This window comes from Adhaeribacter swui (assembly GCF_014217805.1).
Taxonomy (GTDB): domain Bacteria; phylum Bacteroidota; class Bacteroidia; order Cytophagales; family Hymenobacteraceae; genus Adhaeribacter; species Adhaeribacter swui.
The window spans coordinates 922,745-980,415 of record NZ_CP055156.1 but is presented as its reverse complement, the minus strand read 5'-3'; the positions used below and the strand labels follow the sequence as shown (position 1 = coordinate 980,415).

Sequence of the window (57,671 nt, the reverse complement as noted above, 5' to 3'; positions counted from 1 at the left end):
TCTTCACAATCCAGTAGTCGTTTTTGCCTTGGCTAGTCTGGTTTTTATCGCCGCTTACCCCCGAAGTGGTGTAACCACCCGATAAGTACCTGCCATCGGAAGTTTTGATGGCTGTGGTGAGGTTATCTTTACCACTGCCCCCGTAGCGCATGTTCCAGCTAGCTTGTAGGGGCGGCTCTTCCTTTAGCTTGATGATCCAAAAATCATTTTCGCCAATTCTGTTTCCCGATTTGTCTCCGCTCCGGTTAGAGGTAGAATTGCCACCCAGAATATAGCCGCCTTCCGGGGTAGATTGCAGATCGGTTAATCCATCTCCCTCATCACCGCCCAATGTTTTATCCCAGATTGTAGTACCATGAGCGGTGATTTTTATTAACCAAATATCTCCACCTCCACGATCCACTTGCGATTTATCACCTCCTTTAACTGAACTAGAAGAACCCCCGAGGATAAAACTGCCATCAGGAATTTGCAGTAAAGTGTTCAGGTGATCTTCCTGCGCACCACCTAGGGTTTTATCCCATTCTTTGTTTCTTTTGGGGCCTAATTTTACTACCCAGAAATCGTTGTATGCTTCATCAGGGTCTCCGTTAATAGGTTCGGATTTATCCCCCCCTACACCGGAACTGGAACTGCCGGCCAAAATATAGCCACCATCCGGTGTTTGCTGAACCACAGCCAGATAGTCTTCGTTATTTCCGCCAATGGTTTTATCCCATTCTTTGCTGCCATTAGGTCTTAATTTTACAATCCAGTAATCTGATCCATAAGATTTATTCCACTCGGATTTATCACTGCTAAGACCAGACATAGAACTGCCACCCACGATATAACCGCCGTCACTAGTTTGTTGCAGCGAAGTTAAATTATCGTAGTAATCGCCCCCTAACGTTTTATCCCATTCTTTGGTACCGGTGGCATTTACTTTTACTACCCAGTAATCGCTTACGGGTTCGCCTTCTTCGCCACTGCCGCCGCGGTTAACCTCCGATTTATCCAGGCCTTTGCCCGAGTAAGAAGAGCCGCCCAAAATATAGCCGCCGTCCTGGGTTTGCTGCAGCGCGGTTAACTCATCCCAATCATAGCCTCCTAAAGCTTTTTCCCATTCTTTGTTACCATCGGCTTTTAATTTTACAAGCCAATAATCCGGGCTACTAAAATTGTTATTGTTGTATTCGGTGGATCCACCCAAAATGTAGCCTCCGTCCGGGGTTGGTTGCAGCACGGCCAAACTCCCACCGGTAATGACTTTATCCCATACTTTGGTGCCGTCGGCCCTTAGTTTTACAATCCAGGCTCCTGGCTTAGTATCTGATTTATTCCCACTTTTGCCTGATCCCGAATTACCACCTAAAATAAAACCACCATCCGGGGTTTGGTAGGCAGTATATAATCTTTCATCTTGTTTACCACCCAGAGTTTTATCCCAAACTTTTTTGACTGGACTTGCTTCTTCTACTTCAAAGCTTTGGGTAACTTGGGCGGGTAGATACGTTTTATTACCGGGCGCTGATGCTTTTACCTGAACAGTTCCTGTACCGGTTAGAGTAATGGTGTTGCCCTTTAGTGTCGCCGGACCAGAAATTACCCTGAAACTGACTGGTAAACCGGAACTGGATTTTGCCGATAGCGTGAAAGGAACATCGCCAAGGGTTTTGTATGGTATGGTGAGGAAGGTAATAATTTGACCTAAGTTTCTACCGCTATTATCCATTTTTACCACCCAAAAATCAGCGAAACAATTGCTGGCAGAGCAGCCGTGGTTGTCGTGGCTTTTATCACCACCTTTGTTAGACCAGGAACTACCGCCTAATATAAAGTTGCCATCTGGCGTTTGTCCGATAGAATGTAATTCATCTCCACCATTGCTACCAATGGTTTTATCCCAAACTTTGCTGCCATCCGGCTTTAGTTTTATTACCCAGAAATCGGTAGCGCCTATAACCTGCTCGGTTTTATCGCCGTTACTGTTCGAGGATGACCAGCCCCCCAAAATAAAATCGCCAGATGGAGTTTGTTGCAGGGTTTCAAAATTATCCTCCGCATTTCCTCCGTAGGTTTTATCCCAAGCTTTGCTACCGTCAGCATTCAATTTTAATACCCAATAATCAAAGGAGCAATTACCTATGCCGTCGCAACCCCGGTTGTTTTCACTTTTATCGCCGCTTTTGTCAGAGTTGGAACTAGCACCGAGAATGTACCCTCCATCCGGGGTCTGTTGCACGATGCTTTTTCCTCGTTCGCTGCCACTACCACCAATGGTCTTATCCCACATAATGCTGCCATTTCCGTCGGTTTTAATAATCCAGTAATCATCCTGACCTTTGCCGGACTGGGTTTTGTTGCCGCTTCGACCAGAAGTGGAGTGACCACTTAAAATTAATCCGCCGTCGGTAGTTAATTCCAGAGAGTTTAAATACTCTTCACTTTTTCCTCCATAAGTTTTATCCCATTGCTTCACACCATTGGAGTTTAGCTTAACTATCCAGTAATCCCGGTCGCCGCGACTATTTTCCGTTTTATCGCCACCAATGCCGGAGTAAGAAGAGCCTCCAACAATATAACCGCCATCCTGGGTCTGCCGTACCTGAATTAAGCCACCATCATCGTGCCAACTGCCAATGGTTTTATCCCATTCTTTGGTGCCATCCGCTGTAATTTTTATAACCCAATAATCGGTGCCACCTTTGTTCGGTTCTGATTTATCGCCGCTTAAACCGGAGTTTGAAAAACCGCTCAGGATATATCCGCTATCCTGGGTTTGTTGTATAGAATGCAGATAGTCGTAACTGTTCCCTCCAAAAGTTTTATCCCAAACCTTACTGCCGTCAGCATTTAGTTTTATTACCCAGTAATCATCGCCACCTCTACTTTTATGTGACTTATCACCGGTGACACCGGAATCAGAAGTTCCCCCCACAATATATCCCCCATCGTGGGTAGGCTGTAAAACAGAGAAGAATTCACTTTTATTGCCTCCATAAGTTTTATCCCAAAGTATATTCTGGGCCAATGTTGGAATTGAAAGCCAGAATTGTAGAAATAAGAGTAAGCCTATACTGTACCAAAGTGGTACTATTTTTTGATTAGGTGAGATGGAGTAGGAACAGGGTAAAAGTGTTTTCATAGATTAATATTCTAGTTTGTACAAAAAGTAAATAACGATTATTCATTATCAGGGCACTTGTTTGGAAAACTGACAAACAAGAATGTAGAGCACTATAAGACAAATGTTCACAGCTGAGGAAGGTAGTCTAAAGTAATGTTTTTATAAAAATTATACTTAATAATCTTAGATTATTTTACCAAGAAGTAGGGGCAATTTGTGCTTTGTGGTAATTTTTAAATTTTTGGTTTTTTGGCCGGAAGGATTCTTTAATCTTAAATAATGTTAAAAAATAAAGCCGGATAGCATTGCTACTATCCGGCTTTATTGCAAAGTTAACGCTGGTTTACCGGGTCAGCAGGATTTTTTGCTGGTGGCGGTTCGTAGGGGTTTGTAGTTGCAGAAAATACATGCCTGCGGCCTGGTTGTGGGCCTGCCATTGTACCTGGTATTGTTGATGCGCTTGCGCCTGGTTCTGGAACAAAACGGCGACTACTTTGCCCTGGCTGTTATACACCTTTACCGTGGCTACCTGGGTGTGAGGTAAGGTAAAATGAACGGTTAGTTGTTCTTGAACCGGGTTCGGGAAAGCGCTTAGTACTTTCAATTCAGTTTCTGAAGCTGCGGTTATCGGTCGGGTCACTTGCCGGTTAGCGGTTAAGGTACTGGTGAGCGGAGCTACTTTCACGAGCCAGAAATCGGTGCTGCCTTGGCTGGGCTGGCTCTTGTCGCCGCTCACGCCGGAGCTGGACCGGCCGGCCAACAGCAGCCCGCCATCTTTGGTCTGGAACACGCTGCGGAGTTCGTCCAGGCCACTGCCTCCAAAACGTTGGTCTGCGATTTGCTTTCCTTCCTCATTTACTTGCACTACCCAGTAATCGCCATCGCCTTGGCTACCCTGGCTTTTATCACCGCCTTCGGGCGAGTAGGAGGTGCCGCCTAAAACATACTGGTCCTTGTCGGTGAAAGTACTGGCCCTTAGCTCATCGTCTTTACTGCCGCCGAAAGTTCGGTCCCAGAGCAAGTTGCCTTTTTCATCTAATTTAATTAACCAGTAATCTTTGCCCCCTTGGCTCGCCTGGCTTTTATCTCCTGATTGGTCCGAATCACTGGTACCCGCAATAAACAAGTGATTTCCCCGGCCACGACCTACCGAATATGCTTCATCGGTGCCGTTGCCGCCATAGGTTTTTTCCCAAAGCACATTTCCCTCTTTGTCTGTTTTTACGACCCAATAATCGGTGCCACCCTGGCTGGCCTGGGTTTTATCGCCATTATTCCCCGATTCGGAACTGCCGCCCAGGAAAAAGCCATTATCTTTGGTAGCCGTAAAACTGCCCAGGGTTTCGTTTAAGCTGCCGCCGTAGCGTTTATCCCAGAGTTTGGTGCCGGTTTTTGAAATTTTAACGAGCCAGTAGTCGGTGCCGCCCTGCGCAGACTGGCTTTTATCCCCACTGATAGGAGAGTTGCTGGTGCCACCTAACGCGTATTCGCCCGAAGAGAGCTGAATGGCTTTCTGGAGTTCATCATACCCGGATCCACCCAATGTTTTATCCCACTCTTTGTTGCCCTGCGGATCTACTTTTACTACCCAGTAATCCCGGTCGCCCTGGCTTTCTTCGGTTTTATCACCGCTTTTGTTTGAAAGCGATGAACCAGCCAGTAAATAGCCATTATCCTGGGTTTGCAAAACCCGATTAAGGAAATCATCCTGGCTGCCGCCGTAACGTTTTTCCCATTGTTTTTGCCCATTCTTATCCGTTTTTACGATCCAGTAGTCGTTCTTGCCCTGGCTGTTCTGGCTTTTGTCGCCGCTGCTACCCGTGTCCGAATACCCACCGGCTAAATAGCCCCCATCGTTGGTTCTTATAACAGTAGTTAAGTTGTCTTTTCCATTGCCCCCGAAACGGTACTCCCAAAGGGTATTAAGGTCTACATCTTCTTTAAGCTTTACCAACCAAAAGTCCTGGCCACCTCTGCTGGATTCCGATTTATCACCAAAAAATCCGGATTCTGAAGTGCCGCCCACCAGGTACTCCCCGTCACCGGTCTGTTGAATCGAGGATAACAGGTCATTATCATTACCACCCAGGGTTTTATCCCAGGCTTTAGTACCGTCGGCTTTTAGTTTTATAAGCCAGAAGTCGTAGTCAGGGGCACCCCTTGGAATTTGGGTTTTATCACCGGATATAGCCGAAAAGGAATTACCACCTAAGATATAACCGCCATCACTAGTTTGGTGTACCACCGTTAAAGCTTCACTTTCATTTCCACCTAAAGTTTTATCCCAAGTCTTGGCTCCATTGGCATTTAATTTTACTACCCAATAATCATAACCACCTTTAGAAGCTTGTGTTTTATCGCCGCTCCTGCTAGACCAGGAATACCCCCCCAGAATGTAACCCCCATCACTTGTCTGCTCCAGGGATGATAAATAATCTTCATCGGTGCCGCCCAAGGTTTTATCCCAATCCTTGCTGCCATCGGCTTTTAGCTTTACTATCCAGAAATCATTGTTTCCAATACGGGCCTGCGATTTATCGCCACTTTTCCCAGATAAAGAATAACCGCCCAAAATATAGCCGCCATCGCTCGTTTGATGGATCGAACTTAAAACATCTTCATACATGCCTCCAATGGTTTTATCCCAGTCTTTACCTCCATCGGCTCTTAACTTTATCACCCAAAAGTCAGTAAGTCCTTGATAGTCCTCGGTTTTATCTGCCCCAATGCCGGATTCTGAATAACCGCCCAGAATATAACCCCCATCACTTGTTTGTTGCACCGAAGTCAACCAATCCGGGTCGCGTCCCCCTAGGGTTTTATCCCATTCTTTGGTACCATTGGTCTTTACCTTTACAATCCAGTAATCCAAGCTGCCTTTACGGGCTTGCGATTTATCGCCACTTTTCCCGGATGAAGAATAGCCGCCCAGAATATAGCCCCCATCACTCGTCTGTTGCACCGAAGTCAAATTATCATTCCCATTGCCCCCAAAAGTTTTATCCCATTCTTTCGTACCATCGGCTTTTAGCTTTACAATCCAATAATCGAGGCCGCCTTTACTGGCTTGTGACTTGTCGCTGGATTTTCCTGAACTGGAACTTCCGCCTACAATATAACCGCCATCGCTGGTTTTCTGGATAGAGGTTAACTGATCCGTTGAATTGCCACCAATGGTTCTATTCCATTGTTCTTTTATTTTGGAAGCTGGTTCTACCACAAAAGAGCGGGTAGTTGAAACAGGCAGGTAAATAGTATTGCCTGGTTGGGCCGCTTTTATCGTAACGGTACCTACCCCCGTTAATGTAAGCATATTTCCATTACTGATAGTAGCCGGACCTGATTCAACGGTAAAGGTGACAGGCAGGCCTGAACTAGTAGTTGCCGAAAGGGCTATTGGAGGATCATCCAAATCTTTATAAAGAAAAGGTGCAAAGGAAATTAATTGATTCAGGTTCGTTCCGCTATTATCTACCTTCACGATCCAATAATCCCAGCTATTTTTATTAGGCTGCGATTTATCGCCACTCTTATTTGAATAAGAATAGCCGCCCATAATATAATTACCATCATTGGTTTGTTGCAGGTAGGTTAAGTAATCATCACTATTACCGCCAATGGTTTTATCCCAGGCGTAAGAACCGTTAGTATTTAATTTTACAATCCAGTAGTCGTTACCACCTTTAGAAGAGTGCGTTTTGTTACCGCTAATACCTGAATAAGAAGATCCGCCTAGAATGTAAGTGCCATCATTTGTTTGTTGCACCGAACTTAAATTATCATCACTATTGCCGCCAATAGTTCTATCCCATTCTTTGGTACCATCGGCCTTTAACTTAACCACCCAATAATCATTATTGCCTCTAGAAGATTGTGTTTTATCACCGCTGACTCCGGAATAAGAGGAACCACCTAATATATAACCACCATCGCTGGTTTGTTTTACCGAAGCTAAAGCATCCTGACTGTTGCCCCCAAAAGTTCTGTCCCATTCTTTACTGCCATTGGCCTTTATTTTAATAACCCAGTAATCTTCACTACCTTTACCATCTTGAGATTTATCGCCACTAATGTTAGAGTCAGAATAACCAGCCAAGACATACCCTCCGTTGCTGGTCTGTTGAATGGAAAAAGCTATATCCTGGTTATTGCCCCCATAGGTTCTATCCCACTCTTTACTGCCATCGGCCTTTAACTTTACTACCCAATAATCATAATTACCGTTGGATGCCTGCGATTTATCGCCGCTAAGGCCAGAAGAGGAATAGCCAAATAAAATATAGCCACCATCTTTAGTTTGCAATAAAGATTGAAATACGTCATCATTATTACCTCCGATGGTTTTATCCCAAACTTTATCACCTTTAGAATTAAGCTTTACTATCCAATAATCTAAGCCACCTTTGCTGTTTCCCGATTTATCACTGCTTTTACCAGAATAAGAATACCCACCTAAAATATAGCCACCATCACTAGTTTCCTGGCCAGAGCGGAAATAGTCATCACTATTCCCGCCAATGGTTTTATCCCATTCTTTGGTGCCATCGGCACGCGTTTTTACCAGCCAATAATCATAGCCGCCTTTACTATTTTCTGATTTATCCCCGCTTTTATAAGAATAAGAATACCCGCCTAAAATATAGCCGCCATCTTTTGTGTGCCGAAGTGATTGGAAAATGTCATCGTAACTGCCACCAATGGTTTTGTCCCATATTTTATTTTGAGCTAAGCCGGTGGCTATGAAGCACCAATTAAGTAATAAAATGACCCCTACAGAGCGCCATCCGGGCAATTCTACCCGAGGCCATTGACTTAGACGGAAATTATAATCTATGATTTTCATAATTGTATAAGTTTTCAAACAGGTGATATTTAAAAATTAAAAATTTGACTGCAGAAAGAGCCAGCTACGTTTGCCATACTGCAAAGAGCCCTGTGGTATAAAAGCAAGAAAGAAGTGTTCTGTTTATACAACTTTTTAGCTATCGGTAAAGGAGTAGTTTACACTGGCTGCGATTGGTTTTGGTTTGCAATTGCAGCAGATACATACCGGTAGCCTGGTTATCGGCTTGCCACTCTAAGTGGTAGGTTTTATTAGCCTGTGCTTCGCCCCGAAATAAAGTTGCTTGTACTTTCCCTTTACTATCATACACCAGTATCTGAACAGTTTGGGTTTCGGGTAAAGTAAAGTGAACGTTTACTTTTTCCTGAAATGGATTAGGATACGCTGTCAGGTTTAGCGAAACAGTTGATTCCAACGCTTTTTCCGAGATAGCAACTTCACTTGCCAAGGCCGAGGATGCTATTTCGGATGAGCGTATTTCCAGAATTTCGGGCGCTACTTTTACCAGCCAGAAGTCGGTGCTACCCCGGCTGGCTTGGGTACGATCACCGCTTATACCAGAATCAGAGCGCCCTCCCAGTAAATACCCACCATCAGGGGTTTGCAATACTGTCCGGATTTCTTCATAGGCATTGCCGCCAAAGCGTTTATCCCACTGTTTAACTCCTGTGCTATTTGTTTTTACGACCCAATAATCGCTATTACCTTGGGTTTTCTGCGTTTTATCGCCACTTACATCGGATTCGGAGCGTCCTCCTAGTAAGTAACCGCCATCAGCCGTTATAATAATGGAACGTAATTCTTCATTCTCAGTACCCCCAAATCGGCTGTCGAATAACTTATCGCCGTTACCATTTATTTTAATCATCCAGAAGTCCTTGCCACCCCAACTATCTTGTGATTTATCGCCACTTATTCCGGAAGTACTATGGCCGGCAATAAAAAAGTTGCCGGTAGCCGTGCCGGTACTACCCAGCGACATTAAGTTATCTGTTCCGGTACCGCCATAGCGCTTATCCCATATTTTGTTGCCATCGCCATCAATCCGTACCACCCAGTAATCGGCATTGCCCCGGGTGCTTTGGGTTTTATCGCCACTTATTCCCGAAAAAGAGGATCCGCCTAATAAGAAACCATCATCCAGGGTTGGTGCTATGCTTTGCAATGCGTCGTTAAGGGAACCACCATAGCGTTTGTCCCAAACAAAAGTGCCATTACTGTTTATTTTAACTACCCAAAAGTCCTGACCACCCCGGGAACCTATTGTTTTATCTCCACTAGCCGGAGAATTGCTGGTACCCGCCAGAATATATCTGCCGGAAGGTAGTTGGTAAACTTGCTTGAGTTCATCGTAACCGCTGCCGCCAAAGCGTTTGTCCCATTGCTTATTACCAGCCGCATCTATTTTTACAATCCAGTAATCGCGCTCACCTCGGCTTGCCTGCGTTTTATCGCCACCTACTCCGGAAAGGGAGCTGCCACCAAGCAAATAACCGCCATCAATTGTTTCAATAACCGAGTTTAAATAATCATCCTCTGTACTGCCGAATCTTCTGTCCCAGAGTTTTTTACCCGATGGATCGGCTTTAACGATCCAATAATCGTTTTTGCCCCGGCTAAGTTGTGTTCGATCACCACTATTGCTGGAAGTAGAAGAACCACCGTATAAATAGCCGCTATCGGCTGTCCGGATTACTACGGACAATCCATCATTGCCAGAACCGCCATAACGAAAATTCCATTGGGCGTCTAAAAAATTGTCTTCTTCCAGCTTTAAGACCCAAAAATCATTTTCGCCTTTATTAGCTCCACTTTTCTCCCCGCTAATACCAGAACCGGAACTACCTCCGAGAAAGTAACCACCATCGGGTGTAGTTAAAAGAGCATGGAGTTCATCGTAATTTTTACCGCCAAAAGTTTTATCCCAGACTTTTGTGCCGCTCTCATTTACCTTTACTACCCAGTAATCGTCGCTTCCCCTGCTAATCTCTGTTTTGTCGGCTCCAATGCCACCTTGGGTTGTACCGCCCAACAAAAAACCACCGCCCGGAATAGCCACTAAGCTGCTAAAATTGTCATAATCCCGGCTCCCAATTACTTTGTCCCAGACTCTGGCGCCAACACTATCTATTTTCACGATCCAAAAATCCGAACTCCCTTTGCTACTAGCCCGCTTATCGCCGCTAACATTAGATTCAGAAGAGCCGCCTAGCAAATAACCACCATCGTGGGTAAGCGCTAAGCTGTAAAGGTTATCAGTAGAGTTCCCACCCAAAGTTTTATCCCACACCTTTGTACCTTTGCTATCTAATTTAACTACCCAGTAATCACCTGCTCCCCTAGACTCTCCCGTTTTATGGTAACCAATATCGGAGTAAGAACTGCCTCCTAATAAGAAACCGCCATCTGGCGTAACAATAATATCTTCCAGGCGGTCGTCGCTATCGCCGGTTATTGTTTTATCCCAAATTTTCGTGCCATTTGCCTTTATCTTCACTACCCAATAATCCCGGTCCAGGCCACCCCGGCCAGCCTGGCTCTTATCGCCACTTTTACTAGAAAAAGAAGTGCCGCCCAGCAAAAAACCGCCATCCGACGTAGCCACCACCGCTTGAAACGAATCAGAACTATTACCCCCATAGGTTTTATCCCAAACTTTATTTCCATTGGCATCTAATTTTACAATCCAGTAATCAAAATCGCCTTTGCCCTGGCCACTTTTATCTCCATTAATATCCGAAAAAGTGGTACCGCCTAATAAATAACCTCCGTCTGGTGTTGCAATTAATTCCTTGAAATAATCATAGCTACTGGTTCCTATTGATTTATTCCAGATAACATTTCCTCCGGCATCCACTTTTACTACCCAGTAGTCGGCTTGTCCTTTACTAGGCTGCGTTTTATCGCCGCTTATACCGGAGGTAGAGTAACCGCCCAGTAAATAACCGCCATCGGGGGTAACGATCATGGAAGTAAATTCTTCGGTATTGCTGCCTCCAAAGGTTTTATCCCATTGTTTAGATTGCGCCCATGTGGCAGAAGTAAACCAGAAAGTAAAACACAAAACCAGAAATACGAAGCGCCAAAAAATAGCAGGCAACCGATTTTCCCAAATCTTGTTGCAGCAGTGTAATTTTGTATTCATACTATTTGGGTTTAAGTAAAATGCTAAATGAGTAAATTTTAACTGTTGTAAAGGCAAAAAACTTTTTTGTAAAGTTTTACAGCAGAAAGTAGTGAGGCATTGGTGTGCCTGCCATTAATAAACTGAAACCAGTTTCGTATTAATAACTTGATTTAAGTGAAAAATGCTGCTTATGCTCAGTTGGAACATGCTACAGACTAGTTGTTGCTGCAATTACTATTTATTAAAATAAATCAGATTTTATTTTCAAATGGCTGCAGCATATCTAAGTAAATTTTTAAAATAAACAGCGAAGAAAGTAAAGTAGATGCGGCAGATACAGATGATAAAATTTTTAAAATTTTACAATTTACCTGCTAATCAAGTAATGAGTAATAGCTTTATTGGGCTATGGAATGGCTACAATACTCAGATATACTTTTTACCGAAGCAGTAATATTTTCTGCTGCTTACATTTACCAGCCGTTTGCAGTTGCAGCAGATACATACCAGTTACATGATTAGCAGCGTTCCATTTTAATTGGTAAATTTGGTTAGCTTTAGCTTCGCCGTGGAATAAAGTAGCAATATCCCTTCCCTGAATATCATAGATTTTCACCTGAGCAGATTGTGCTTCAGGTAAAGTAAAGCGGACTGTTACTTGCTCTTGAAATGGATTAGGTGAAGCTTGAAACATGGTACGTTCCGTTGCTACTGCAGATTGTTCGCCTAACGTTGCTTCTTTCGTAGTTTCAGCCATTATAGAGGTGGCTTCCAGGGCTACCTTCACTAACCAATAGTCATTGCCACCCTGGCTGGGCTGAGTTTTCTCTCCGCTTGCCTCAGAATCTGATTTGCCGGCTAGCAGCAAACCCCCATCACTGGTCTGGAGAACCGCTCTTAGTTCTTCTGTCCCACTGCCTCCGTACCGGCGATCCCACTGGTACATGCCATCAGGATCTGTTTTCACAATCCAAAAATCGCTTGAACCCCGGCTATTTTGCCTTTTATTCCCGCTTCGGTTGGAGAAAGACTTACCAGCCAAAAGATATCCTCCATCGGTAGTTTGAATGCTTGCTCTTAATTCATCATCTTTTGTGCCACCAAAACGCTTGTCCCATACCTTCTCGCCCGTACTGGTTACTTTAATAAACCAGTAATCGATACCCCCATGATTGTCCCGGGTTTTATCCCAACCCGCCGGTGAGTCGCTTTGCCCCGAAATGAAGAAATCACTTTTTCCTGATTTCCCCACCGACAACACAAGGTCTTGTCCACTGCCTCCGTAGGTTTTATCCCAGAGCATGTTCCCGTTATCGTCGGTTCGTACCAGCCAAAAATCTGTACCGCCCCGACTAAACGCACTCTTGTCGCCGCTAATGCCTGAAGCTGAACTACCTCCCAGCAAAAAACCACCCCCATTTACCTGGACAATGCCGCCCAGGGTTTCATCTAAATTACCGCCATACCGCTTATCCCATAGTTTTACTCCGTCTATAGATACTTTTACCAGCCAATAATCCCAGCCACCCTGGCTACCTTGGCTCTTGTCGTCACCGGCTGGAGAGTTGCTGTGTCCTGCTAAAATGTACTCCCCCGTAGTTAGCTGAAGAACTTTCTTGAGTTCGTCTTCTCCCTTACCGCCATACCGCTTATCCCATTGTTTTATTCCGGAAGCATCTACCTTAACAAGCCAATAATCGCGGCTGCCGCGGCTAGACTGTGTCTTATTTCCGCTGGTGCCAGATAGCGAAGAGCCAGCTAAGAGGTATCCGCCATCTTGCGTTTGAATGACCCGGTTTAAATACTCGTTCTCCGCTCCACCGTAGGTTTTATCCCATAATTTGTTTCCTGCTGCATCGGTCTTTACAATCCAGTAGTCGTTCTTACCCTGGCCAGCTTGGCTTTTATCCCCACTAACACCGGAAGCTGAATACCCGCCAACTAAGTAGCCACCATCCGAAGTTTTAATTACCGTAGTTAAGCCTTCGTTCTGCGAGCCCCCAAATCGCTTATTCCACTGAACCGGTATACTCTCTCCGATAGTAATGGAGTAATCTTCGGTTTCGCCGTAGTCCGAAGCAGTGCAAGACTCCGCACTGGTAAAGGTACTATTATAGGTGCTTCTTACCCGGAGCCGGCGTAAGCCATTACCTGTTCCTGTTGGTATAGTTAGGCTACCTGTAAAAACCCCCATTCCAGCGGCATCGGAATTATAGATAAACTCGCCGGCATCATCAAAGTCCCCATCGTTGTTATAGTCGAGCCATATACCAAAGCCTTGCGGATAAGCAGGGCTAGACTGTAACGAAAAAGAATAAGATTTACCTCTTTGTAGCCTGGTAGTGAGGTTGCCAGCGGGTGGGTAATAGATATAATTGCTTTCCTGCCCGTTACAGCCAGAATCCTCATTCACTAAGGTATTTAAACGAAAAGACTGAATAGACATATTATTAATGCTGCATTCATAAGTGATAATTGGTATGCAGTAAGAATTATTACTTTGAGCGAAAGCAATAATATTAAGATAGAACTGTAGAAAGGCGATTACACCGAAATACCAACTACGGCTAATTAGCCAATTTAATAGTAATCGGTAGAAACCAAATAAACGTGTTTGCATGGTTTTGGGAGTTGATAAAGCAGATCAGAACAGAAAATGGTGGCAAGAAATGTTTGACAAACTTTAATTTTTAAGTTTGCAGCAGGAGAGAGTCGAAAGGGTTACGCCTAGTTGAACGCCTTTAAATGTAGTTACTTCTTCTTTATTTAACTTTTCATTATTTATATCAACAACACTTTTTAATGAATTTTAAAATTCCCAAATAGGCGTATTTGAATCCTGTATTACTTATTTTTTTGTTTCCTGTAATAATCAGGCTTGTCTTAAATTAAAGTATTTACTTAGCCAAGATCATTTTCTGTTGTTGGCGATTTGTAGGGGTTTGCAGTTGCAGCAAGTACATACCGGGAGCTTTGTTAACAGCTTGCCACTCTACCTCGTAGGCTTTGTTGGCCTGTGCCTCTCCTTGAAACAACGTAGTTACTTCCCGGCCCTGCATATCGAAAACTTTTACCTGGACGGGTTGCGTTTGCGGGAGCGTAAAGTGTACGTTTATTCTGTCCCGGAAAGGATTAGGTGCCACGGTTAGGTTGCCGGGTTCCGGTAAAATTACGAGATCTTCCGGGAGAGTAATTTCGCGCGCTACTGCTGGGGAAGAAGTGCCAGACGGCTCAGGGCCTAATGCCACCAACCAAAAGTCGGTACTGCCGCGGCTGGGTTGCGTTTTGTTGCCGCTGCTACCCGAGTAAGAATACCCGCCTAAAATGTACCCGCCATCGGTGGTCTGCAGCACGGTACGCAGGTTGTCGTATTCAGCGCCGCCAAAGCGTTTATCCCATTCTTTTACGCCTAAGCTCGTGGTTTTTACTACCCAGTAGTCGCTGTTACCAAAACTGGCTTGCGTTTTGTCGCCGCTGATGTCGGAATTAGAAATACCGCCTAGTAAGTACCCGCCATCGGCAGTAATGATAATAGAATGCAGGCGTTCGTGCTGGCTGCCCCCAAAGCGCTTATCCCAAAGTTTGCCGCCGTTACGATTAATTTTAAGCATCCAGAAGTCGGTACCTCCCTGGCTGCTCTGGGTTTTATCGCCGCTTACACCAGAACCACTATAGCCTGCAATAAAAAAGTTGCCAGTACTGGTGTTCGTGCTACCTAGCGAAGTTAAATTATCGTCTCCGATGCCGCCGAACCGTTTATCCCAAAGTTTGTTGCCCAGGCCATCTATCCGTACCAGCCAATAATCATAGCCGCCCCAACTAGGTTGCGTTTTGTCGCCGCTAACGCCCGAGGCCGAGGAACCGCCCAGCAGAAAGCCGCCATCCGCGGTGAAAGCTAAATCACTCAGGGCATCGTTTAAGGTACCGCCAAAACTTCTATCCCACATACGGGTGCCCGTAGCTGAAATTTTTAAAATCCAGTAATCCTGCGCTCCTTGGTTGCCGGCGCTTTTATCGCCTCCGGTGGGGGAGTTACTGGTTCCGGCTAAAATATAACGTCCCGAAGGCAGTTGAATCACTTTTTTAAGTTCATCTTTACCCGTGCCGCCGTAGCGTTTATCCCATTGTTTATTTCCTTGAGCATCTAATTTAACTATCCAGTAATCCCGGTTGCCGCGACCAGCCTGGGTTTTATCACCACTTATTCCGGAAACCGAACTGCCTCCCAGCAAGTAGCCACCGTCCTGCGTTTGAATAAGCGTGGTTAAAAAATCATCATTAGAGCCGCCAAAGCGCCGGTTCCACAATTTCTTACCCGCGGCATTGGTTTTTACTACCCAGTAGTCGTTTTTACCCCAACTGAGTTGCGTTTTATCGCCACCCACATCGGAGTTAGAATATCCTCCGGCTAAGTAACCGCCATCCCGGGTTTGAATAAGCGCGGTTAAATACTCGGCGCCCACTCCCCCAAAGCGCTTGTTCCAAAGCATTTTGCTCGTATGGTCGGTAATTTTTAAGAGCCAATAATCGGTAGCCCCTTGGCTGGCTGCGGTTTTATCGCCACTAAGGTCAGAAGGTGAGGTGCCGCCGAGCAGGTAATTGCCATCCGGGGTAGGCTGCAACGAGGTTAAAATATCAGTGTAATTACCGCCAATAGTTTTATCCCAGATTTTGGCGCCGTTCACATCTACATTTACTAACCAAAAATCGCCCATTCCTTTACTGGGTTCGGTTTTCTCACCACCTTGTTCCGAAAAGGAATAGCCGCCCAAAATATAGTTGCCTTCGCTTGTTTGCAGGATAGAACTCAGGTAATCCAAGGCTGTTCCGCCCAAAGTTTTATCCCATTCTTTGGTACCGGTGGCATTAAGTTTCACTATCCAGTAGTCCGATGGAAACAGATCCGGTATTTCTTCTACATCGCGCAGCGCTTCCGATTTATCCCCACTGATACCAGAGGCCGAATTGCCGCCTACAATATACCCCCCGTCCTGGGTTTGCTGCACTACTTCTAACCGGTCGTAAGAGCTACCGCCAATGGTTTTATCCCAGGATGTAGTGCCATCGGCATTTAGCTTTACAATCCAGTAATCACTGGCTCCTTTGGTGGGAGAAGTTTTGTCGCCCCCGGTTCCTTCTGTGTGGCCGCCAATAATATACCCGCCATCGCTGGTTTGTTGCAAAGTGGCAAACTCGTCGTAAAAATTGCTGCCAATGGTGCGGTCCCAAACTTTGGTGCCATTGGCATTTAGTTTTACTATCCAATAATCACCGTTTTTAGAAGCCGCGGATTTATCTGCGTTAATTCCAGAAAACGACCAGCCTCCCAGAATATACCCGCCGTCGCTGGTTTGTTGCACGGCTAGCAAGTGGTCGTTGTGGTTGCCGCCAAGGGTGTTTTCCCAAATAATGGCGCCGGTGGCATTTATTTTTACTACCCAGTAATCGGTGGTGGGCCGCCCCAGTTCATCTATTCCGCCCTTATTTTCTTCCGATTTATCGCCGCCTTGTCCGGAATAGGAGTAACCCCCTAGAATATACCCACCATCGCTGGTTTGCTGCATCGATGTTAAATGATCGCTACCGGGTCCGCCAATGGTTTTATCCCACAATTTATTGCGGTTAGCATCTAACTTAACAATCCAGTAATCTACTTCCTTATTTATCTGCGTTTTATCGCCGCTAATGGCCGAGTTAGAAGAGCCCCCCAGGATGTAACCGCCGTCGTTTGTTTGTTGCACGAAACTCAGGTTTTCCGATTTATTCCCGCCAATGGTTTTATCCCAAAGTACAGATGGCTGGGCCCAGGTGGCCACAGTTACCCCGCAGACTAACACAAACGTTAGATAAATAAAGCGGTTGTAATAAGCAAATGGTAGATTTTTGTAAATTTTATTGCCCGGAAGTAATTGTGTTTTCATACTGGTAGGGTTTAGTATAGGACGGTAATCATAAATAGCTGTTTACTGTAATTTGATAGCAACGAGTATTTAAGAATGATTTAATATTAAATTATAAAATAGTGATTTTTAATAATTTAACTTTTGGTTTGTGGCAACTAGACTAGTACAATAAAATGGATAGCGAATGTATTAGTACAAAAATGTTTATACTTAATTTACTGCTGTTTTGAGTGAAATTATATGCGGAATAATCCTCTGTTTCAAGCAAAAGTTTGAAACATGCTGCCGGGTTACTTGCTGCTGCGATCTAACTGAAAATTCAGGAAAGAACAAGCGTAGAGTTACTACTTAGTAAAAACTAATTTACGTAAATTTTTGAATTATAGATAGATTTTTTAGTAATAAATTTTGTGTAACAGTTTTTTTAAATTTGATACTTAGTGGGTTGCCTTTTCATCAATTTTAAAAGAACAAGCCGGCTAGAGGTGCTCTGGCCGGCTTTGTAGAAACAGAAAAATTTAAAAAAATTACTTACTCAAGAGTAGTTTGTGGGTGCTTTGCCCGGTTGGGGTTTGCAGGTGCAAGAAATACATACCCGCTTCTTGTTTATCCGCTTGCCATTCTAGCTGGTAAGGTTGGTTGGCTTGAGCTTCTGCTTGGAATAGCGTAGCTACTACTTTGCCTTGGCCATCGAGTATGCATAGGGTAGCAATTTGGGTTTCGGGTAAAGTAAAGCGGATGGTTACCTGTTGCTGGAAGGGGTTCGGGTAAGCCGTTACTGTTGTAAGTTCCGCGCCGGGTTCTCCGGTGAAGCTAACTGTTCTGGTTGCTACTATACTGGAAGCAGGTGCGGCTATTTTCACGAGCCAGTAATCAGTTAATCCTTGGCTAGGCTGCGAGCGGTCACCACTTACCCCGGAGTTGGAGCGGCCCGCCAGCAAATACCCGTTATCGCTGGTCAGTAGCGCGGCGCGCAGTTCTTCCGTGTCGCTGCCTCCTTGTCTTTGGTCCCACAGTACTTTCCCCGCTGGATCAATTTTGACGACCCAGTAATCCTTGCCCCCCTGACTGGCTTGGGTCTTATCGCCACTTACTCCGGAAGTAGAAGAACCCGCCAGCAAGTAGCCGCCATCACTGGTTACCTGTACGGCACGGAGTTCTTCGTCTTTGGAGCCACCGTAGGTTTTATCCCACAGTTTGCTCCCCGCGTTGTTTAGTTCCAGGAACCAGTAATCGCTGCCCCCCGCACTGGTCTGGCTTTTATCGCCGCTGTTTTTTGAAGTACTCGTACCCGCCAAATACAGGTTGCCGGTAGTTGTAGTACCCACTGCCATTAACTTGTCTTCCCGGGCGCCGCCAAAGGTCCGGTCCCAGACTTTAATGCCGTTGCCATCTAAACGCAAGGCCCAGTAATCACTGGCACCGCGGTTGCCTTGGGTGTGGTCTCCTCCGGAGCCCGAAGTAGAGCTGCCCCCCACCAGCAAGTCACCGTTCGGTAGGAGCGCTGCGTCTTCGGCTAAGTCTTCGCCGTTGCCGCCGTAGCAGCGGTCCCAGGCTTTCTGGCCATCGGAGTTAATTTTTACAATCCAGTAATCCTGATCCCCTTGGCTGGCTTTGCTTTTGTCGCCGCTTACGGGGGAGTTGCTGTTACCCACTAAGAGGTAGCGGCCCGAAGCTAGTTGGATAACTTTCTTGAGCTCCTCATTACCGGTGCCACCATAGCGTTTGTCCCACTCTTTGTTGCCTTGTTTATCTACTTTTACGATCCAGTAATCGCGGCCGCCGCGACTAGCCTGGCTTTTATCCCCCGACTTACCCGAGAGGGAAGAACCGGCCAGTAAGTAGCCACCATCCATAGTCTGGATCACCTGGTTGAGGTAATCATCACCGGAGCCACCGTAGCTTTTATCCCATTGTTTTTTACCGGCAGCATCGCTTTTTACGATCCAGTAGTCGTTTTTACCTTGGCTAGGTTGGGATTTGTCGCCGTTTGCGCCGGAGTTGGTGTAACCAGCCGAGAGGTAACCGCCATCCTGGGTAGCAATGAGGGCGGTAAGGTTATCGGTGCCCGTGCCGCCGTAGCGCAGGTTCCAGGTGGTGGTAACCGGTGGTTCTTTATCTTTTATCTTGATTACCCAGTAATCTACTAATCCTTTCAGAGGTTCTTGCCGATCGCCGCCCTCGGGGGAATCTGTGGTGCCGCCCAGCAAATAGCTGCCATCCGGATTTGCGATTAATGCTTTAAATTGTTCTTGGGTGCCATTCCCACCAAAAGTTTTATCCCAAAGTTTCTGACCTGTGCCATCCAGTTTTACTATCCAGTAATCGTTTTCATAGGTTTTACCTCGCCTTGTTTCACTTTTATCACCAGATATATCGGATTGGGAATCACCCCCCAATAAATAACCACCATCTGGAGTAACCGCCATATCTACTAATCTTTCACCCGAACTACCCCCCAATGATTTATCCCAGAGCTTTTTACCGGAAGCATCAATTTTAACTATCCAATAATCATTGCCACCTTTGCTAACGGAACTTTTATTGCCGCTAATGGAAGAACTAGAAGTGCCTCCGAGTAAATAACCTCCATCTGGAGTAGCAACTATATCATAGATTCCGTCAGCGGCATTGCCGCCGTAGGTTTTATCCCACAGCTTGTTGCCCTTGCTATCCAGCTTAACGAGCCAATAATCAAGACCTTCACCCGAGTTGGTGATATCCGGATCCGTAGAATTGAGATCCCCGCCCAGTAAATAACCGCCATCCGGAGTGGCGAGCAGAGTTTTAAATCCACCAAACCAGCCACCAGGCAAGGTTTTTTCCCAAACAGTATTGCCTTTACCATCTAATTTTAAAACGGAGTATTCAGAAGTACTCATTAAATATCCTCCATCAAGTGTAGTAATTAGGTCGGCCAGCCGCAGTCGTCCTAAGCGCGGTATACTCTTGTCCCACAATTTGTTGCCGTTGGCATCTATTTTAATCAACCAGAAATCGAAACAATTATTTGGACTCTTGCAGGCTTCGCTTTTATCACCGCTTATGCCAGATTCCGATACGCCACCTAATAAATAACCCCCATCCGGAGTAGCTACTATGCTGGCCAGCTCCTCCCAGCCATCGCCCCCGTAAGTTTTATCCCATAACCGTCGGCCATTTGCATCCACTTTTACGAGCCAATAGTCCAGAGTTCCCCCGTTAGAAAAAGGATAGGCACAGCCTCTGTTTGGACCTTTTAGGTCTTCGCTTTTGTCGCCTCCTTTTTTAGAATCGGAGCTGCCGCCCAGCAGATAACCGCCGTCCGGTGTAGCTACCATGGTAGAAAAGTTGGAAGTGCCAAAATCATTACACTCTGAATCGGGCATTTGAGGCGTAATGGTGACAACACCACCGTAGGTTTTATTCCAGACTTGCTTTACCGGTGAATCAATTATTTCAAAACTTTGAAAAACTTCCCGAGCAACATCGTAAGTAGCGTTACCAGTTTGTTGCGCTTTTATCGTAACATTACCTGTGCCTGTTAAAGTAAGCTGCTTGTTTTTTACCGTAGCCGGGCCGGACACCACCCTGTAGCTAACCGGTAAGCCGGAAGTAGCAGTAGCTTGCAGGGTAATAGGGGAGTTAACTAGATCTTGGTTGGGGATGGTTTTGAAGGTAATAAATTGCTCTTTACCAACCTTGTTGTTGTTATCCAGTTTTACCACCCAGTAATCTCCTATACCACGGGAAAACTCCGATTTATCACCGTTCCGTTCAGATTCAGAATAGCCAGCTAATATGTACTGGCCCTCGCGGGATTGAAAAGCGGTAGCTAACTGCTCCTCATACTTCCCGCCAATAGTTTTATCCCATTCTTTGGTGCCATCAGCTTTTAGTTTTACAATCCAGTAATCGCTAACCGGAGAATCATCGGGGTAGATAGAACTACTCAAAAGTTTTTCTCTTTTATCGAAGCCCGCGTCGGAGTTAGAAGATCCCCCTAATAAATAACCGCCATCCTGGGTTGGTTGCACCGAAGCTAAATGATCCTGGTTATTACCAGATATGGTTTTTCCCCAGATGGTGCTGCCATTGGGTTTTAACTTAATTACCCGGTAATCGCTGTAGGTAGCTTTCGAAATAGAAGTGCCCCCCAGTAAATAGTTGTTATCGGTGGTTAAAAGAAGAGAAGAAATGGAAAAATTGGTTATAGTTTTATCCCATTCTTTGGTCCCATTGGCATTTACCTTCACAAGCCAGCCTCCCGAAGCCGCTGTGGTTTTATCACCGCTTAATCCGGAAATAGAATTACCTCCTAAAAGATAACCGCCATCTGGAGTTTGTTGCACCGCATATAATAGATCGTCGGCATTACCACCAAATGATTTATCCCATTCTTTGGTGCCATCGGCTTTTAATTTTACAAGCCAGTAATCGGCGGCGCCTTTACTGGCCGAGGTTTTGTTGCCAGATACCGGGGAGCTAGAATAACCACCCACAATATAGCCGCCATCCGTAGTTTGTTGCAGAGACGTTAGTCCATCTCCTTGATTACCGCCAATGGTTTTATCCCATATTTTCTTCCCATTTTTATCTAGTTTTACAACCCAGTAATCAGTGGTATAAAGAGGTCCTTTGTTACCCTCAGACTTATCGGCACTCTTGCGCGATTGCGATGAACCACCTAAAATATAACCACCATCCGTAGTCTGTTGTACTTGGGATAAACCATCCCGATCCTGACCACCAATGGTTTTATCCCATTCTTTGGTGCCATCGGCTTTTAGTTTTACGATCCAATAATTTGCCACATCGTAACGGCCTTTTCTGCCTTCGGTTTTGTCACCACCCGCTTCGGAGTTCGAGTTTCCTCCTAAAATATAGCCCCCATCCTGGGTTTGCTGGGCAGAGCGAAGTAGATCTTGATCAGAGCCGCCGTAAGTTTTATCCCAGATTTTAGTTTGGGCGCTAGCTAAGTTGGAGAAACTAAAACAAACAAAAAGGATAGCACTGGAACAATACCACCTGATATTTTTCTGGCGCACCTTATGGCGCCAAGAAAGTTGGGTAAAAAGTTTTTTCATGCGAATAATTAGTAGAATAGAGTAAGGTAAAGGTTTTATGTAAGATGTATTACTAAGCATTAATAAGAGGCTTGGTTGATGCCTATTAAGGATGCTATTTAATCTCTTAAAAGTACAGCATTAGTTATCTTTATACAATACCTAAACTTTGGTATAATGTTAATAAATTTTTAAATTATTCTTGAATTAACTTGCTGTAATTCTGCTTAAATTATAAAAAACCGAAGCCGATCCATATATCTTGGATCGGCTTTCAGGGAAACAGAAAAATTTAAAAAATTTACTTACTCAAGAGTAGTTTGCGCGTGCTTTGGTCAGTAGGCGTTTGCAGCTGCAAGAAATACATACCAGCTTCTTGCTTACTGGCTTGCCATTCTACTTCATACGGCTGCTGGGCTTGGGCTTCTTGCTGAAACAACGTAGCTACTGCTTTGCCTTGGCTATCGAGTATCCGTAGGGTAGCAATTTGGGTTTGGGGCAGGGTAAAGCTTACGGTTACTTTTTCCTGGAAGGGGTTGGGGTAAGCCGTTACTGTTGTAAGTTCCGCGCCGGGTTCTTCGGTTAAGCTAACCGTTCTGGTTGCTACTATACTGGAAGCAGGTGCGGCTATTTTCACGAGCCAGTAATCGGTACTGCCTTGACTCGGCTGGGAGCGGTCACCACTGGCATCGGAGTTGGAGCGGCCAGCTAAGAGCAAACCGCCATCGGGAGTATGGGTCACGGTCCGGAGTTCGTCTTTCCCGCTACCGCCATAACGTTGGTCTTGTATTGGGTTGCCTTCCGCATCTACTTGCACGATCCAGTAATCACTCTCGCCCTGGCTATTTTGGCTTTTGTTGCCGCTGTTATTAGAATAAGAAAAACCAGCTAAGACCAGCCCGCCATTTATGCTAGCAGAACTGGCCCGGAGTTCATCGTCTTGGTCGCCCCCGTAAGTTCTGTCCCAAAGTTTATTGCCTTTCTGATCGAGTTTGATTAACCAGTAGTCTTTACCGCCTTTACTTTCCTGGCTTTTGTCGCCGCTTTTACCGGAACTGGAAGTGCCCGCGATAAAGAACTCCGTGCCGCTGGTGGCTACCGAATACGCTTCATCTTGGCCGCTGCCGCCATAGGTTTTCTCCCAGACTAAGCTGCCGGTCGGATCAGTTTTCACGATCCAGTAGTCACTGGCTCCTTTACTAGCCTGGCTTTTATCCCCACTCATGGCCGAGGAGGAGCTACCCGCCAGTAAAAAGCCGCCATCCGTTGTTTCCGTAAAGCTACCAAGTATTTCGTCTTGAGTGCCGCCGTAAGTTTTATCCCAGAGCTTCGTACCGTTATGGGCAAGTTTTACCAGCCAGTAATCGGTTCCGCCTTGGTTGGGCTGGGTTTTATCCCCACTCACGGGGGAGTTGCTGTAGCCACCCAGCACGTACTCGCCCGAAGCGAGCTCGACTACTTTCTTAAGTTCGTCGTACCCTGAGCCGCCCAAGGTTTTATCCCATTCTGTCGTGCCTTGCGCATCTACTTTCACCAGCCAGTAGTCGCGCTTGCCTTTACTAGCTTCCGTTTTGTCGCTGCTCTTGCCTGATACAGAAGAGCCAGCCAGTAAGTAGCCCCCGTCCCGGGTTTGGATGACCCGGTTGAGGTAATCATCACCGGAGCCGCCGTAGCGTTTGTCCCAGAGTTTGTTGCCGGCAGCATCCGATTTGACAATCCAGTAGTCGTTTTTACCCTGGCTGTTCTGGGTTTTGTCGCCGCTGACCCCGGAGTTGGTGTAGCCCGCGCTTAAGTAACCCCCATCTCGGGTCTTAATAGTAGAAGTGAGATGATCCCTGCCGTTGCCGCCATAGCGCAGGTTCCAGGCTGCAGGCGCCGGGCGGCTGCCATCTTTTACTTGTACCAGCCAGAAGTCGGCTATGCCTTGGTTAGTGGCGCTTTTGTCGGCTCCTATATCCGAGAAAGATGTACCGCCGAGTACATAATCGCCGCTGGGAGCCAGTACAGCGGTAGTTAGTTTATCGTTGTTATAGCCGCCAATGGTTTTATCGCCTAAAGTGTTGCCTTGTTCGTCAATTTTTAAAATCCAGTAGTCGTTTACTTCCGTTGTGCTGTAGATAATTTCGCTATTCCGTTGGAAGGATTCACTTTTTTCTGCCCCGGCCTTGGCGTTAGAAGTACCAGCTAGTAAATAGCCGCCTTCGGGTAAGGGTACAATCTTACTTAAACTGCTTACGCCAATATTGACGTCGTAAGTGGGATCAAATCCTACTTCAAGTGTGCCCATAACTCCTCCATAGATTTTATCCCATAGTTTTTTACCTTGCGCATCTATTTTTATAACCCAAAAGTCAGGGGTTAAAATACGGCTGTAATTGGAGTAAATTGGCGGTCTTTCTACGCTTTTCTCGCCACCTTTTGCCGCATTGGAATTGCCACCTAACAAAAAGCCACCATCGGGAGTAGGTACGATACTCTGCAGTTCGGAAGAAACATTAGAATAAGTATAACCTTCATAATCATCCACTACAACTAAACCGCCGTAGGTTTTATCCCATTGCTTTATGCCTTGTTTATTTATTAGAATAATCCAGTAATCAGCCAAGGTCCGGTTAATTTGGCTTTTATCGCCGGAAGTACCCGAGGCGGAGGTGCCGCCTAGTAAGTAGCCGTTAGGGGTAGCCAGCATGGATACCAGAACATCGGCTTTATTACCACCGTAAGTTTTATCCCAAAGTACTTTCCCTTGAAGATCAGTTTTTATTACCCAAAAATCTGTTTCACCTATGCTATCTTGGGTTTTATCACCGGAGATACCCGAATTAGAGGTACCGCCCAGCAGATAACCCTCTGGAGTAATCAAAATAGCCGTTAACTGGTCTTGCGCGTTGCCGCCGTAAGTTTTATCCCATTGTTTCTCGCCTTGGGCATCGAGTTTGATAATCCAGTAGTCAGACTTGCCTTTATTAGCCTGACTCTTTTGGCCGGAAATACCTGAGGTAGAACTGCCGCCCAGTAAATAACCGCCATCCGGAGTAGCTACCAGAACCGTTGGTTTATCTACTCCGTTGCCGCCAAAATTTTTGTCCCAGAGTTTCTTACTCGTGGCATCGGTTTTTACCAGCCAAAAGTCGGTGGTATCCTGGGAAGCCTGGGTTTTATCGCCGGAGATGCCGGAAGCCGAGGTGCCGGCCAGTAAATAACCGCCTTCTGGGGTTACCAGCATGGTAGTTAAGGTATCTGCCCGGTTGCCGCCGTAGGTAAAATCCTGTTGTTGGCTGGCCAGTAGCACCGTAAAAGTGCGTGTAGTTACTACTGGATTGTAGGTAGCGTTACCTGCCTGCGTTGCTTTTATAATGACATTGCCAGCGCCGGTTAGGGTGAGCTTATTACCTTTTACTACTGCTGGCCCCGAGATTATTGTAAAGGTAACAGGTAGGTTGGCGCTAGTTTTGGCCGAAAGGGTAAAAGGGGCATCGGTTGTGGTTTTAGTAGGTATTTCGGGGAAAATTAAGTTCTGATTTTTCCGGATTTGGTTATCAACTTTTACTACCCAGAAATCACTGGTGGCCCGGTTATAAAATAATTTATCCCGGTTGTCTTCAGATTTATCGCCACTAATTCGAGAGTAAGAAGTGCCGCCTAACAGGTAATTGCCATCCGCCGTCAGTATTACAGAACTCAAATTATCACCACCTTGGCTGCTTATAACCCTGTCCCAGGTTTTAGTACCGGCATTATCTATCTTAACTATCCAGTAACCGAGGCGGTCTTCAGTTTTATCGCCACCTTTGCCGGAGTAAGAAGTGCCGCCCACAAGATAACCTCCATCCGGGGTTTGTTGAACGGAGCTAATCTTTTCTGAATTATTACCTCCAATAGTTTTATCCCAAACCTTATTGCCATTTACGCTTAGCTTAATAATCCAGAAATCTTCACCTCCTCGGCTAACTTCTGATTTGTCCCCGCTTTTACCGGAGTAAGTGCTTCCTCCCACAATGTAGCCGCCATCACTGGTTTGCTGCAGCGCATGTAACTGGTCATCTTTATTAGCGCCTAAAGTTTTATCCCAGACTTTATTACCATCGGCATTTAGCTTTATAATCCAATAATCTGTATATCCTTGACGAGCTTCGGACTTATCGCCGGTTTTACCTGACTCAGAGTAGCCTCCCAGGATATAACCCCCGTCACTGGTTTGTTGCACCGCGCCTAGATAATCAACATCCTTTCCGCCTAGGGTTTTATCCCAGGCTTTACTACCATCGGCATTTAGTTTTACAATCCAATAGTCCGAATTGCCTTTAGAAGCTTGTGTTTTATCGCCGGAGATGCCGGAGGAGGAAGTGCCCCCCAAAATAAAACCCCCATCCTGGGTTTGTTGGATGGATACTAATTCTTCGTCTTCTGTACCCCCGATAGTTTTATCCCAGAGTTTACTGCCATCCCCCTTAATCCGCACGATCCAATAATCACTGCCGAATCCATACTCTGACTTATAATTGTCTTGACTTTTATCGCCGGATTTGTAAGAATTAGAGGTACCTGCTAAAATATAGCCGCCGTCCCTGGTTTGAATAACCGCAGCTAACTTATCTTGACCACCACCACCATAGGTTTTATCCCAATCTTTAGTGCCATCGGGTTTCAGTTTAACAATCCAATAATCACCTTGGAAATCTCGCCCATAAAATCCAGCCAGGCTGTCTTGCGTTTTGTCGCCGCTCTTACCTGAATTGGAAGTTCCTCCCAGAATGTAGCCGCCGTCGGCAGTTTGTTGAACTACGGCTAAAATATCGTTGTCGGATCCGCCAATAGTTTTATCCCAGATTATTTTTTGGGCTTGGGCTAATGGCGTAAAATTTAAAAGAATTATCAGCAGAGCGCAAAGGTGTAAGCCTCCGCTCCGGGTTACTACAAGTCCTAAACGCCAGGGTAAATGGGTTGATGTTTTTTTCATAGCATTAAAATAATTTATTTAGCTGGCCCTCACTTAAGTGAAAAGCAGTTAAAGGTAAAGGGTTTGATGGTAGGATGCTATACCTAAACTTTGGTGTTTATCTATATATTCTGCTATTTTATTGTTAAATATTCAGATGATCTATAAACCAGAAAGCCGACCCAAGATGCTTGGATTGGCTTCGGTTTTTGTAGAAACAGAAAAATTTAAAAATTACTTACTCAAGAACAGTTTTTGTGTGCTTTGGCCAGTAGGCGTTTGCAGTTGCAAGAAATACATACCGGCTTCTTGCTTACTGGCTTGCCACTCTACCTCATACAGTTGCTGGGCTTGGGCTTCTTGCTGAAACAACGTAGCTACTGCTTTGCCTTGGCCATCGAGTATCCGTAGGGTAGCGGTTTGGGTTTCCGGCAGGGTAAAGCGGATGGTTAGTATGTCCTGAAATGGGTTGGGGTAGGCGAGCAAAGGAGCAAGTTTGGGTTTATTCTCTTTAACCAGGTAGGGCAAGTGTGAAGAAGTGCTTTTTAAAAGACTTTTCTCTTTTATCTTAATTACCCAGTAGTCGATTAAACCTTTTGGTGCCTGTTCTTGGTCGCCGGCAATAGAAAAACCCGATTCGCCACCCAGGAGATAATTGCCTTGTGAGTCAACCAAAAGAGATTGAAATCTGCCATATGGCATAGGGGTGCCAAACGTTTTATCCCAGATTTTTTTACCCTTACTATCAATTTTTACCAGCCAATAACTTTGGATTGCCTCACTCTTGTCGCCAGTAGCTAATGATTTGGATTGGCCACCTAGCAGGTATCCTCCATCCGGGGTACTTACCATAGTGGTTACTGACTCATTTTTATCGCCACCGAAGGAAGTGTCCCATTGTTTATTGCCATTGGCATCTACCTGAATTACCCAATAGTCAGATCCTCCTTGGCTACCTTCGCTTTTATCGCCGCTAAGTCCAGACTCGGAATAGCCCCCCAGTAAATAGCCGCCATTAGGTGTTGCTAACAAAGAGTAAAGAGCATCAAAACCATTGCCACCATAAACCTTTTTCCAGATTTCCTTGCCAGTCGCATCTAATTTTGAAACTTTGTAATTGTAAGCATCCCGGCCATTCCCGTTATCGCCATTTGAAAAAAATGTGCCTCCTACTAAGTAACCGCCATCCGCAGTAGCCAGCGTAGTTAATTTATCGCCATACCAGCCACTAGTGTAGTCATAATTTTTCTTCCAGAGTTGCTTACCCTGCGCATCTATTTTTAAAAGCGTGTAATCATAGTTTCTGTATTGATCATAATCGCTAATTAAAAAACCTCCGTCGGGTGTCGCGATCAGGCCAGTCATAAAATCTGCTTGTCTCAGGCTTATGGTTTTATCCCAGAGCATGTTACCGTTGGCATCAATTTTTACCAAATAATAATCCGAGTACGGTTCGTAAAAACTAAAATCACCGGAATTACCTCCCAACAGGTAGCCGCCATCTTGGGTTGGTACCATAGCTACTAACTGGTCGCGTTTATTGGTACCAATGGTTTTATCCCAAAGTTTTTTACCGTTGGTATCAATTTTTACAACCCAGTAATCCGCAATAGGTTGCTCTTCGGCGTAGCAAATTTCCGGAGAGGCGGTACCCATATGATCCTGGCTTTTGTCATTGCCTTTTTTAGAGTCAGAAGTGCCACCCAGTAAATAACCGCCATCGGGAGTAGCTATCATAGCGGTAATGGCTGACTTACCAAAAATAGTGGGGCATTCTTCGTTTGCAGGGATTTCCTTGGTGGCAACTCCGCCGTATAACTTATTCCATAGCTGAACCACCGGTGAATTAATTACCGTAAAAGTCTGCTTTATTTCGCGGGCCGCTTCGTAGGAGTTATTACCAGCCTGGCTTGCCACAATGGTTACGGTGCCTAAACCCGATAGGGTAACTTGATTGCCTTTCACGGTAGCCGGACCATCTTGAACCCGGTAGCTCACCGGTAAGCCCGAAGTACTAATACCGCCCAGCGTAAAGATTTTCTGCGATTGTAAATCTTTATCTGATAGCTGATTGAATGTAATGGTTTGCTCTTTTTTATTGGTGATTTTGTTGTCTAGTTTTACTACCCATAAATCAGAAAAGCCTAAATTCTTTTCACTTTTATCGGCAGAAATTCCGGAAAAAGATTCTCCCGCTAAAATATAGCTTTGGTCTTTGGTCTGTAATGCGGTCCATAACCTATCCTCTGAATTTCCTCCCACTACTTCGTCCCAGTCTTTGCTGCCGTCGACTTTTAACTTTACAACCCAATAATCGGTACTGCCTTCATTTCTTTGAGTTTTCTCGCCACTGATAGTAGAAGTAGAAGACCCTCCCAATAAATAACCGCCATCCGAAGTTTGTTGCGCGGAGCTTACCGCATCGTAGAGATCGCCGCCAATGGTTTTATCCCATATTTTGTTACCTTGCACATCGACCTTAATCACCCAATAATCAATCGGACGAAAAAATTCAGAACCGTTGCCAACGTCGCGGCTCGCATCTGATTTATCGGCACCCATACCGGACTTAGAATTGCCCGCCAGAAAATAGCCGCCATCCTGGGTTTGAATAACAGTAGCCAGATAGTCGCTTTGGGTTCCGCCAAAGGTTTTATCCCAAGCCTTGGTACCATCGGCGTTTAGCTTTACTATCCAGTAGTCAGAACTTCCGCGGGAAGAGCCTGTTTTATCGCCTACTTTGCCGTAATTAGATGTGGTTCCCAGCAGATAGCCGCCATCCTGGGTTTGTAGAATTTGGTCGTGAGTTAAGCCGAAAGCAGTTGCTCCCCCACCTACCAGCGTTTTATCCCATTCTTTAGCGCCATCGGCTTTTAACTTTATAATCCAACTGCCTTTGCGCGGGTCGGATTTGTCTTTAGAAATACCAGAGTCGGAGTAACCCCCGAGAATATAGCCGCCATCGGTAGTTACCTGCATGGTTCTGAGCAGATCGTTGCCCGGGCCGCCAAAAGATTTGTCCCAAGCAAAAGTGCCATCGGCTTTTAGTTTAACAATCCAGTAGTCGTTTTTTCCTTTTTTAGGCGCCGTTTTATCGCCGTTTGCTCGGGCTGCGGTATAACCACCGGCAATATAGCCTCCATCCGGGGTAGGCAAAACACTCACTAATCGCTCCCAATCATGTACATTCAAGGTGTTTTCCCAGGCAATACTGCCATCACTTTTTAATTTAACTATCCAAAAATCATCCACGCCCGAGCTTTCGCTTTTATCTTTGGATTTATCGGAAGAAGAGCTAGATCCCAGAATATAGCCACCATCCGGAGTAGGGTAAATAGAAGGCTTACTTTCGTAACCATCACCCCCAATGGTCTTGTCCCAGATTTTATTTTGAGCCAAAGAAGAGTGTGGTAAAGAAAAAGAAATAAAAAATAAGAAACTTAAGGAGAGCCCAATTTTAAAGAAGTGTTCTCTGATCAAAGGCCAGTGAAAAAATGGTAATTGTTTTTTCATAAAAATAGATGGAAATAAAGAGTGTTATACGGATTTATGTAACCCGTTAAAGGTAGGGGCTATGTACAGTAGTTGCAATACCTAAACTTTGGTATTTTTATTATTTTAAGTTAAAGTTTAATTATGCTGATATTAGTTATAAGTAGCTGGTATAGATTTAGAAATTTACAGCTTAGTAAAATGTGCTAAACAAATAAGCCGGATAGCTTATTTATTAGCTATCTGGCTTTGTGATTTTTAAAAATTTACTTTTGCAGCAGTATTTTTTTTGTAGTTTGCCCAGCCGGGGTTTGCAGTTGCACGAAGTACAAACCGGCTTCCTGTTTGCCCGCTTGCCATTCCAGTTGGTAGGTTTGGTTTGCCTGCGCTTTTTGCCGGAACAAAGTTTTAATCTCGCTACCCTGGCTGTCAAGTATGCGCAGGGTAGCGGTTTGCGTTTCGGGTAAAGTAAAGGTGATGGTTACTTTATCCTGGAACGGGTTGGGGAATCCGGTTAAAGTGGCTAGTTCTTCTGTTGTGGTTAGTTCCGTTAAAGGGTTTATAGCCGGGGTTATTAGGCTGGTAGCAGTATTTACGGGAGCTAATTTTACCAGCCAAAAATCACTGGTATTGCCATTTCGGATAGATAATCCCAGATTAGGCTGGCTGCGATTGCCGCTTATGTCGGATTTAGAACTGCCTCCCAGCATATAACCGCCATCCGGGGTTTGAAATACTGTTCGTAAATCTTCGTCCTGGTCGCCGCCAAATCTTTGGTCCCATTGCTTGTTGCCGGCGGCATCTAGTTTAACGGCCCAGTAATCGCGGCCTCCCTGGCTGGGTTGCGTTTTATCGCCGCCGGCAGCGGAAGTGGATGTGCCGCCTAATAAGTAACCGCCATCCAGGGTGTACGTGCTGGCTCGCAGGTCATCATTTTGGCTACCGCCAAAAGTTTTGTCCCAGAGTTTATTGCCGCTGCCATCGAGTTTGATTAACCAGTAATCGGAGCCTCCCTGGCTTTTCTGGCTTTTGCTGCCGCTTATCGGAGAGTCGCTGTGGCCAGCAATAAACAGGTTGTTTTGATTACTTCGGCCTACCGAATAAGCCTGATCCTCGCCACTGCCGCCAAAGGTTTTATCCCAGAGTAATTTGCCATTGCGATCTACTTTAACTACCCAGTAATCGCTTTTTCCCTGGTTCTTTTCGGTTTTGTCGCCGCTTAGTCCCGAAACAGAAGAACCGCCCAGCAAGAAACCGCCATCGTTGGTACTGGTAAAACTGCCCAGGGTTTCGTCCTGGGTGCCGCCATACCGTTTATCCCAGATTTTAATACCCGTGCCGGAAATTTTAATTAACCATAAATCGGAACCGCCCTGGGTTCCCTGACTTTTATCGCCGCCGGCCGGCGAATTGCTGTGGCCCGCTAATACATATTCCCCGGTAGTTAACTGAATCACTTTGCGCAAGTCGTCAGCGCCGGTACCGCCAAACCGTTTATCCCATTGTTTATTGCCTGCCGCGTCCACTTTTAAAATCCAGTAATCACTCTCTCCGCGGCTGTATTGGCTCTTATCGTTTCCGCGGCCCGAGTACGACGTGCCAGCCAGTAAATACCCGCCATCGTGGGTTTGAATTACCCGGCTTAAGTAATCGCCGCTGGTGCCGTAGTAAGATTTACTCCAAAGCAAATTGCCGTTTTTATCACTTTTAACAATATAGTAACCACCACCAGTATTATTAGCCCGCCGGTAGCCCGATAATCCGCCGCTTAAATAGCCTCCGTCCCGGGTTTTAATGACATCAAAAAGTTCTTCATTATTCTGGGTTTCGTAACTCATATCCCAGTTAGCAGAGGTTGGTTTTTGAAAGCTGACCTGTACCAGCCAGTAATCCGCTGCGCCGCGGAGCGGACTGCTTTTATCTGCACCCACCCCTGAAAAAGAAGTGCCGCCTAAAAGTAAATTTCCCTGATGGGTGAGGAGTACATCTGCAAGCACATCGTTGCGCTGCCCGCCCAGCGTACGGTCTTCCAGCTTCTTTCCTTTCTCGTCAATTTTTACAATCCAGTAGTCGTTCCAAACAGTATTGGGGATACGATCGCCAAATTCATCGGAATACTCCGAACCGCCCACCGGAATATCGCTCCGGTTATCATCAGTTTTATCGCGGCCCCGGTCGCCGTTAGAAGTACCGGCCAACAGGTAACCGCCCTCGGGCAACGGAATAATTTTATTTAATTGCGCGTTTCCCGTTTGATCAAATGAACCATAGGATTTACTTAAAGCTCCGTACGATTCGTCCCAAAGCTTTTTACCGGATTTATCAATCTTTACTACCCAATAATCGGTAATGGGGTCGAAGCCCACCGGACTGTCATCGGTTTTTTCGGCCCCGGCAAAAGCGCTGGATGAGCCGCCCAATAAGTAACCGCCATCCGGGGTGGCTACCAGGGAACTCAGGATAGAAAAGCCTGTTTCAAAATTACCAATATCTTCGGTGCCGTAGCCAATAATCCCCCCGTAGGTGTTGTCCCATATTTTAGTTCCCTGTTCGTTGATGCGCAACACCCAGTAATCAGCAAAGCCCCGGGTTGCCTGCGTTTTATCGCCGGAAACTTCCGAAGCCGAGGTGCCTCCTACCAAATAGCCGCCTTCCGGCAAGGCCAGCAGCGCCGCCAGATCATCCTGGTTGTTGCCTCCGTAAGTCCGGTCCCAGATTTTACTGCCTTCCTGGTTTATTTTTACTACCCAATAATCGGCATATCCCTTGTTAGCGGCGCTTTTATCGCCGGATGGTTCCGAGGCTGAACTGCCTCCCAGCAGATAACCTCCCGGAGTAACCAGTATAGTGGTTAATTTATCATCCTGTTTACCACCAAGAGACTTATCCCAGATATAATTGCCGTCGGCATTAATCTTAACCAGCCAGTAATCTGCTTGGCCTTTACCAGGCTGGGTTTTATTGCCCGATACCGGAGAATTAGAAGAGCCGCCCAGCAAGTAACCCCCGTCAGGGGTAGCTACCAGGGCGGTAAGCTTTTCAGCGGCAGTACCCCCGTAAGTTTTATCCCAGAGTTTCGTGCCATCGGCGGCCATTTTTACTACCCAGTAATCGGTGCTGCCTTCGCCTCCCTGGCTTTTGTCGCCGCTGGCCGAATTATTGGTGCCGGAAGTACCGGCCAGTAAATACCCGCCATCCGGAGTGGCCAGCATAGCGGTAAGGGTATCTGCTTTTGTACTGCCAAAAGCCATTTGCATTTGCTTGCCGGTGAGCGTTGCCACCAGGTTTTGAAAAGCCTCCACAGCTTTATATTGCTCATTACCGGATTGTATCGCTTTTAACTTTATGTTGCCAGGACCGGTAACTGTAAGTTTGTTTCCGGCAATAGTGGCCGGGCCGGCAATTACCTGGTAACGAATAGGCAGGCCCGAGCTGGCTTTGGCCTGTAAAGCAACCGGGGGCGAACCAACTTCCTGGTTTAGAACAGGGTCAAAAACCAGGGTTTGGTTTAACAAGAAATGGTTTTGCAGCTTAACTAACCATAAATCAGATTCGCCTTTACTGTTCTGGGTTTTATCGCCGCTTTTGTCACCACTGGATGTGCCCCCTAGGATAAAGTTATTATCCGGAGTATTGGTTAAAGCGTAAAGAAAATCTGAAGCCTTGCTGCCAATCGTTTTATCGGCTACAAATTTGCCATTGGCGTTTAATTTCACCACCCAATAATCGTAACTTCCCTTACTCGCTTCGGATTTTTCGCTGCTGATATTGGATTCTGAAACCCCGCCCAGAATATAGCTGCCATCCGGGTTTTGCTGAATGGCAGTTAAATCGTCGGTTTCGTGGCCGCCTACCGTTGTGTCCCAGACTTTGGTACCATTAGCTGTTAACTTTACTACCCAATAATCTGCCCAACCCCGGCTAGGTTGAGATTTGTCGCCGGATACGTTTGAAGTAGAGGTGCTGCCGAGCAGGTAGCCGCCATCTTGGGTGGGCAGTAGCACACTTTTTCCGAATAAGCCCCCCTCATCGGAATTGCCCCCGTAGGTTTTATCCCATATTTTATTGCCTTTCCCGTCGAGCATTACCAGCCATAAATCCGTACCCCCTTTATTGGGAGCTGATTTATCGAAGCCTTTGTCGGAACTGGAATAGCCACTTACCAGGTAATTGCCGTCGCGGGTTTGTTGCACCAAATCCAAGCGATCCTGATCCTGGCCGCCAATGGTTTTATCCCATTCTTTTTCTCCATCAGCATTCAGTTTTACTATCCAGTAATCATCGCCGCCTAATCTTTTAGCGGGTTGGGTTTTATCGCCCCCCACCCCAGATACGGAGGTGCCGCCCAGAATATAGCCGCCATCCTGGGTTTGCTTAATGGAGGCTAACTGATCAATAAAAAGCCCACCAATGGTTTTATCCCATTCTTTTTCCCCGTCGGCATTTAGTTTTACTATCCAGTAATCGCCTTTATAGGCAAAATAGTTACTTGTATCGCGGCGTTCGCCGGTTTTATCGCCACTTATTCCGGAATCTGAAGTGCCGCCTAAAATATAACCGCCATCCTGGGTTTGCTGTGCAAAAGCTAAGCCTTCGCCATCCTTTCCTCCGAAGAGTTTATCCCAGGCGACGGTGCCATCGGCTTTTAGCTTTACTACCCAGTAATCGGATCCGCCTTTACCCCGGCTGTCTTGGTTTTTGCCGCCGGAGCTAATGGGGTAGAAGGTTCCCCCGGCTATGTAGCCGCCATCGCGGGTTGGTTGTAAAGAAGCTAAGCTTTCGGATTGTTTGCTACCAATGGTTTTGTCCCAGAGTACTTTTTGCGCCCAGGAGCGTTGCGGAAATAAAATAATTGCCAGCAAAAGCAGGCCGGAGTAATGCCAATTTTTAAAAAAATGGCCCCTGGCAGCTAGCGCATAAAACCGGGATAGATGTTTTTTCATAGGTAAAGAGAATTTGAATGAATTAGATAAGATAATAGCAACTATTTTGAGTGAAATAGTATTGGGTATCAGATTGTTTTTAAGTTATTTAACGTAGTTTTATTACAGCATGTCGCGCACCCGAAACATTGGTTCGGTGCATTAAAAATTAAGAAATTATTTCTGTAGAAGTAATTTCAGCGTATTTTGCTGGGCAGGGGTTTGCAGTTGCAGCAAATACATGCCCGCTTTCTGGTTACCGGCTTGCCATTGTACTTCATACTTTTGGTGGGCTTGGGCTTGCTCTTGAAACAGAGTGGCTACCGGGTGGCCTTGGCTATCAAGTACACGCACCGTTATGGCTTGGGTTTGGGGTAAAGTAAAACTTACCGTTACCCGGTCGCGGAAAGGATTGGGATAAGCAGTAAAATTTTTAATTACAACGGTTGCCTGTTCCACGGTAGTTTCCGGGGTGTTTTGCGAAGCGGCGGCGGTACGGGGCGCAACTTTAACCAGCCAGTAATCGGTGCCCAAAAATCCGATCAGGGATTGATTTTTGTCGCCGCTCCTGCCCGAATCGGACTGGCCCCCTAACAGAAAACCGCCATCCTGGGTTTGGGTAACCACGCGCAGCTCATCCGAGCGGCTGCCACCAAAACGCTGATCCCACTGTAGGTTACCATTGGCATCTACTTGCACCAGCCAGTAATCGCTACGGCCCTGGTTGCTCTGCGTTTTATCGGCGCCTGCCCCGGAATTAGACTTGCCCGCTAAAGCAATACCGCCATCGGTGGTGATAGAACTGGCACTGAGTTCGTCGTTGGCCGTGCCCCCGTAGCGTTTGTCCCAGAGTTTATCGCCAGTGCTACTTATTTTAATCAGCCAAAAATCTTTGCCGCCCCGGCTACTTTGGGTTTTATCACCGTTTGCCCCGGAATTACTGGTGCCGGCCAGAAAGAAAGAATTACCACTTCGGCCTACGGAGTAAGCTTTGTCGTTCCCGCTTCCCCCGTAGGTTTTATCCCAGAGTAGGTTGCCAGCCTGGTCGGTTTGTACTACCCAGTAATCGCTGCCACCCCGGCTACTAGCACTTTTGTCGTGGCCCTGGCCCGATAGCGAGGTGCCCGCCAGTAAAAACCCACCGTTGGCCGTTTCGGTAAAACTGCCTAAATTTTCTATAGCCGTGCCTCCATAGCGTTTGTCCCAGAGCTTAATGCCGTTTTTTGAAATTTTAATTAACCAGTAGTCGGTTTTGCCTTGGCTCCCCTGGGTTTTATCCCCACTGGTGGGGGAGTTGCTGTGGCCGCCTAATACGTAATCTCCCGAGGCTAATTGGACTACTTTTACCAGTTCGTCGTCGCCGGTGCCGCCAAAGCGTTTATCCCATTGTTTATTGCCTTGCGCATCTACTTTTATCACCCAATAATCGCGATCACCCTGGCTGGACTGGGTTTTATCGCCGCCCTTGCCAGAGAAGGAACTTCCGCCCAGTAAGTAGCCGCCATCCTGGGTTTGAATAACGCGGCTGAGGTAATCATTATCGCTGCCGCCATACCGCTTATCCCAGATTTTTTGGCCATATTGGTTGCTCTTCACAATCCAGAAATCGTTTTGGCCCCGGCTGTTTTGGGATTTATAATAGCTGCTGTCGGAGGTAGAATAGCCACCAGACAGATAGCCGCTGTCGCGGGTTTGGATAGCCGTAGTAAAGGCATCGCTACCTAAGCCCCCGTAAGCCATATTCCAGGCGGCACTATCTAAATTTTTATTTTCCATCTTCACGATCCAGTAATCCTGACCGCCTCTTCTGACCTCCGTTTTATCATCGCTGATACTGGAGTACGAATTACCGCCCAGAATATAGCTTCCATCCAGGGCCGGCTCCATCGAAATCAGATCATCTTCTGAATTGCCGCCAATGGTTACGTCCCACATTTTGCTTCCATCGGGGCGTAGTTTTACAATCCAGTAATCATCAACGGTAAAATCACTGGAGATAAATTTTCCTTTGGGATCTTCTGATTTGTCTTCCCCAAACTGCGAATCAGAAGTGCCTCCCAGAAGAATGTTTTGATCTGGCGTTACCTGCAAAGCTTTTAATTGATCTTTATTATTCCCGCCAATGGTTTTGTCCCAGATTATTTTACCCGTTGCATCAATTTTTACCACCCAATAGTCAGAAATCGGGAACCAGTAATTTTCGCTTAGCGCGGATTTGTTTTTTTCGCTTTTATTGCCGCTAATATTGGATCTGGAACTGCCCCCCAGTATAAAACTACCATCGGGGGTTTGCTGCAACGCGGCTAAATAATCATTATCGGAGCCCCCAAAAGATTTATCCCAGACTTTAGCGCCTGTTGCATCTAGCTTTACTACCCAATAATCATCTTTGCCGTGGCTGGCCGACGTTTTATCATTGCCAATCCTGGAACTGGAAGTGCCGCCTACCATATAACCCCCATCGGTGGTTTGCTGGATGGTGCTTAGCCGGTCGTCGCCGGGGCCGCCAATGGTTTTGTCCCATTCTTTAGTGCCATCGGCGCTTAGCTTTACTATCCAGTAGTCATCCCGGCCGCGGCGGGTTTCGGTTTTATCTTTCCCAATTCCCGAAACAGAAGTTGCGCCTAAAATATAGCCGCCATCCTGGGTAGTTGCTACGGCTTCTAATTTATCAAAATATTTGCCGCCAATGGTTTTATCCCAGGCTTTTGAGCCATCAGCACGCAGTTTTATGATCCAAAAATCCTGGCCGCCTTTGCTGGGCCCGGATTTATCGCGGCTAATGCCTGAATTAGAATTGCCAAACACCATATAACCGCCATCGGGAGTAGGAAGCACTTTTTTTACAGCGTCTTCGGCATTGCCGCTATAAACTTTGTCCCATTCTTTGGTACCATTGGCCTTTAACTTTACAATCCAGTAATCGGTAGCAAAACGCGAATCGTTTTCGCCTTCTTCGGTTTTGTCGCCCCCTTTGCCAAATTCAGTAGTGCCCCCCAGAATATAGCCTCCATCGGGCGTTTGCTGCGCAGAGGCTAACTGGTCAGTAGAATAGCTGCCAATAGTTTTGTCTAGTTGAATATTTTGGGCTACTGCCGGACCCACTAAACTAAGGCCAAAAATTAAAACTGCCGTTGAGGCGCACCACCGATAATTGGTAGATGGTATTTTTTTAATGAGAGTAGAAAAATTTTTCATTAAGTAAAAGGCTTAAATTGAGTTATAGGGCAGTTTTAAACGATTAAATTGATTTTAAATGCGGTATACCCAGATGATAGAAAAACATCTCTTTAAATTAGTGCGCTATTCGTCTTAAGATAATACCTGTTTTTATGGATTTAGTTAAAATATTTAACATTTTAATTTACCAAGAACAGCCATTGCCTTCTAATGAATTTTGAATTTATCTTAGAAAGTGCTGGCTGCTCCGGGCAATTTCGAGAAATGAAAATTTTAAAAAACTACTTTCTCAAGAGTAATTTTATAGTCTTTTGTTCCGTAGATGTTACTAGTTGCAGCAAATAAAAACCGGCTTCTTGCTTACTGGCTTGCCACTCTACCTCGTACGGCTGCTGGGCTTGGGCTTCTTGTTGGAACAAAGTAGTTACTGCTTTGCCTTGGCTATCGAGTACCCGCAGGGTAACCGATTGGGTTTCGGGTAAAGTAAATCGTATGGTTAGTTTATCGCTGAATGGGTTGGGGTAAGCCAGTAATGAAGTTAAATGCTTACCTTCTGCAGCAATAGCTGAATTTCCCTGGGTAGTTGCTACCATCGGTAACGTTTCCGGGGCTACTTTCACGAGCCAGTAATCGGTGCCACCATACCTGCTTTGGCTATGTTCGCCACTGCTGTTTGAGTCGGAGGTACCGCCCAGCAGTAAGCCGCCATCATTGGTATGCAGTACAGCGCGCAGTTCATCAGTACCATTGCCACCAAAGCGTTTATCGTACACCTGCTTGCCGGCAGCATCTACTTTTACTATCCAGTAGTCGCTACTGCCCCGGCTGTCCTGGCTTTTGTCGCCACTGTTGCCGGAATAAGAAGAACCAGCTAAAACTAATCCGCCATCGTTACTGGCGGAACTGGCGCTTAACTCATCATTTTGGCTGCCCCCAAAGGTTTTATCCCAGAGTTGATTGCCTTGGGCATCTATCTTAATTGCCCAGTAATCTTTACCGCCCCGGCTATTTTGGCTTTTGCTTCCACCTTTATCAGAATAACTCGTACCCGAAATGTAAAAATCGTTGCCACTGCGGGCTACGGAGTATGCATCATCGTTTTCGTAGCTACCATAAGTTTTGTCCCAGAGCAGGTTGCCGTGCTGATCGGTTTTTACCACCCAATAGTCGGTATTTCCCCCAAGGTTAGTTGGATTAGCCTGGCTTTTATCACCGCTTTTGCCCGACAGGGAACCCCCTACCAGTAAAAACCCGCCATCGCTGGTTTCGGTAAAGCTACCCAGTTTATCGTGGTTAGTACCCCCGTAGCGCTTATCCCAGAGTTTGGTGCCGTTTTTTGAAATTTTTACGACCCAATAATCTGTGTTGCCTTGGCTGCCCTGGGTTTTGTCGCCGCTGGTAGGGGAGTTGCTGTAGCCGCCCAACACGTACTCGCCCGAAGCTAACTGTACTACTTTTTTAAGTTCGTCGTATTTGCTGCCGCCGTAGGTTTTGTCCCATTGTTTATTGCCTTGGGCATCTACTTTGATGATCCAATAATCGCGGTCGCCGCGGCTATCCTGCGATTTATTGCCACTTTTACCCGACAAAGAAGAACCACCCAGCAGGTAGCCACCGTCCTGGGTTTGGATAACGCTGTTCAGGTAATCATCGGCCTGCCCTCCGTAAGTTTTGTCCCACAATTTGTGCCCTCTTTTGTCTGTTTTTACAATCCAGTAGTTAAACTTTCCTTGAAAAAATGTCTCTCCGTCTCTAACGTAAGTAGATTTAGAGTAGCCAGCGGCTAAGTAACCACCGTCAGTGGTTTTAATTACACTGGTAAAGTTATCGTTTTTCTCGTCGCCAAATAGCATATCCCAAGCGGCGGTAGTAGGTTCTGGTACTTTACGGCCAGCTACTTGCACGAGCCAGTAATCGGTAGCACCCTTACTAGCTGAGCTTTTATCATTGTTAGTGCCAGATTCGGAATAGCCGGCCAGCATAAAGTTGCCTTCCGGGGTTCTGGCGGCGGCTACTAATGTATTGTTCTGAGCAGAGCCCAGCGTACGGTCTTCCAGCTTTTTACCCTGTTCGTCTATTTTGATAATCCAGTAGTCGTTCCAAAGCGCATATTGCTGTTCGGTAGTGTTCGGGTATTCGGGACTAATTTTTAACGTATTCCGGCGGTTCTCTTCACTTTTATCCCGACCGCGGTATGCCTCTGAAGTACCCGCCAGTAGATAGCCGCCTTCGGGTAAGGGTACTACCGCACTTAGTTGCGAACTGCCAATCTCGCGGCCAAAATCTATTTCGGCAAAGGTGGTAACACTGCCGTAAGCATTGTCCCAAATTTTTTCGCCCTGCTTGTTTATTTTTAAAATCCAGTAATCGGCCACTTCATAAAAATGATCGTGGGTGTCTTCGGATTTCTCGAAGCCTTTGGAAGCGCTGGAAGAACCCGCCACCAGGTAGCCACCATCGGGAGTCGCCGTAAGTGTGCTGAGGTAAGAATAGCCCGCTTCATAATTCCAGGCATCGTTAAAGCGGATGCCTTTTTTACCGCCGTAGGTTTTGTCCCAGAGCTTGGTGCCTTGTTCATCTATCCGGATTACCCAGTAATCGACATTAGCCCGGGCAGATTGGCTTTTATCGCCGGAGGTACCTGATGCCGAACTGCCGCCCACCAGAAAACCACCTTCGGGGCTGGCCAGCAATGCAGCTAGTTGATCGTCCTGGCTGCCCCCGTAGGTTTTATCCCAGAGTTTGTTACCGGTCGCATCAATTTCTATTATCCAGTAATCGGTTTTACCTTTACTGCTTTGGCTCTTGTCGGATGAAGTACCCGAAGCGGAACTGCCGCCGAGTAAATAGCCCTGTTTCGTTACCAGTATAGCCGCTAACTCGTCTTTGCCGCTGCCACCGTAAGTTTTATCCCAGAGCTTATTGCCTGCTCCGTCAATTTTTACCAGCCAATAATCGGAGCTGCCTTTACTGGCCTGGCTTTTGTCGCCGGTTTTGCCGGAAGTAGAAGTACCCCCGAGTAAGTAGCCGCCATCGGGAGTGGCTACCAGCGCCGAGAGTTGATCGGTCTGGCTGCCGCCAAACGTTTTATCCCATTGTTTCTGGCCGGTTTTGCTGATTTTAGAAATCCAGTAATCGGAACTGCCTTGGCTAGCCTGGCTTTTATCACCGGATTTACCGGAGCGCGACGTGCCGCCCAGTAAGTAACCGCCGTCGGGGGTAGGGATCATGGTAGCTAAAGTATCGGCCTGATTGCCGCCAAAAGCCCAGTCGTTTTGTTTGCCCGACAGGGTAACCAGAAAGCTTTGGGTTTGTTCGGCGGGTTTATACGTTGCATTGCCTTTCTGGTAAGCCGCTATACGAACCGGACCAGCGGCAAACACGGTTAGTTGGTTATCTTTAACCGTGGCTGGGCCCGACAGTACTTCGTAGGTAATGGGTAAGCCGGAGCTGGCTTTGGCCTGCAGCGAAATAGCCGGGCTGCCTACTACCTGGTTATAGATGGGCTCGAAAGTAATGGTTTGATTTTTTATTATATTATCCTCAACCTTTACTATCCAAAAGTCACTGGTAAATCTACGACCTTTATTAATTTCCGATTTATCCCCGTTTTTATCTGATTCAGAAACCCCCCCAGCACCAAAACTCCTTCCGAAGTTTGTTGCAAACTGGTAAGTGTTTCATCTCCGTTCCCTCCAAAGGATTTATCGTAAATGTATTTACCGGTTGAGCTCAGTTTTACTATCCAATAATCCTTGGTATATTCATCGCCGTGATTATTTTCCGATTTCTCACCACTAATATTAGAAGCAGAATTGCCTGCCAAAATAAACTCTCCGGTAGGGGTTTGTAATAGTGCTTGTAAATCGTCTCCGAAATTTCCGCCAACCGTAGTATCCCATTTTTTAGTACCATTCTTGTCAATTTTAACTACCCAATAATCAGAGTAAGTATAGGAGTTGTCGCGTTTGGTATCTGTTTTATCCCCGCTTTTACCAGATTGAGAAAAGCCACCTAGAATGTAACCGCCATCTTGGGTTTGCTGGATACTGTTTAACCTATCGTTTGCATCTCCGCCAAAAGTTTTGTCCCAAACTTTGTTGCCATTAGCATTTAGTTTTACTACCCAATAATCATTAGTATGTGAAAACCCATTGTAATCTTCTCGGTTATTCTCTGATTTTTCACCACTTTTGCTAGAGCTAGAACTCCCACTTAAGATATAACCGCCATCGGAAGTTTGTTGTACAGATGCTAAATTATCGTTGTCGGAGCCACCAATGGTCTTATCCCAAGCTTTACTACCATCGGCGTTTAGCTTTATAACCCAATAATCAGTGCTGCCTCTTGTATTGCTTCTATTGGCTTGCGATTTGTCGCCACTTATACCCGATGCGGAACTGCCACCGAGAATGTAGCCTCCATCACTGGTTTGCTGGATAGAAGTTAAATACTCGGAATCGGTTCCGCCAAAAGTTTTATCCCAAGCTTTACTGCCATCCTCGCTTAGCTTTATAACCCAATAATCATAAGGATATAAATCAGACTCTTTTATGCCTCTGGGATCTTCGCTTTTATCTCCGGATTTGCCTGAATTTGACCAGCCGCCAAGGATATAGCCCCCATCAGTGGTCTGCTGTACGGCAGTCGAAATTTCGGAACCGGTTCCGCCGAAAGTTTTATCCCAGGCTTTGCTGCCATCTTTATTAAGCTTTATTACCCAATAATCATCCAGTGGAACATCATGAACATCTTTACCGCCTTTAGTTCCTTGAGATTTATCGCCAGATTGATCGGAGTTGGAAGTACCTGCCAGAATGTACCCCCCATCGCGGGTTAACTGAAAAGAATTTAATTTATCGGAGCGATTCCCACCCAGGGTTTTGTCCCATATTACATTTTGGGCGTGGGCTAATGGCATAAAATTTAAAATAATAATCAGTAGAGCGCAAAGGTGTAAGGCGCCGCTCTTTCTTACTTCAAGCCCTAAACGCCAGGGTAAATGGGTTGGTTTTTTTTTCATAGCATTAAAGTAATTTAATTTAGCTGGATCTTACTTAGGTGAAAAGCAGTTAAAGGTAAAGGGTTTGATGGCAGGGTGCAATACCTAAACTTTGGTATTTATTTCTGTATTCTGCTATTTTATTGTTAAATATTCAGATGATCTACAAATACAAAGCCGACCCAAGATGCTTGGATCGGCTTTGTATTTGTAGAAACAGAAAAATTTAAAAAATTTACTTTTGCAGGAGTATTTTGTGGGTACTTTGGCCAGTTGACGTTTGCAGTTGCAAGAAATACAAACCGGCTTCCTGTTTATCCGCTTGCCACTCTAGTTGGTAAGGTCGGTTGGCTTGGGCTTCTGCTTGGTATAAGCTGGTAACTTCATTTCCCTGGCTGTCGAGTACCCGCAGGGTTGCGGTTTGGGTTATGGGTAAGCTAAAACGGATGGTTACTTTGTCCTGAAAGGGGTTGGGAAAAGCCTGGAGTAACTTAACCTCGTTAGTGCTTAAAGTGGCAGAATTTGGTTTAATGAAGTAGCGGGGCGAGGTAATAACCGATTCGGGTACTTTTACGAGCCAGTAATCCGTAAGGCCCAGGGAAGGCTGGGTTTGGTCGCCGCTGATTTCGGAATTGGAGCGGCCTGCGAGCAGGTAGCTATCGTCGTTGGCTTGTACGATGGTACGCAGTTCGTCTGGGCCGCTGCCGCCAAAGCGTTTGTCCCATTGTTTGGCGCCGGCGCTGTTGGTTTTAATCAGCCAATAATCGGTGCTTCCCTGGCTGTTCTCGCTTTTGTCGCCGCCTGTTTCCGAGGCTGAGGTGCCGCCCAAAAGTAAACTGCCGGTAGTAGTTACGGCTATCGACCGTAATTCATCGGGGCCGTTACCACCGTAGGTTTTATCCCATAATTGCTGGCCTTGATTGTTAATTTTTATTACCCAAAAATCGTTGCCACCTTGGCTGTTTTGCGTTTTGTTGCCTTTAACCGGCGAGTTGCTGTAACCCGCCAGTATGTAAGTATCGCCCATAGCCGCCAGGGCAGATAAGTGGTCTTGCTCGGAGCTGCCGTAACACTTATCCCAAAGCCGCTGCCCATCCGGACTTACTTTAACAATCCAGTAATCGGCGCCGCCCTGGCTCAGTTGGCTTTTATCGCCGCTTAATCCGCTCACCGACGTGCCTCCCAGGAGTAAACTGCCGTCGGGGTTTACCAGTACATCCTGCAGGTAATCGTGAGCATTTCCGCCGAAACTGTAGTCCGCAATTTTATTGCCCCGCGGATTCAGGATTACAACCCAATAGTCGTAACCGCCTCGGCTGTCTTCGCTTTTATCGTCGCCGGCCGACGAAATGCTATAGCCACCCAATACATAGTTGCCCGACGCAAATTGCCGGATCTGCCGCAAATCTTCGAAGCCGCTGCCGCCAAAGGTACGGTCCCATTCTTTAGTACCGTTTCGACTAATTTTTATTACCCAAAAATCCCGGTCCCCCCGGCTAACGCCCGATTTATCGCCGCCGACCCCCGATTCGGAACTGCCACCCAGCAAATAACCCCCATCCGGGGTTTGCATGATGCTGTTGAGGTAATCATTTTCAGGGCCGCCAAAGCGCTTACGCCATTCTTCTTTACCCGAGGCATCGGTTTTTACTACCCAGTAGTCCAGGCCGCCGCGACCCGGAATTGTTGGCTCATTGGAGTTAGCCGGTTCGGAATAGCCACCGAGCAGGTATCCGTTGTCGCCGGTCTTAATTATTTGGGTGAAATTATCGTTTTTAGAGTTGCCGTACCGGAAGGTGGCAATTTCTTGAGCAGGCGGAGCCGCATCTTGCCATTTAGCAACCCAAAAATCCCGGCCACCCCGGCTACTTTCGCTTTTATCCGGCCCCCGGCCCGAAATGGAAGTTCCGCTCAGTAAATAGCCGCCATCGGCTGTAAAAAGCACCGAGCGCAAGTTATCGGAACTATGGCTGCCTACGGTTTTGTCCCATACTTTTTGGGTATTCGCTAAGCGCACGAGCCAGAAATCTTCGTAGCCCCGGCTTTTTTCGGTTTTGTTCTTACTAATTTTAGAGGTGGAAGTGCCGCCAATGATAAAATTGCCATTAGGCGCCGGAGCAATGGTACTCAAAAAATCGTTACTTTCTCCGCCGTAAGTAGTAAGCCAGGTTTCGTTGCCGGTGGCATCAATTTCGGCTACCAGGTAATCGTAGTCGTAATCGGTAAGCGATAAACCAGCCGCCGAGCCGCCGATAATAAATTTTTTGGTTTCCGGTTGGTAATAAATGGCCGCCAGGTGATTATCGCGGTTAGAGAAACCGTAGGTTTTATCCCACTGTTTATGGCCGCGTTGGTCTATTTTTAAAATCCAGCCATTGTAGGTATTTTCGGCTTTGGCCAGGGCAGTTTGTTTATTGGGCGCGGTTTTGTCGGCACTCACCCGCGAGTTAGAAGAGCCACCTACCAAAATTTGATCATCCGGCGTAGCTGCTAAAAAAGTAAGATAATCGGTGTTGCTGCCACCGTAGGTTTGGTCCCATTGCTTGGTGCCGTTCCTATCTATTTTTACAAGCCAGTAGTCCGAGGTGTTTTCGCCGCGGTTCATGTCAGTTTTATCGCCTTCTATGCCCGAAAAAGAAGTGCCACCCAGCAGAAAGCCGCCATCCGGCGTAGGTAAAATACTAACTAAATCGTCGGCGCTGGAGCCGCCATAGGTGCGGTCCCAGATTTTATTACCGTATAAATCTATTTTAATTACCCAGTAATCACTGTATCCTTTGCTGTTGGCGCTTTTGTCGCCGCTGGTGTTGGAGTACGATATGCCGCCCAACAGGTAACCGCCTTCTGGTAAGGCTACCATGGCTTTTAACTGATCGCTGCCCCGGCCGCCGTAGGTTTTATCCCATACTTTTTGCCCGTCGGCATCAATTTTTATTACCCAGTAATCTTCGGAAGTAAAGTAACAAGTGTTATGGTGGCAATCGGCTTCGCCGTAGTTTTCGTGGGTTTTGTCGCCGCTTTTCGTAGAATACGAAGTGCCGCCCAGTAAATAGCCACCATCGGGGGTAGGTACCGTAACGCTAAGGTAATCGTCGGCGGTGCCGCCTAAAGTTTTATCCCATTTTTTTACCAGAGCAGGTTGGGCAACTACCGAAAAAGCAAAAATTTTAAAAAAAAATAAAAACAAGAACAAGCGCCAACTTGCCGGTAAAAAAAAGAAAAGCCGAAAAGGGGTACGCTGTCGGGGTAAAGTTGAAGTCATAGAGAATGTTTTTAGAAGTAAATTCTTGCCTGGAAGTAAACCAAAAGATCAAAATTAACCATTGCCTGCGGTAAGAAGAAAGCTAAAAACTAAGAAAATAGTTATTTATCCGGGGAAAACGGGAATAAGCCGGATTAATACTTACCCGTAAAGTTAGCCGGACAAACTTACGATGCTGTTTTCCGGCAGGTATTAGCTTAAAAAGTGTAGTAGCGGCGGCCACCAAGTAATTCGGGCTAAGTCATGATAAATCCGGAAAATGCATGAAGTTGAAGTAACGACAGAATATAGTAAAATAACGGAAATAATACAAGATGGTTTTTAAGCAAGTAGCGGCCGGCGCTTTATTCGGGTAAGATAAACCCGATTGCAAAACAATGCAGAATGAAACCTTGATCTTTGGATTGCCTGAACACGCTTGTTTTGGGCGAAAACGAGTACTTCAGAATTTAAAAAATTTAAAAATTGGTTTAGGTAGCTGAAGTAAAAAAGCACCAGCCACCAAAGCGAAATCCGGAACAGTTTCTGTATAAAAATAGCTGGTTGAGAGCGCTACCGATGAAGTTGCGTAATTCTAAAATTTTGCTTTTTTCTTAGCTAATGTGTAGCCTAAAGCCAGAACAGACAGCATAAAAATACTCATTGGCGCTTCGTTTAACCGCAATGGGCCGAGCTGCGGTACTTTGTCGGAAAATTCAGATTCTAAACCTTTAGCGCCTGGAAAAGCAAAACTGCCAGCTTGGGCCGTCCAGAAAAAGGCGGGCAACATGGTGCCCCATTTTAGCTGTGTTTTTTGATCGCCGCTTTTCTTTTGTAGCAAATATAAGCCGGCGCCTCCCAGCATGGAACCTAGCAAAATAGTCATGGCATCGTGAAACTTGGCGTGCGGCGTCCAGCGGGGATTAAATAAATGCGTTTTATTATAATCGAACAAGAAGCCACCTGCCCCAGTAAAAGCGGCGGCACCGAATAATAGTCGGTACCCAGTATTATGTTTTCTGGTTTCTTTCATAGACTTACCGGGAAGAGTATATCGTCTTTATTGACCTTGAAAAGAATTGTTTTGGGTTCGTTTTCTGGTGTCAATATTAATTCCTTATCAAGTAGTTTTGATACGTCCGATATATACTTAATTAATTTATCGTGATCTTTTATTGAATTGAATTCGCTGGGATCAATATCACTCTCCATTTCTGTACTGTCAAAGAAATGTGCATTGATTTGTATTTTGTCAATAAATACTTTCGCAATAGAATAAAGGTCATGATTGGCACTCCAAAATTCTTTAATTACACCAAAGTCGATTTGATTTTCACTTTTGTCAGTTTTCCTATTGAACCAGTCGAGGCGGTAATTTTTGTTTACGTAGTCAATCCAAATTTCCCAGTCAGCAACATTTGTTTGCAAAACATAAATGTCACGATAAGAGCCATCCTGATAGTAAATTTTCTCTTTTAAGTCGGTCCAATTCATGTTGCTTACCTGCCGTTTTTATTTTAAATATTACATACCGCAATAATTCTACCTGAGTTTATCAGGAATTACGAACTGGTAGCTCCACTGTTTATAATATTGATGTTATTAACTGGTTTTCCGTTTGGTTTTATTCACCACAATGCGGGGTTCGCGGGTAAGAATGGTTTTAATGTTGAGCCTGACTAAGTCGCCCATGTTCTGGCATTTTAAAAAATCGTCGGATTGGTGGTACTGCGCCAGTTCTTGTTTGAGTTGCTCTATTTTTTCAGGCGTAGAAAGCGTATCGGCACGCATAGCATCAATTAAATCTTTCAGGCGGTAACGGGCTAATTTTAAGCGTTGGTACAGCAAGGTGCGTTCTTCGCTTTGGTATTGCTGCACGGTTTGGCGATTGAGGAGTTGCAATACCAGTTCTACCACTTTGTTATTGTCTTTAAAAAATTGGGGTAAATATTTCGAGCGGCGACCTTCGTACGATTGCTGGTCGAAGTCTATGGAGCGCACGCGGTATTGTTCGTCTTCAAAATCGGGGGTTACATCAATCACGTAATTATAAGAACGCATGTCGCCGAGCAGCCTGATAAAGCAGCGTTCGTTAAACTTTACAAACTCCTTGGCTATGCGAACTTTGTTGGTGTTGGGCCGGTCCAGGTGTTCTTTTATAAATACGTCGCCGGGAATACCGGCAATGTGCTCTTCAATGATTGTTTCGCCATCTACGCGGTAGTTAATGCGACTTGGTGATAAAATATGCTCCAGTTCCAGGCCATAAACCCGCGAGGCATCGGCCCGTTTCACGTAAAAATAGTCGTAGTTATCGTTTAGCTGATTTTTAATTTGTACCCGGAACGGGTTGGTATTGCCAAAGGTGCAATAATCAATACGCGACACGCGCAAGTGCTCCATTACCGAAATATCACCAGCCGTTTTAAGTAAAGCGTAGTTCATAGTGAGACCCTCGCTGAGTTCCTGCTGGCGGCTTTGCTCGTACAAAACAGTTTCCCAGAGCGTGTCTTTCCCGGACTTGTCGTAATACGGAAACGATTCGCTGTTGTGCAGTAAATCTTCGTAGCGCACGGGTAATTTCGCTTCGCGGTCGTAGGTTCGCAGGTATTTTCGGAGCCGCTTGGAAATAGGATAAACCAACTTCTTTTTCGTTACAATTTCGTCTGCTGGCATAGGCTAAATAGTTAGAGTAGGTTTTTGTTTAAGGCAACTACCTTAAAGGTACGACCAGTTAGCTGGCTCTGGTACACAAAATTTTAAAAATTTTAAAATCCGGAAATCGAATAACCAATATCATCAACTTCACCTATTTCGTCGTGTGTGGGTGTTGGAATCATATACTGATGCCCTTTTATCAACCCCCCGAAAATCTGATATCTAACATCTAATATCTAACATCCAATTCCGGTACTATTTTATCTATTTCTGATACTTTTTCAGCGGACGTTTTCTCCCGAATAGATTAACCCTTATTTTTAATTTTTAAATTTTTTCCATTCCGATACAAATTAACCCAGTACATGAAGTACAAATTTAAGCCGCTAGCGGTAGGCTTGTTGGTTTTAGGTAGTTGTTTAAATCCGAACCGCGAGAAAAGCACGGACCTCTCCCAAGTTAAAAATTTAGATTACGCGGTGTACGGTGGCAATAAAGCCGGCAACCGCTACTCGCCCTTAAACCAGATAAACCTCGATAATGTTAAAAATTTGCAGGTGGCCTGGATGTACGATTCCTCCGAAAAGCCTGATCCAAACAGCACTACACCCCAGCGGCCGAAAGCCATCCAATGCCAGCCGATTGTGGTAAATGGCGTATTATACGGTACTTCGGCGGAGTTAAAATTATTTGCATTAAACGCCGGTACCGGCGAACAATTGTGGCGTTTTGAGCCCGAAAAAGACGAACAAAAATTTAACACCAGCCGCGGGGTAGTTTACTGGGAGAGTGGCGACGACAAGCGCATTTTGTATTCGGTAGGTTCGCGGCTATATGCCATTAATGCGGTAACCGGCCAACAAATTACCAGCTTTGGCGCAAACGGCTACGTAGACCTGCACGAAGGTTTGCAAACCAACCTGGACCATGATGTGAGTGAGCTTTCTGTTACGGCTTCGTCGCCGGGCGTAGTTTATAAAAATACGTTTATTATTGGTTCCAGCGTTTCCGAGTCCGGTGATGCGGCCCCGGGGCACGTGCGGGCCTTTGATGTGGTAACGGGTAAATTAAAGTGGGTTTTTCATACCATTCCGCAGCCCGGCGAGTACGGCTATGATACCTGGCCACCTACCGCTTATAAATACATTGGCGCCACCAATAACTGGAGTGGGTTGGTGGTAGACGAAAAACGGGGCACCGTTTATTTTGGTACCGGCTCCCCGGCTTCGGACTTTTACGGCGGCGACCGCCAAGGCGAAAACTTGTTTGCCACCTGCATTATGGCGCTTAATGCCGAAACCGGCCAACGCGTGTGGCACTATCAAACCATTCACCACGATTTATGGGACCGCGATCATCCGTCGCCGCCCAATTTAGCTACCGTAAAACACAATGGTAAAAAAGTAGATGTAGTGGTGCAGGCTACCAAAGACGGTTTAGTATATGTACTCGACCGCGACACGGGCGTTTCTTTGTTCCCCGTGGAAGAACGGCCGGTGCCTACTTCGCCCGCTTTGCCCGGCGAACACCCTTTCCCTACCCAGAAGTTTCCGTTAAAACCGGCTCCGTTTGCCCATCAGGTATTTACCGAAGAAGATATTACTGATATTTCACCGGAAGCCCACGCTTACGTAAAAGAACGTTTTGCGGAAATGCGCACCGATCATAAGTTTGCGCCACCTACCGAGAAGGGTACCATTTTGTTTGGTTACAGCGGTGGCGCCGAATGGGGCGGTAATTCCATCAGTCCGGACGGTATTTTGTACCAGAACGCCAACGACGATCCCTGGATTTTGCAAATGGTATCGCAGGACGAACGGAAAAAAGAAATGGCTGCGGTTACCAAAGGCAATGGCTTTTACCTGGCTAATTGCGCGGTTTGCCACGGCCGCGACCGCAAGGGCAGTGGTTCTGATTTCCCGAGTTTAACCGATGTAGATAAAAAATACAACGCCGCCGGAGTGCTGGCGATTCTGGAAAGTGGCCGGGGCCGCATGCCCGCTTTTACCCACATCCCCAAAGAAAACCGCGAAGCCATCGTGCGTTATTTACTAAACAAGGAAACTGCCGCCGATAAAGTAGCCGGCGAACACAGCGAAACCGGGCCTACTGAAACCGCTAAAAAAGAAAGCTTCCCGTACGTGCCACAATACGTAAACAAAGTCTGGAAAAAGTTTACCGACCAAAACGGCTACCCGGCTATTAAACCACCTTGGGGCACCTTAAATGCTATTGATTTAAATACCGGCGAATACTTGTGGCGCGTACCGTTGGGCGAATACCCGGAACTGGCCAAAAAAGGCGTACCCACCACCGGCACCGAAAGTTACGGAGGCCCAGTAGTAACAGGCGGCAACCTGGTATTTATTGCCGGCACCCGCGACGAGAAAATCCGGGCTTTTGACCGCAAAACCGGCCAGGTAGTATGGGAATACCAATTACCCGCCGGAGGTTTTGCTACCCCCATTACCTATATGGTAGATGGTAAACAATACGTGGTAATTGCGGCGGGCGGCGCCCGGGGCTTAAAAGGTGGCGGTAATTACGTGGCTTTTGCTTTGCCGTAGTCTTTGTTTGTTAGAAAAATAGATAGTTGTTTGAAAAAAATGGTAAAACGGCGTTATGCGTAGAGTTTGCGTTAGCGGTCTCTACGTATTTTCGGACTGCCAATCTCTGATTGGCGTAACTCAAAAGTTCGGATAAACGCCAATCAGAGATTGGCGGCACCTGGTTGTACTTAGAGCGCTGCGCTAACTCTAAGTACAACCAGGAAAGGGATAAGTAGAACTTGCTGGACCGCCTACACGAACTTTAAATACCAACTTACAAACTCCAAGCACAACTTTAGTACTTCGCCCAGTTTACTCATGCTAAGTACAATTAATTTATTTTGGGGAAAGTCTAAAATTTAAAAAAATATAATTTTAATGGCCAATCAGCTAAAGTACAGGAGTAAATTCCGGTAAAACCGGGGTATTTAACTAAATTAAAATTTCTATTTTTTTAGTCTGCTTAATCGGTTTTAGTTAACAGATGGCTTACTGTTGTTCTATTTTTATTTTAAACCAGGTATTATGTTGTTAATTTTTAAAAATTGAAATAATTGAAAATAACCTCTGTTTTTTTTGATTCCATTATAATTTATATTTGACAAATACCAAAACCAAGATCATTGAGCCCGAACAGTTTAAAAGACAACGAACTTTTAGATGGTTTACGAAACGAATCGGCTGAATCGTTTCGGGTAATATATGATCGCTACTGGACAAAACTGTACCAGGTGGCGTACCGCAAAACCGGTACAAAAGAAGTTGCCGAAGAATTGGTGCAGGAAATATTTTTAAATCTCTGGCTGAAACGGAAAACCATTGTTATTACCAGCAGCCTGGAAGCCTACCTTTTTACGGCTGTTAAATACGCCATTATTAATCATTTCCAGTCGCAATTAGTCCGTACTAAATACCAGTCTGCCGCCGACCACTCCATAGCGGCCGCTAACTACACCGAAGAAAGCGTTATAACCAGTGAGTTAAATACTGCCTTAAAAAACGCGCTGGCTTTATTGTCTGCTAAAACGTGCGAAGTTTTTGAAAAAAGCCGCTTTCAAAACCTATCTAACAAAGAAATTGCCCACGAACTCCAACTCACTGATAAAGCCGTGGAGTTTCACATCACCAAAACCCTAAAGCATCTTAAAATTTTTCTCAAAGATTTTGTGGTTCCACTGCTTTGTATCGCCGTTTACTGCTAATCCTGCTTCTTTTTTACAAATTTTTTAAAAAAATCGATTTTTGATTTAGGGTAATCCCGCATTTGCTTGGCTAAATAAGTAAGAAACCAGCTAAGGCAAACAGGTTAGGCGGATACATGAGCAAAAACGAACAAGAAAAGCTGCAAAGGCTTTTAAAAAAATACTTAGCTGGCGAGTTATCCCCGGAAGAAGAAGCTATTGTGGCCGAATGGTACGAGAATTTAAACCACCAAGCAACGGGGCCGGAACCAGACGAGAACCTACAAAGCCGCAAAAGTAAAAACTGGGAAATTTTAAACGCTAAAATACAACAAGCTGCCGCCGAAGAAGAACCCGATGCGGCAGAAGAACCAGGCCGTACGATTAGCTGGAGTCCTAATTACTGGTACGGCATAGCAGCTACTTTTTTATTGCTGCTTGGCTTTGCTTTATACCCACGCTTCCGGGTACCCGAAAACCAGGTAGCCTTATTACAAAAACAAAATGATTTAAAAAAAGCGCAACGCGTGGCGCTTAGCGATGGCTCGCTGGTGTGGTTAGAGCCAGGTTCCCAAATTAAATATCCGGTGCAGTTTACCGGGGCCAGCCGCGATGTGTTTTTACACGGCAAAGCTTTTTTCTCGGTAGCCCGCGATAAACAACATCCGTTCCGGGTATACGGGAGTGCCGTAGAAGTAAAAGTGTTAGGCACCAGCTTTGGCGTTGATTTTACCACCGAGCAAGTGGCCGAAGTGCTGGTACGCACGGGCAAAGTAGCCGTTACTTCCACCGAAAAAAGCTTGCCGGATTATTTGCCGTTTGTGCATACCGCCAAAAAAACGGTGCAATTGCAATTAAACGAGAAAGCGCATTTTGATGCAACGCGGGATACGGCCATTAAACAAAAAATAAGCAAGCTGTACTGGGAAAAGCAGTTGCCTCTGGAAAAACTAGTGTTCCCGGATAATCCTTTAACCGAAGTGATTCAGGCTTTAGAAGACCAGCACCGGGTAACCATTACCTTAGCAAATGTCCGGCTGAAACAATGCAATTTAACGGCTTATTTTTATAATCAGCCCTTACCGGTAAAGCTCGATATGATTTGTAAATCCATTGGCGCCACCTACCAGGTAGATGACGATAAATACCTGATTTCAGGAGCAGGTTGCTTATAAACCAATTTTTTAAATTAAAAGCTAGCTTATGCCACAAAATTACTTGTACTAAACCGGCAGTATACTCACTTCGGCACTTTTTTTAATTTCTTCCTCGTTGCGGCATTCACCGGTTAATGCATGCCTGGTCTTATTTTGCCTTATCTCTGCATTATTGTAAAAATTTAAAAACAACGTGTATCTATGAAAATATTACGCTTGAAGCAAAAACCAGGGTGGTTTATTTGCCGAACTGCTTTTTTGTTAGCTCTTTTTCTATTCTTTAAACCACCAGTTACGCTGGCCGAAGACAACCGCGCCAAAGAAGTATTAAACCGGGCAATTACCTTAAAATTAGAAAATACTGAGTTAAGTGTGGTTCTCCGGAAAATTGAAGACCAAAGCGGCATTCATTTTATTTACAGTAACCAAATGATTGATGCGTCGCGCAAAGTATCGGTAGCGGCCACTAATAAAAAACTAGCCCTCGTACTTACGGAGCTGCTCACGCCCATGCACATTGATTTTGAACCGGTAGGCGGCGAAGTAGTGCTCAAAAAATTAAAAACCAGTGGCTATGTGCCTTTAGCCGACCAATCGGGTTCGATGCTGGTATCTACTAAAAGACCGGTGCTGGCCGCTACCATTACCGGTAAAATTACCTCGGCTACCGGCGAAGGTTTGCCGGGTGTAACGGTTTTAGTAAAAGGTACTACTACCGGTACTGCTTCTAGCGCGGATGGTTCTTATTCTATTACGGCACCCACCGATAACGGCACTTTGGTATTTTCCTTTATTGGCTATACCACCAAAGAAGTAGCTTTTAATGGCAGCGCCACCCTGAATGTAACTTTACTCGACGATACGCAAACCCTGGACGAAGTTGTAGTAACCGCCTTGGGTATTAAACGGGAAAAGAAAGCCTTAACCTACGCCGTATCGGAAGTGGGCGGCGAGAAACTAACCCAGGCCCGGGAAATTAACGTGGGTAACGCTTTAGCCGGCCGGGTAGCCGGGGTAACGGCCTCCGGTACTTCGGGCGGACCAGGCGGTTCCAGCCGCATTGTGATCCGGGGGAACGGGTCTTTAAACGGCGAAAACCAGCCTTTGTACGTGGTTAACGGCATGCCCATTACCAACAACAACCAAGGCTCCGCGGGCACCTTCGGGGCATCGACCGGGGCGATGGTTTGGCCAGCATTAACCCCGACGATATTGAAAGTATTTCGGTTTTAAAAGGCGGTACGGCGGCCGCTTTGTACGGGGCTCGGGCGGCCAATGGCGTTATTTTAATTACCACTAAATCCGGGAAAACGCAAAAAGGCATTGGGGTAGAGTACAATACCAACTTTACCTTTCAGCAAGCCATTAACTTAACTGATTGGCAGTACGAATATGGCTCCGGTTCTTTGGGAGCCGCGCCTACCACCCAGGCGCAGGCTATTTCTAATGGCCGCATGTCGTGGGGTGCCCGTTTAGATGGTTCGCCGGTGATTCAACCGGATGGGCAGACGCGGCCTTACTCCGCGCAGAAGAATAATTTTAAAAATTTCTACCAAACCGGTACCAACTTCGTGAATACGCTGGCGTTTACCGGCGGCAACGAAATTGCCCGCTTCCGGTTCTCGGCCTCTAACCTGGATAACAAGGCCATTGTACCCAACAACGACATGAATATTAAAACTTTTAACCTGAGTACCAGCGCGACTCTGGCTAAAAAAATTGTGTTTGAAGGTAATGCCCAGTACAACATCGAAGACGTTAAAAACCGCACCTATCTGGCTGATTTTCAATTAAACCCTAATACGGGTGCCCAGTTGTTAGCTTCTAACATTCCGATAGAAACCTTGTCGCCGGGTTATTTGCCCAACGGCAACGAATTTAAATGGAGCGATTACGAGTACGCTACCAACCCGTATTTTGCCATTAACAAAGTCCGGAATGGCGATACCAAAAAACGGTTTATTGGTTCTTTTAATACTACTTATAATATTACCGATGAACTCTACGTGCGGGCCCGCTTTGGGATTGACCAGGTAAACTTCGATGGTTTTGCCATTCAGCCCACCGGTTTAGCTTTTAACCAACCCGGTTCCATGAGCACCGACCAAAGTTTGCAATCCGAAACCAACCTGGAAGGAACCATTGGCTATCGCAAAGAAGTAGGCGCTTTCTCGATTAACGTGTTTGCTGGCGGTAACCAGATGCGCAATACCTTCGATGGCATTAATTTGTCCAGCGGTCAGTTTAACCGGCCTTTTGAGTATTTTATTGCTAATGGCCGCAGCCAGAACTTTGGCATCAACTACAGCCAGGTAGGCATTAATTCGTTGTTTGCTTCCGCGGATATTGATTTTAATAATTATCTGTATTTAACCTTGACCGGCCGCAACGATTGGTTCTCGACCTTAGACCCTAAGAAAAACAGCTTGTTTTACCCATCGGTAGGGTTAAGCTTTGTGGCTTCCGATGCCTGGGCTTCTAAACCCGCCTGGTTAGATTACGCCAAAATAAGAAGTTCCTGGGCCCAGGTAGGGGGCGGTGCACCGAATGCTTATGCCATTACCCAAACGTTTTCGGCGCAGTCGCAGCAGCATTTAGGCCAAACTTTAATGAACGTTACCAGCGCTACCTTACCTACGCTGCTCACGCCTTATACTTCTACCACCACCGAATTTGGTATCGAAACTAAAATTTTTAATAACCGCTTGGGCGTGGATGTAACCCTCTACGACCGCACCACTACCAACGACATTGTAAACGCTACTTTGCCGCAATCCAGTGGCTACACCGCAGTTGCTTTAAACGTGGGTAAAATGAAAAACCGGGGCGTGGAATTAATGATTTCGGGTACGCCGGTTTCTTCCGAAAGCGGATTGTCGTGGAACCTGGCTTTAAATACGGCTTACAATAAAAATGAGGTTATCAGCATTGCCCCCGAGTTAGGCTTAACCAGTTTGCGTTTACCCGGCGCTACTACCCGCACCGAAAACGGCTGGATTACCCACTACCAGGGCGAGCCTTTCGGTCAGATTGCCGGCAGCACGTACTCCCGCGATGCTAGCGGCCGAATTATTTACAACAGCTCTAACGGTTTACCTATTGCCAGTCCGGTAGTACCTTTAGGTAAAGGCGTGCCACCCTTGGCCGTAGGTTTAAATAACGACTTTACTTTTAAAAATTTCACGGCTGGTATTTTACTGGATAGCCGCTGGGGCGGCAGTATTTACTCAGCTACCAGCGCTTACGGTACCCAGTTTGGTTTAGATAAACGCACCGTAGAAAATAACGTGCGCGAAACCGGGGTAGTAGTAAATGGCGTGAAC

21 protein-coding genes (2 of these 21 running past the window's edge) are annotated in these 57,671 nt (G+C 45.9%); 5 read left to right on the top strand and 16 right to left on the bottom strand.

The features are described from left to right. The 16 genes from HUW51_RS05115 to HUW51_RS05040 form a co-directional block, all read right to left on the bottom strand. Positions 1-3,013, bottom strand: partial view of a T9SS type A sorting domain-containing protein gene (locus HUW51_RS05115; RefSeq protein ID WP_185272920.1) — the 5' portion only. It extends 1,421 nt beyond the left edge of the window; only the first 3,013 of its 4,434 coding nucleotides appear in the window; its start codon is at positions 3,011-3,013; its stop codon lies off the left edge, out of view. A 439-nt stretch (positions 3,014-3,452) separates the two neighbouring features. Beyond that, the gene (locus HUW51_RS05110; protein WP_185272919.1) at positions 3,453-7,952 is read right to left on the bottom strand and encodes a T9SS type A sorting domain-containing protein; all 4,500 of its coding nucleotides are present in this window, start codon (positions 7,950-7,952) and stop codon (positions 3,453-3,455) included. 139 nt (positions 7,953-8,091) lie between these two features. Further along, complete coding sequence (locus HUW51_RS05105) at positions 8,092-11,097, bottom strand: T9SS type A sorting domain-containing protein (RefSeq protein ID WP_185272918.1); 3,006 nt, start codon at positions 11,095-11,097, stop codon at positions 8,092-8,094. Positions 11,098-11,518: 421 nt separating this feature from the next. Next, a complete protein-coding gene (locus tag HUW51_RS05100; RefSeq protein ID WP_185272917.1) occupies positions 11,519-13,525 on the bottom strand; it encodes a GEVED domain-containing protein in 2,007 nt (668 codons plus the stop codon). Between the two features lie 451 nt (positions 13,526-13,976). Then, positions 13,977-17,000, bottom strand: coding sequence for a T9SS type A sorting domain-containing protein (locus HUW51_RS05095; RefSeq protein ID WP_185272916.1), 3,024 nt, complete (start codon positions 16,998-17,000; stop codon positions 13,977-13,979). Between the two features lie 509 nt (positions 17,001-17,509). Next, entirely contained in the window at positions 17,510-22,048 is a 4,539-nt protein-coding gene (locus tag HUW51_RS05090) for a T9SS type A sorting domain-containing protein (protein WP_185272915.1), read from the bottom strand. 280 nt (positions 22,049-22,328) lie between these two features. Further along, positions 22,329-26,987 carry a T9SS type A sorting domain-containing protein gene (locus tag HUW51_RS05085; RefSeq protein WP_185272914.1) on the bottom strand — a complete coding sequence of 1,553 codons (4,659 nt, stop codon included), beginning with the start codon at positions 26,985-26,987 and terminating at the stop codon, positions 22,329-22,331. Positions 26,988-27,200: 213 nt separating this feature from the next. Further along, on the bottom strand, positions 27,201-30,365 hold the full coding sequence (locus HUW51_RS05080) for a T9SS type A sorting domain-containing protein (RefSeq protein WP_185272913.1): 3,165 nt from the start codon (positions 30,363-30,365) through the stop codon (positions 27,201-27,203). Positions 30,366-30,724: 359 nt separating this feature from the next. Further along, positions 30,725-35,401 carry a T9SS type A sorting domain-containing protein gene (locus tag HUW51_RS05075; protein ID WP_185272912.1) on the bottom strand — a complete coding sequence of 1,559 codons (4,677 nt, stop codon included), beginning with the start codon at positions 35,399-35,401 and terminating at the stop codon, positions 30,725-30,727. Positions 35,402-35,557: 156 nt separating this feature from the next. Further along, the gene (locus tag HUW51_RS05070; RefSeq protein ID WP_185272911.1) at positions 35,558-38,578 is read right to left on the bottom strand and encodes a T9SS type A sorting domain-containing protein; all 3,021 of its coding nucleotides are present in this window, start codon (positions 38,576-38,578) and stop codon (positions 35,558-35,560) included. A 263-nt stretch (positions 38,579-38,841) separates the two neighbouring features. Next, positions 38,842-41,943 (bottom strand): T9SS type A sorting domain-containing protein, encoded by a 3,102-nt coding sequence (locus HUW51_RS05065; RefSeq protein ID WP_185272910.1) that lies wholly within the window; start codon positions 41,941-41,943, stop codon positions 38,842-38,844. Positions 41,944-42,113: 170 nt separating this feature from the next. Beyond that, positions 42,114-43,583, bottom strand: coding sequence for a hypothetical protein (locus HUW51_RS05060; protein ID WP_185272909.1), 1,470 nt, complete (start codon positions 43,581-43,583; stop codon positions 42,114-42,116). 214 nt (positions 43,584-43,797) lie between these two features. Then, on the bottom strand, positions 43,798-46,824 hold the full coding sequence (locus HUW51_RS05055) for a T9SS type A sorting domain-containing protein (protein ID WP_185272908.1): 3,027 nt from the start codon (positions 46,822-46,824) through the stop codon (positions 43,798-43,800). Between the two features lie 574 nt (positions 46,825-47,398). Then, a complete protein-coding gene (locus HUW51_RS05050) occupies positions 47,399-47,836 on the bottom strand; it encodes a DUF6640 family protein (RefSeq protein WP_185272907.1) in 438 nt (145 codons plus the stop codon). Continuing rightward, the gene (locus HUW51_RS05045) at positions 47,833-48,297 is read right to left on the bottom strand and encodes a hypothetical protein (RefSeq protein ID WP_185272906.1); all 465 of its coding nucleotides are present in this window, start codon (positions 48,295-48,297) and stop codon (positions 47,833-47,835) included. Before HUW51_RS05045 ends, HUW51_RS05050 begins: the two co-directional genes overlap by 4 nt. A gap of 108 nt (positions 48,298-48,405) precedes the next feature. Continuing rightward, entirely contained in the window at positions 48,406-49,479 is a 1,074-nt protein-coding gene (locus HUW51_RS05040) for a hypothetical protein (RefSeq protein ID WP_185272905.1), read from the bottom strand. A 347-nt stretch (positions 49,480-49,826) separates the two neighbouring features. On the opposite strand from HUW51_RS05040, the gene HUW51_RS05035 reads away from it, so the two are divergent. From HUW51_RS05035 to HUW51_RS05015, 5 genes are all read left to right on the top strand, one after another. Then, positions 49,827-52,028: an outer membrane protein assembly factor BamB family protein gene (locus HUW51_RS05035; protein ID WP_185272904.1), complete on the top strand. Its 2,202-nt coding sequence runs from the start codon at positions 49,827-49,829 to the stop codon at positions 52,026-52,028. 605 nt (positions 52,029-52,633) lie between these two features. Continuing rightward, a complete protein-coding gene (locus HUW51_RS05030) occupies positions 52,634-53,212 on the top strand; it encodes an RNA polymerase sigma-70 factor (protein WP_185272903.1) in 579 nt (192 codons plus the stop codon). Positions 53,213-53,328: 116 nt separating this feature from the next. Beyond that, a complete protein-coding gene (locus HUW51_RS05025; protein WP_185272902.1) occupies positions 53,329-54,366 on the top strand; it encodes a FecR family protein in 1,038 nt (345 codons plus the stop codon). A gap of 183 nt (positions 54,367-54,549) precedes the next feature. Continuing rightward, positions 54,550-55,581, top strand: coding sequence for a carboxypeptidase-like regulatory domain-containing protein (locus HUW51_RS24710; protein ID WP_185272901.1), 1,032 nt, complete (start codon positions 54,550-54,552; stop codon positions 55,579-55,581). After that, positions 55,536-57,671, top strand: partial view of a SusC/RagA family TonB-linked outer membrane protein gene (locus HUW51_RS05015; protein WP_185272900.1) — the 5' portion only. 333 nt of this gene lie beyond the right edge of the window; 2,136 of the gene's 2,469 nt are visible here — the first part of the coding sequence; it begins with the start codon at positions 55,536-55,538; the stop codon falls past the right edge of the window. Before HUW51_RS24710 ends, HUW51_RS05015 begins: the two co-directional genes overlap by 46 nt.

Coding starts and splice junctions, on each gene's coding strand:
- HUW51_RS05060 (WP_185272909.1), bottom strand. CDS start 43,583: ATGAAAAAAAAACCAACCCATTTACCCTGGCGTTTAGGGCTTGAAGTA.
- HUW51_RS05070 (WP_185272911.1), bottom strand. CDS start 38,578: ATGAAAAATTTTTCTACTCTCATTAAAAAAATACCATCTACCAATTAT.
- HUW51_RS05100 (WP_185272917.1), bottom strand. CDS start 13,525: ATGTCTATTCAGTCTTTTCGTTTAAATACCTTAGTGAATGAGGATTCT.
- HUW51_RS05085 (WP_185272914.1), bottom strand. CDS start 26,987: ATGAAAAAAACATCAACCCATTTACCCTGGCGTTTAGGACTTGTAGTA.
- HUW51_RS05040 (WP_185272905.1), bottom strand. CDS start 49,479: ATGCCAGCAGACGAAATTGTAACGAAAAAGAAGTTGGTTTATCCTATT.
- HUW51_RS05055 (WP_185272908.1), bottom strand. CDS start 46,824: ATGACTTCAACTTTACCCCGACAGCGTACCCCTTTTCGGCTTTTCTTT.
- HUW51_RS05095 (WP_185272916.1), bottom strand. CDS start 17,000: ATGAAAACACAATTACTTCCGGGCAATAAAATTTACAAAAATCTACCA.
- HUW51_RS05025 (WP_185272902.1), top strand. CDS start 53,329: ATGAGCAAAAACGAACAAGAAAAGCTGCAAAGGCTTTTAAAAAAATAC.
- HUW51_RS05050 (WP_185272907.1), bottom strand. CDS start 47,836: ATGAAAGAAACCAGAAAACATAATACTGGGTACCGACTATTATTCGGT.
- HUW51_RS05035 (WP_185272904.1), top strand. CDS start 49,827: ATGAAGTACAAATTTAAGCCGCTAGCGGTAGGCTTGTTGGTTTTAGGT.
- HUW51_RS05110 (WP_185272919.1), bottom strand. CDS start 7,952: ATGAAAATCATAGATTATAATTTCCGTCTAAGTCAATGGCCTCGGGTA.
- HUW51_RS05090 (WP_185272915.1), bottom strand. CDS start 22,048: ATGAAAAAACTTTTTACCCAACTTTCTTGGCGCCATAAGGTGCGCCAG.
- HUW51_RS05105 (WP_185272918.1), bottom strand. CDS start 11,097: ATGAATACAAAATTACACTGCTGCAACAAGATTTGGGAAAATCGGTTG.
- HUW51_RS24710 (WP_185272901.1), top strand. CDS start 54,550: ATGAAAATATTACGCTTGAAGCAAAAACCAGGGTGGTTTATTTGCCGA.
- HUW51_RS05075 (WP_185272912.1), bottom strand. CDS start 35,401: ATGAAAAAACATCTATCCCGGTTTTATGCGCTAGCTGCCAGGGGCCAT.
- HUW51_RS05045 (WP_185272906.1), bottom strand. CDS start 48,297: ATGAATTGGACCGACTTAAAAGAGAAAATTTACTATCAGGATGGCTCT.